Origin of the sequence: Dictyobacter arantiisoli (assembly GCF_008326305.1) — a bacterium.
In the GTDB taxonomy this organism is placed as follows: domain Bacteria; phylum Chloroflexota; class Ktedonobacteria; order Ktedonobacterales; family Ktedonobacteraceae; genus Dictyobacter; species Dictyobacter arantiisoli.
Genome location: NZ_BIXY01000017.1, coordinates 1 through 57,671, shown reverse-complemented (window position 1 = coordinate 57,671; position 57,671 = coordinate 1). Strand labels below are relative to the sequence as shown.

Here is a 57,671-nt window from a genome sequence, read left to right as displayed (position 1 = left end):
GTGACTCACCAGCAAGATTAACGGTACGAATAGAAGAAGGCAAACGACCTATATTCAGAAGTGCTGTCATAACAGAAGGCACAGTATTAATGAGGGTTATACGTTCAGCAGCACCTAATTCAGGCAACTGCAAGAGATTTTCTGCCAGGATAACGGTTCCGCCATAACTCAATGGTACAAAAATCTCAAAGATAGATAGATCAAAACAAATGGATGTAGTGGCAAGAACACCGGCAAGAACTGACTCTGTAAAAACTTCCCCAGCCCATTCAACAAAACTGCAGGCGCTACTATGTTGAATGGCAACCCCTTTCGGTCGCCCGGTTGATCCAGAAGTATAGATAATATAGGCCAGGTTAGCTGGCTCCGGGAAACAGTGTTTGATTGTATCCAGAGATGATGATGGCTCATAATCGCTATCAATATCAAGCAACCTCACCGCATACTGAGAAAAGAGAGTTGTATACGCTTTTTGGGTAAGAATCAACGAAACGTTGGCATCTGCAAGCATATACTCTAACCTCTCCACTGGATAGAGAGGATCAAGTGGGATGTAAGCACCACCAGCTTTAAGAATACCAAGCACCGCGATGATCAATTCGGGGGTACGGTTCAAACAAAGGGCGACACGAGATTCTGGTACAATACCTGCTTGTCGTAAATATAGAGATAACAGATCCGCTTGACGATTCAGGTGCTTGTAGGTGATCTCCCTATCTTGATAAATGAGTGCAACAGCATCTGGAGTTCTTTTTACTTGTTCCTCAAATAACTGATGCAGACATACATTACTGTTATTATTCACTATCATTTCCACCTTTCAAATACAGCCTGGATAAGAATGAGGATGAAAGTTTAACTAGAATTACTCCTCCCTTCATATACTGAACAATCACGCTGCCCATAAGTACGAAAAACACTATTCCTAGACCGTGCTTTCCAGATAATACAATCAACTCTTTATCACGAAGAAAAGGAGGAAATATCTTTGTCTTCTAAAAGGGCATATCCAAAAAATCGTTGGCGGCTAAACATAAATAGACTACCGCTGAAGACAAAACAAACGACTCCCGATAACAGTAATCCTCCATTCACAGAAAAACTATAAGCATAGCTGATGAAAGGGATCAGAGCGACGGTGAAGAGTGAGATGATCAGCTGGCGTATTGCCGCAATACGCCCTTTGATAGGTCCCACGATACGCCGCTGAAGATAAGTCATCAGAATAATAATAGAAGATGCATTAGAGATGCCTAAACCCAACATAGCAATGATTGTTACATAGGGAATATGTACGGCAGATAAGCAGGCAAAAAACAGAGCTTCTAAGCCGAGGCATAGCGCTGTGACAACTCGCACATCTCGATATTTCATTATCCTAGGAGCAATGAATGTTGCCAGAATTGCTCCAATTGCAAATGATCCATCAAAGATTGACAACCAGTAATTGTTATTGCCATACCACAGCGTAACCATTGGCACATACGACAAGTTAATAAAATTAACGGCCAGAAAATCACCAGCACAAAGGATAATATGCAAAAACAATGCGGTATTCAAGCGTAGACAACACCTTATCTCCCGCCAATCATTATAAAGGTCATTAAGCCAGAAACGATGACATTCAGGAAGCTTGATATCTACCCGGGGAATATAGGCCATGCCAATAACGATGGCAGAGAGAAGATAGGATAGACCGTCCAGACCAAACGAGACACTGACATGAAAATATTCAAGGATAAAACCCACCAGAGCGGTTCCTATGAGTTGCCCGGCTTGCAAGAGAGCAACAAAAAGAGTGTTATAGCGTATCAGAGTCGGCCCTGGCGCAATGACAGGGGCCAGGGCAAATGTAGCTGAATTATAAAAAGGGGTAATAATGTTAATGACAATCACAGATACAAAAATCCACCATTGCCCTTGCTGCGATAAGACAAAAAAACTAGCGATACAAATAAATATCCCCCGCACAACATCAGCCAATATACAAACCAGCTTTGGACTATGCCGATCTACGAGGGTACCACTAAATATATACATTAAAGAATTAATAAAATATTGGATGATAATAACTATACCAAAAGCGAGAACATTCCCTGTTTTATCATATAAAGCTCTTCCTACAGTAATAGTATTCATCCCATTTCCAATATTACTGATAAAGACTGCTGTCAGCACCAGAGACGCACTCAAGGATAACTTTACTTTTTCCTCCTGCTCATGGCAAGTCATCTATTTACTCCTTTTCTTCGTTCTCTGCTATCTCAAAGGTAAGGCATTCAGTAGCCATACGTGCAGAAGACAAAGCCTTATCAGGAGAGGATGCCGTTGCAATAGCATATGCGCCGCGGGTAAACGAATTTTTTACATTCCCTAGCACATCACCTTCATTCTTTAAAATATGCACATCATGAATACAGGAAACATCGCGTGCTTCCTCTACACCAGATACATTTTTCACCACTCCAGGAGGTAACAAGGAAACATACCAGATGGCCGCACAGGTATGGGTAGAAACTACTTCGGGCAAAGCATGCCAGACACTCTCTCCTAATACTTGACGTGCCCATAAATCTAGTAGATCAATACCATACACAAGCTGAATCAGCTCAGGAATACAATCGCCCCCTAGACGTATGTGAGTTTCAACAATTCTCGGGCCAGCATCTGTCAGGATAATCTCAGTATGAGATGGACCTGATGCTATCTCCAAAGCGGTTAAGGCCTGGAACACCAGGTGCTCAATCTTGCTTGCCACCTGCGGTGTAAGCGAAGCAGGGATACAATGTCCAATCTCTATAAACGTATCGGCCTCTTTGAATTTCTGTGTGATCGCAATAACTTTATGCTTCCCATTTTCTGAAAATGCTTCAACGCTTAATTCATCCCCTTGTAGATATGGTTCCACCAGCATGTCAAAATGAGCATTTGAAAATAAGGCAGATTGCGGCGTAAATTCCTGAAAACGCGTGAGTGCTACTGCGACAGTATCAGCACTGCTAATCCTCAAAATACCAGTACTTCCCCGACCATCATTGGGCTTTAAAATAAGAGGATAACCATATTCCGCAGCAAAAGCTTTTATCTCCTCATTGGTCTGAACAATATGGGCTGGCGTCGGGTCCACCTCTGCATCAACTAATCGTTGCCGCATCAATTCCTTACGCGCAACCATATCAACTATCTCCAGACGATGAAAAGGAAGATCAAGGACACGGGCGATCAATGCGGTTTGTCGTTGTACGCCTTCGCTAAATCCACCAAGAGCGATGAATGGGTCTATTCTATTGATCAATGCCGCTACTTCTATCCATTCCTCATCTGTAGCTGCAATAGGAAGACCGATTACACGTTCATACATATGTATATCTTCCTGAGTAATATATGGAATATTTATCATTAGAGTCAATCGAGCTCCCAAAGCTAGGAGCTTTTTGTGGACCTCTCGCAAACCGCCTGTGACCAGAACGTGCGCCTTCATCTCAGATACTCCTCAAGTAAATCAATCACATCAAAATTCATAATAACATGTATGATAATTATAGATTACAAAAAAACTATCTATACCTAATAGTCTACTCAATTTTTTTGCTCATTTCAATGCTCTTGGACAAATAAACTATTCCAGAAAAGAAAAACATTTCTTAATATATTTGTTCTTATTTGACGTTTAAACTAAAAAATTCTACCAGAACTCCATGAGAAGTTCCGTTCAAAGAAAGACGATGAATCAATATGTCGTCTCTGCCATCAGGATGGTACAAGTTGAGGTACCTTTGGCTGCTTACGAATGATGGGAAAACGTGGTGCTTTGCCAACTTTTGCTCCTCATCATCCGGCCTTTCGATTTCCCGCGTGGTTGTGGTGGCTGGGCAGGAGTGCCCAAACGTGCCAACAATTTGTGCATCCCGCGCCGCACCTGTTGAGGCGTTGGCTTGCGCTGCTTGTTTTCCCAGGGACGCAGTTCAACTTCGACCAAATCACGCCCCAATACCCACGAGTTGCGCAACGAGATATAACCAGTAGCGAATCAGCAGAAAAATGTGTCTCCTTGAAGAGGAAAAAGACGTTGATTACACACGCTCGAACCGGAGCAGCACGCTTCTTGGGGCATGATATCACGACCCTTCACAACAATCACAAGCACGATCGTCGTGGACATCGAAGTATCAACGGACAAATCGCTCTACATGTGCCAAGGGATCTCATCCAAGCGAAATGTGCTCCTTTCCTGAAACACGGAAAACCGAGTATAAAAAACAATTACTATTTAATGTTTATTTTCAGCACAAGCTCTACTATATGAACCATCTCTACCATACAAACTATTTCTACCATATGAACCATTTTATATAAGCAATCCCTGATAAATTCCAGAGATATCTATATACAATACCCACACCTTGCTATGGAATCTCTATATATTTATATCCTGTCTACTTAATGAATACTTTTTAATAATTCTACCTCTTTATAAGATCAAAAAGCCTCTAGACCCTAAAATATTTGACAAACCGTTTGAGAAAGCAGTATAATTTTTATGTAATTAATTTATATACGCTCTTGATACATATGCATATATTTGGCTAAATCACTATAAAGTCATCTATTATGCAAATGTGTTTCTAAAATCAAAGAGGGAAAGCATGCGCTTTCTGACACAGAACACAGTATCTTCGTAAAAATATTTTTCGTGTTCTATAAGAAAGATGAGGACATCAAAATCGGAATACAGGAAGAAAGGAAGGAATCAAGCAAGCAAGCAAATGTATAGTCAACGATCGTAGGCTCACGTAGATTGGTAGTTTCAGCATATATTGTAGGTGATACATGAACAAACAGGACCAACAACAGTCTACACAATTTTCAACCCTGGTTGATTTACTGCGTTGGCGCGCCAACTATTATGCAGACCACCGCATATACACATTTTTAGTTGACGGAGAAACAGAGGAGCGGCATCTCACTTACAAAGAACTGGATTGCCAGGCACGTTCAATTGCCAGGCAATTGCAAACTCCCAAAAATGTAGGGAAACGGGCTTTATTGCTCTATCCACCAGGATTGGAATATATTAGCGCATATTTTGGCTGCCTCTACGCTGGTGTTATCGCAGTACCAGCATACCCGCCACAATCTCACCGTTCAACACCTCGCCTCAAGGCAATTATGGCAGACGCTGAAGTTCAGCTCATACTCACTACAACTCCTCTGGTCACAACTATCAATCATTATTTTGCACACGAAATATCTTCTTCCAACATTGAGGTGATTACAACCGATGGGGAGAACTCGCCACATGATGAGGATTGGATTGAGCCTGAACTAGATGGGAATACGCTGGCTTTCCTTCAATATACCTCCGGGTCTACAGCATCTCCAAAAGGCGTAATGATAAGCCATAAGAACTTACTACACAATCTCGCCACGATTCAACAACGTTTTGAGCATACCACAACAAGCATTGGCGTTATCTGGTTGCCTCCTTATCATGACATGGGGTTAATAGGAGGTATTTTGCAACCTTTATATGCCGATTTTCCCGTGATTCTGATGTCTCCTTACTCTTTCATGCAGAAACCAGTACGCTGGCTTCAGGCAATTTCTCGCTACCATGCAACATCTAGTGGTGGTCCTGACTTTGCTTACGATCTGTGCATACGCAAAGTGACCGAAGACCAGAAAGCAACATTGGATTTGAGTACCTGGCGTATTGCATTCAACGGTGCTGAGCCCATTCGCAATGATACATTACGGCGTTTTGCAGAGGCTTTCAAAACGTGCGGCTTCAGACCTGAGGCATTCTATCCTTGTTATGGTCTAGCTGAAGCAACGCTTTTTGTCACTGGAGGAAATCCAACTACACCTGTAACACCACAATATTTTGAGCGCACTGCTCTAGAGCAGAATCAGGTGAAATGTGTAACAAGCGGGGAAGCTAGTGGTCAGTCACTCGTGAGCTGTGGAAAATGTTCGTCTAACTATCAGATCGCCATCATCAAACCAGATAGTTGTACACGCTGCCTCGATGATGGCATTGGGGAAATTTGGATCTCAGGCGCAGGTGTGGCAAAGGGCTACTGGCAAAAAGCCGAGGAAACACGCCAGACCTTTGATGCATTCATCACCGATACACAAGAGGGCCCATTCCTGAGAACTGGGGATCTTGGCTTTCTCTATAATGAGGAGCTTTTTATTACTGGTCGTCTCAAAGATGTAATTATTATTAATGGCCGTAACCACTATCCACAAGATATAGAATTAACGGCCACGCATAGCCACCCTGCACTGCTGGCGAATGGCGCAGCCGCTTTCTCCGTAGAACATGAAGCGGGCGAACATCTTATCCTTATACATGAGTTGGACCGCAAACATCGTAATGCTGACCCTGAGCCCATCTTTCACGCTATCCGCCAGGCTGTCATGGAAAATCATGATCTATCCATTGATACAATTGTCCTTACTTTACCCGGTAGCATACCGAAAACGTCAAGCGGCAAAATTCAACGCTTCGCCTGTCGATCGCGCTTCCTCACACAGGACTTCAAAAGTATCGCCAGTGATACGCTCCCTACTCAAGATGTTGCTTTATCGCAGCCTATGAATGAAGATATATCTATTATTCAGGATATGCTACGCTCTTCTACTCTTGAAAATCGTGTCACGCTGCTTAAAACTCTCCTCCATCGACTCATTGCCAGTAGTCTCTCACTGCCACAGGAAAAAATAGACGAAAATCAATCTTTTATTTCGCTAGGAATGGACTCCTTACAAGCAGTAGAACTACAATATGCAATTGAAAAACACCTGGGTATCGCTGTTGCTCTAACTACTCTGCTACAGAGTCCCGGTATCTCTCAGTTAGCCGAACAACTACAAGAGCTCCTAACAACTACGCCCCACCCTCTACCAATTCAAGCAACCCACAACCAGCAAGCTCCGATTAAAGGCACAGATTATCCCTTATCAGCAGGGCAAAAAGCTTTATGGTTCTTATATCGTCTAGCACCTGATAGCGCCGCTTACCATATCTCAGGCGTGCTAAACGTCCAATCTCATCTTGATATTTCCGCATTCAAAACTGCGATGCAATTACTCACACAACGTCATGAAGCACTACGGACGACATTCAATACAGTAAATGGCGAACCAGTGCAACAGATCCATGAGCAGTTTGATCCAGATTTTCAGGTTATAGATGCTGATCAGTGGAGTGCTGAGCTTTTTCAACAGCAACTTCACGCGATCATTCATCAACCATTCAATCTTGAACACAATACGATTTTACGTGTTCGGCTCTTCAAACGTGCTCACCAACAATACGCAATCGCATTCGTTACACATCATATTCTCTCGGACTTCTGGTCCCTCTCTCTATTACTTCATGAATTAGGACTGTTATATACAGCAACCGCCGAGGACAAAGACATATCACTCCCCCCTCTGCCACTACGCTATGTTGATTATGTCTACAGGTACAATCAGGAACTTGCAAATCCTGATACAGAGTTATGGCACTATTGGCAACAACGACTCGCCGGGGATCTTCCCACTCTCGACATACCAACCGATCGGTCACGCCCACCAACACAAACTTATCACGGCAACGAACAGCGTGTTTCCCTTGGAAAAAAACTAACACAACAAATCAAACATCTCGGGTACGAACACAACACAACGCTCTATATGACACTTCTGGCTGCTTTTCAAGTCTACCTTCATCGCTATACAGGACAAACTGATATCCTTGTTGGTTCACCTGTAACTGGTAGAATGACTGCTGATGTCCATGATATTGTTGGCTATTTCACAAACCCTCTGGTACTTCGAGCCCATTTGGGGGACGATCCATCATTCAGCACGTTCCTGGCTCAAGTCAGGCAGACGGTGCTTGACTCACTTGAGCATCAGAATGCAGCATTTCCAACGCTTACAGAGCGGCTTCAGGTTGATCACAATCCCAGTCGATCACCCCTTTTCCAGGTCATGTTTGTCTTTCAGCAATCGCCATTTCCTGATACTGAGGGACTTACTTCGCTGGCACTAGGACAGGACGAGGTTCCGGTCACGATTGGCACTATCAAGGCAACTACCCTTGCGATTCCTCAATTAACCGCTCAATTCGACTTGACGCTCACGGCTGCCGAAACAAATGATGGTCTTGGGATTGCTCTACGCTATAATACGGACCTTTTCAATGACAATACGATAGAACGTATGTTGCGACACTTCCAGACACTGCTTCAAGGTATCATAGACAATCCTATGCAGCATGTTAGTCTCTTGCCACTACTTAATACACACGAACAGAGACAATTACTCCACGAATGGAATGATACGTATCACGAGAACGCTACAAGTTGCTGCATTCAACATATCTTTGAGCAACAGGTACAACGCACTCCTACTGCTCCCGCATTACACAATCTTAGCCAGACGCTCAATTATGAGCAACTCAATCAACGCGCCAACCAACTCGCAGGACATCTACAATCTCTGGGTATTGGGCCTGAAAGCATCGTTGCCGTATATCTTGAAAGATCTTTTGAAGCTTTCATAGCCCTATTGGGCATCTTAAAAGCTGGTGGTGCCTATCTCCCTATTGAACCATCGTATCCTCAGGACCGCCTACACTTTATCCTTCAGGATGCCCATGTCGAGGTGGTTATCACAACACAGCAACTACAAACAAGCTTATCCACTACACGTCTATCTCTCTCTTGCGTATGCCTGGACAGCGATTGGCCTGTTATTGCTCAAAATAGCACGAACAATAGTAACAGTTCAGTCACAGTAGACAATGCAGCATTTGTCATCTATACCTCAGGTTCAACAGGAACACCTAAAGGAGTGGTTGGATTGCATCGCAATCTTTATAACCGTTTCAACTGGATGTGGAATGCTTACCCATTCGAAAAGCATGAGGTTTGTTGCCAAAAGACATCATTGGGATTCGTCGATTCTCTTTGGGAAATGCTTGGTCCACTGCTGCAAGGAATTCCAACTGTTATTCTTTCAGATGAGATCGTAAAATCTCCTTCTGTATTCATGCATGCTCTGCTCGATACAGGCGTCACGCGCATTACTCTGGTCCCATCACTGCTTCGAGCACTGCTCAATAATGAGGAAAATCTTCCTCAACTGCTACAACATTTGAAACTCTGGTTCTCCAGCGGAGAAGCTCTACCTCATGAGCTCATTCAGCGTTTCGTCACTCGGTTACCCTATGCAACCCTGATTAATCTCTATGGTTCTTCAGAGGTAACTGCAGATGTCAGCGACCAGAAGATACGATCAAGTGCAGATTCTACAGCGGTCCCAATTGGGAAACCGATCACCAATACACAAATCTATATCCTGGATCGTCAGTTCCAACCAGTACCAGTTGGCGTAGCGGGAGAAATCTTCGTGGGTGGCGCAAATTTGACACGCGGCTACCTGAATACAACGCAGTTAACTCGACAATTATCCAAAAACAAACAACCCGCCCCGGAAAAGGTTCATAAAGAACTGGCATTCAGCCTATTCTACTTCGCAAGCGATAATGAAAATAGTGCCGATAAGTATCGTCTCCTCATTGAGGGCGCTAAATTTGCAGATCAGCATGGCTTTGCCGCCGTCTGGACACCTGAGCGGCATTTTCATGAATTCGGAGGAATTTACCCAAGTCCGTCTATTACCAATGCGGCACTCTCAACTATCACAAACACTATTCAATTACGAGCGGGAAGCGTTGTACTACCACTCCACAATCCTGTCAATATAGCGGAAGAGTGGGCTGTCATCGATAATCTATCACATGGCAGAGTTGGTATTTCCTTTGCCTCAGGCTGGCATGCAGATGATTTTGTCCTGGCTCCCCAGTCCTATAAAGAACGCAAAGAGATTATGATGCAGAGTATTGAGACAGTGCGCAAACTCTGGCGTGGCGAATCTCTCATGATACCAAACGGTATAGGCAAAGAGGTAAATATATCTATCTATCCAAAACCGATTCAACCCGAATTACCAATATGGATCACTGCCGCTTTTAATCCAGAGACATTTCGCTTAGCTGGCGAAATTGGCGCCTCTGTATTAACCCATCTTCTAGGGCAAACACCAAAAGATCTGGCGGAAAAAATTACCGTGTATCGTGAAGCCTGGCAAAATAGTGGGCATTCAGGGTCTGGACATGTGACACTCATGCTGCACACCTTTGTAGGCGATGATACCGCGAAAGTTCGTCAGATTGTACATCAACCATTTCGCAATTATCTTAAATCCTCTGCCGATCTCACGCGAAACCTCGCTCGTAGTATGGACCTCGATATGGACTCAAAGGATTTTACGGCACAACACCTTGAGCTTTTACTTGACCACGCATTTGAACGGTACTTCAATACCAGTGGCCTCTTTGGGACGGTGAACTCCTGCCTACCGCTGGTCCATCAGCTACAACAAAGTGGTGTCGATGAGATCGCTTGCCTGGTTGACTTTGGTATTGATGTTGATAATACGCTTGCTGGCCTTGAGCATCTGGCGACACTTAAGCAACGTGCCAACGAGATATCAGCAGCCAAGGATGTGCAAAATACTGTTACACTCACGGCTGAGAAATATATTCCTCATCCATTCAGCCTCACACCTGGAGAGCGCCTTTACCGCACCGGCGATCTGGCACGATATCATGCTACAGGGGAGATTGAATATCTTGGACGCCTCGATTATCAGGTAAAAATTCGAGGTATGCGTATTGAAACCGGCGAGATTGAGGCGCTCTTATTAAAACACCCTTCGATCAAACAAACCGTTGTCGTTGTTCAAAACTATCAGGAGGACAAACGTCTCATTGCCTATGTCATTTCAACACCAGGCTATACCATACACACGAACGAACTACGCAACCTTCTACGCACGTACCTGCCAGAGTATATGATGCCTGCTGCATTTATTGTGCTTGACCAGCTTCCGTTATTGTCAAATGGTAAGATCGACAGACATCGGCTCCCCAACCCGAAGCACCAGGATCAGGCTGAAACATCGATATACGTATCACCAAGAAACGAATTTGAACGTATGCTCGTTTCCATCTGGCGTGATGTGCTCCAAATCGACCGTATCGGTATTAATGATAACTTCTTCGATCTTGGCGGTCATTCACTCAGTATGGTGGAGGTACACGACAAAATTCAGAAATTGCTCAAACGGGACATTCCTTTAATTGAAATGTTCAAACATACAACGATCAGTTCACTAGCAAAGTACTTAAATCAGGAAACACCTATACATACCAATCAAACCATTGAGCGAGGTGAACGTCAGAAACAAGCCCTACAAAGACAACACCAACACATGCGCGATGTGGCACAGCGACGCTCTCAACGGCGCTAACTCTATACGCCCGAAAACACGCCCATCGCTCATGGACTAAACGGCGATCAACTAAACATTGCAAAATTTACATGTACACATAGAAAGGACCCTGGTTCTATGTCACAATCTATTATAGATAATGAAAATAGTGCATTAGATATCGCAATTATAGGTATGGCGGGAAGATTCCCTGGAGCTAGGAATGTTGAACAATTCTGGCAAAATGTTCGTGATGGTGTCGAATCCCTTACTTTTTTCACTGCTGACGATTTAATCTCAGCAGGCATTGATCCTGACCTGGTTCGCAATCCCAATTATATAAGAGCTAAAGGGATTGTAGAAGGCATTGAACTTTTCGATGCTGATTTCTTTGGCCTGACGCCACGCGAGGTTGAGGTCATGGACCCCCAACACCGGATCTTTCTTGAAATGGCCTGGGAATGCCTTGAACACAGTGGCTATAATCCTGATGTCTATCATGGCTCTATCGGCGTCTATGCAGGAACAGGTCTTAATACTTATCTTATCTACCATCTGTTGACCAATCGAGATCAGGTCGAAGCAGCAGGTGATTTCCAAACGTTCATTGGAAATGATAAAGATTTCCTCCCTGTACGTGTCTCCTACAAACTTAATCTCAGTGGACCCAGTATCGGTGTTCAAACAGCATGTTCAAGTTCAATGGTTGCTACCTCCCTGGCATGCCAGGCGCTACTGAATTATCAATGTGATATTGCTTTAGCCGGGGGAATCAATATTTCAGTTCCACAGAAAACTGGCTATATGTATCAGGATGGGGGCGGTTTCTCACCCGATGGACATTGCCGAGCGTTTGACGCTGCCGCGAAAGGAACAGTATTTGGTAATGGTGGCGGAGTTATTGCCCTCAAACGACTAGATGAAGCTCTGGCAGATGGAGATCATATTTCTGCGGTCATTAAGGGAACGGCGATCAACAACGATGGAGCACACAAAATTGGCTTTACGGCACCCAGCATTGAAGGTCAGACCGAGGTCATTATGGCAGCCCAAACAATCGCCGGGGTATCAGCAGAATCTATTTCATACATCGAGACACATGGCACAGGTACAGCACTTGGTGATCCAATCGAATTTGCAGCCCTTACGCAAGCATTCCGTGCACAAACTGACAAAAAACAGTTCTGTGCAATTGGCTCAGTAAAAACAAATATTGGACATCTAGATGTCGCTGCTGGTGTCGCTGGCATCATTAAGACAGCTCTGGCACTCAAACATAAACAACTTCCTCCCAGTTTACATTTTCATACGCCTAACGAGAAGATAGATTTCGAGAATAGCCCCTTCTTCGTTAATACGATGTTACAAGATTGGCAAGCAGAATCGACACCTCTGCGTGCAGGTGTCAGTTCATTTGGTATCGGCGGCACAAATGCACACCTTATCCTGGAAGAGCCACCGGCTCTGCAGCCTTCCATGCCATCTCGCTCTCATCAATTGGTGCTACTATCAGCTCGCTCTGCCTCAGAATTGGAAACAATGACCGATAATTTTGTACAGTATCTCAAAAAACAATCACCATCCTCTCTTGCAGATATCGCCTACACCTATCAGGTCGGTCGTAAAGTTTTTCCATATCGTCGTGCATTTGTCTGCCAGAGTAGCGATGAGGCGATCAACGAACTGAGCAGTTGGGGAAAACGAGTACTGACAGGGACGCATGAGTCCGGCGAGCGTCCAGTCGCATTCCTCTTCCCGGGCCTGGGAGATCAGTATTCTCAGATGGGCCGAGAATTATATCTGTCTGAGCCCACTGTCCGTAAGCATATAGACTTCTGCGCGGATTATCTCAAAGAGCATTTTCAGGTGGATATTCGAGATGCTCTCTATCCCCCTTCTCATTTAGAAAAGGCTGGCAACAACGGAGAACATCACACAATAGATTTGCGCGCGATGTTACGCCGCTCACGCGAAACAGAAAACGATGTTGAGCCCCAACTTAAACAAACATGGTTGGCTCAACCTGTTCTATTTGTGATTGAGTATGCTCTGGCACAACTCTGGTTAGAATGGGGAATACAGCCTCGCGCCATGCTCGGGTATAGTATTGGTGAGTATGTAGCCGCCTGTATTGCTGGCGTCTTTTCAATTACTGATGCCCTTCATCTCATTATGACACGAGCAAAAATGATCCAGCCTCTACCTCAAGGAGAGATGTTAGCAATCCCTCTCTCGCCTGAGCAGATACAGCCATTTTTGAATCCACAGTTGTCGCTGGCAGCCATAAACGGTCCAATGCTCAGTGTTGTTACTGGCACCTCTGAGGCCACGACAAATCTTGCACAACAATTAACAGCACAAAAAATTGCTTATCGTAAGGTACAAACAACACATGCCTTCCATTCCTTTATGATGGAACCCATTCATCACGCCTTCACACAACTCATGCAAACCATTCCTTTGCACGTACCTGGCATTCCTTACATATCAAATGTCACTGGAACATGGATCACTGATGAGCAAGCTACCAATCCCAATTATTGGACACAACAGCTCTGTCAAACGGTCCGCTTCGCGGATGGTATCAAGGTACTGCTCCAGGAACCAGAACTGGCCTTCCTCGAAGTAGGGCCAGGCCAGGCGTTAAGCTCTTTCGTACGCCTCCATCCCGATAGTGGCAAAACCGCTGAACGCCCAATACTCCAGACCTTGCGCCAGGTATTTGAGAGCGAATCAGATATTCCCTTTATTCTCAATACACTCGGCAAGCTCTGGCTGGCCGGTGTACCTATCGATTGGTCCGGATTCTATCAGCATGAAAAACGTCTACGGGTGCCACTTCCTACGTATCCGTTTGAACGAAAACGCTATTGGGTAGAATATCGAGGCACACAACACTCAACACAACAGACGCATTTGCAACCAGTTATAGAAAAACGCCCAGATATCGCAGATTGGTTCTATCTTCCTTCATGGAAACGAGCGGCTCTTTCCAGAAAACCAACAACACACACTGAACGCAAGATACAATGGCTCGTGTTTACAGATCAGGGGGACTTTGCAACACGCCTGATAAAGCAGCTGGAAATTCAAGCCAACCAAATTATACTTGTTTCTCCTGGACAACAATTCGTTCATCAAGCTGACCGTCAGTTCATTATCAACCCCGACAATCAGGAGGATTACGATGCTCTCATTACATATCTGCAAGACAACCAGATACAGCCAGATCATATCATCCATCTATGGAATGTGACGTCGTCCCCACCACAATCTCTAGAGCAAGCAACTGTCACAACCGCACTATCAAAGGGCTTCTATAGCTTACTCTTTCTTGCTCAGGCTCTTGCTAAACATCTCTATAATCACTCTGTCCGTATCACTGTGCTTGCAAATCAGCTGCATAGCGTTACAGGTGAAGAAGCGATCTCGCCCGAAAAGGCTCTACTGCTAGGCCCATGTAAAGTCATCCCACAGGAATATCCAAATATGCATTGTTGTAGCATTGATATAGGCCAATTCGACCCGCTTGCTGGTGAGAAGCTCATTGATCAGGTTATTAACGAGCTCTATGCCGATAAAACAGATACAACTATCGCTTATCGGGGAGCATACCGTTGGACGCAACACTTTGAACCGTTCAAAATCAATACAAACACATTGAACAATGTACAAATAAGAGATGAAGGGCACTACTTGATTACGGGCGGCCTGGGAGTGCTGGGATTAATATTGGCAAACTACCTCACTCAGTCAAACACGCTAAAAATAACGCTGATCAGCCGTAGGAGTCTCCCACCTCGTGAGCAATGGGATGAGATCAATCTTTTTAGCAAAGATGAAACTCTACGCCAGAGTATCCGTGAGATTATAACACTGGAAGGTTTGGGCACGGAGGTCCTTATACTTCAGGCAGATGTTGCAGATGAAACACAGATGGCTCAGGCCATTGCCCACAGCATGGGGCATTTCGGGACAATTCATGGGATTATCCATGCAGCTGGCATTATGGGTGTACAGGCATTCAAGACAATTTCTGAAATCACCCGCGATAACTGTGAGCAACATTTCCAGGCGAAGGTTTACGGGACCCTGGTACTTGCAAAACTATGTGCAAAGATGCAACTCGATTTCTGCGTCCTTACGTCTTCTCTTTCTCCCATTCTCGGTGGCCTCGGATTTTCCGCCTATTCTGCTGCAAATACCTTTATGGATGCATTTTCCCATTATCAGAACTATATGCAAAATCAGCACTGGATAAGCATTAACTGGGAAGGATGGGAAGGTCATGACAATCTCGCTAATCGCTTTGGGAAACACTTACATGCGTTGATGATGGCACCTGAGGAGGTGGGCGAGGTTTTTGCACGTGCACTTTCTCAAGGAGATCAGGCACAGATCATTGCAGCTACTGGCGATTTACAGGCAAGGCTCGCACAATGGACTCATATTCGTGTACCTCAATCCACACAACACCATGACACCACTCATCAACCATTCCACCCAACAGAACACAACCTCCCTAAAGATGAGGTCGAGCAGCAAATTTTAGATATCTGGAAGGATGTCATTGGCAATCAACACATTGGAGTTCATACTGACTTTTTTGAACTCGGTGGCAACTCGCTTGTCGCAATACAAATCATTTCTCGCTTGCGTAACATCTTTGAAATTGATCTGCCTTTAGAAGGTTTTTTCTATGCACAGACGGTAGCTGGGCTGGCACAAATTATCACGGAGAAACGCAAGACACAGTCAGTCAAACCGTCAAAAGACGATAATGCCGACAGACTGGCGCAGCTATTAGAAGAGGTTGAGGCGCTGACACCTGATGAAGCCCGACAACAATTAGCAAATGAAAACCTTCAACAGTAGCATTATCAGGTACGCTCATCATTTCTTTGTTCGTTAAATAGTGTGCCCATACTACCAGCAATTTATCATAAGGTAGGAATACGAGTGACAGATAATAATTCTTTAGTGGAACGCCTGAGCAGGCTATCACCAGAACAGCGGGCCCTACTCGAGTTGCGATTGAAACAAGAAACACATAATCATTACGAGCATACCAGCATTCAACGACGGCAGAACAATACCTCGTTACCACTTTCAATCTCACAGGAACGTCTCTGGTTCCTGCATCAAATAGAACCAGAGACGCCAATCTACAATATTCCCTGTGTGGTACAACTCAAAGGGGAGCTTAAGACACATATCCTGGCGCAAGGACTCAATATGGTAGTACAACGCCATGAAGCGCTACGTACTAATTTCACTGTCAAGGATAGACAACCAATCCAGTTGATCAAACCATCACTGTCCATACCGCTAGACTATACCAATTTGATGAGTGAACCTGCCTCTATACGCCAGGAACACATGTATGCACAGGCAAAAGCGTTGATACGCCGCCCTTTCGACATTGTCTACGATCCGCTATTACGAGCACATTTGTTCCAACTGGGAGTAGATGAATATGTGCTCGTCATTGTCCTGCATCACTTGATCGCTGATGGCTGGTCCATTCGGATATTTATGCGCGAAATCACGCTGCTCTATGAGGCTTTACTTTACAAACAGCCAACTCCATTGGCGCCTCTACTTATTCACTATGCCGATTTCGCTCTATGGCAACGACAATGGTTACAGGACAGCGTCATTGCACAAAAAATGGTCTACTGGAAGAATCAGTTGAAGAATATTCCTGCCATTCTTCAACTCCCAACTGATCATCCAAGGCCACCATTGCAGACGTTTCGTGGAGCACAATATCATTTTTCACTTGCCCAATCCGACTCACAAGGAGTGATTACATTAGGTCAGCAAACCAGTACCACTGCTTTTATGATCCTCCTTACCACTCTCAAGATCCTCCTTTATCGCTATACCCATCAAACGGACATTGTAGTAGGCAGTGGCATAGCCAATCGCAATCAGGTCGAAACAGAGAACTTAATCGGTTTTGTGGTGAATACATTAGTCCTACGCACCCAATTAACTGAACAACTTACGTTTCGTGAACTGCTCGAACGCGTACGGGTAACAACACTAGGTGCCTATGCCAACTCGGACGTTCCATTCGAAAAACTCTTAGAAGAACTGCATGTGCAGCGTGATCCGAGCTATCCTCCACTGCTCCAGGTCACCTTCACGTTCCAGAATCTCGCTATGCCACCCTTACGCCTCCCGAATCTTACGTTAAACCAGATCCATATAGATAGCTCAACTGCAAAGTTTGATCTAGAGCTCTACCTGGAAAATCTTCCCGAAGGCTTTACCGGCTTTCTGGAATACAATACTGATCTTTTCAAAGAACAAACGATTATTCAAATTATCGAGTTTTATCGCCTGCTACTTCACGCTGCTCTTCTACACCCAGATCAACAAATTGGCTCGCTGATATCCGCTGTTGATCATATGCAAAGGAGTCAAAAGATGGACCAGCAAAAAATTCAAAGGGATACAGACCGTGGGAAACTTAAAGCTACGAAACGTAAAAAATTGGTCTATTCTCAGGAAAATGTGATAAAAAAGCATAATCTCCAGGAGGGGCAGAGTTTGCCTCTCGTTATTCAACCCCAGATGAACAATGTCGATCTGGTGGATTGGATAAGCCATCATCACGATGAGATTGCCAGTGCACTACAAGACCATGGTGGTATATTATTCCGCGATTTCCAGGTTGAGTCGCTCACTGCATTTGAACAATTTACACAGGCAATCCATCCACAACTGCTTAACTACAAAGAGCGATCCACCCAACGCAGTAATGTGAGCAATAATGTCTATACATCAACGGACTATCCAGCGGATCAACCCATTCCTCTCCACAATGAGCTATCTTATTCACATGCGTGGCCATTAAAAATTGCATTCTTTAGTATGCAAACCGCGCAGCGAGGCGGTGAAACACCTATCGCTGATAGCCGCAAAGTATTACAACTGATTCCGCCTACCATTCGTGAGCGATTCCAACGAAAAGATGTCATGTATGTCCGCAATTATGGCGATGGCATCGACCTCTCCTGGCAAACGGCATTTCAAACAACAAACAAAGCAGAGGTTGAGCAGTATTGCCGCGACGCAGGTATTGAGTTCGAGTGGAAAGATGAGGATCATTTAAAAACACGCCAGGTACGTCAGTCAGTAGCACATCATCCAGTAACAGGCGAAACGGTCTGGTTCAATCAAGCCCACCTTTTCCATATCTCTGGTCTCACAGCCAATGTACGAGAAGCATTAGTGGCTACTTTTAAGGAGGAAGATCTGCCACGCAACGCCTATTACGGAGATGGAACTCCCCTGGAGTCAGAAACGCTCATGGTTATTCGTCAGGCGTATCAACAAGCAACCATTAGTTTTCCCTGGCAGCAAGGAGACATTTTATTATTGGATAACATGCTCGTTGCTCACGGGCGCGCTCCCTACACGGGTACACGCAAAGTGGTTGTAACAATGACAGAACCTTTTAATAGTCTGGACAGCGATCAAAAACTAGTCTTGAGGTAAACGAAGACAGATATCAAAAAGCAAAAAGGAGAGAATATATGTCAAAGTCAGTCTTAATCATCGCTCCAAACTCATTTGCCCCAATTGGCGTAACAGGTATGGAAGCCCCTTTCCAGGTCGCGACCAAAACAAAGCATCTTGCATCTTTGAGCAACCTCAATCGCCTTTTCAATTATGATATGTCAGGGGCAACACTCGATAATGGCATGAAACAACTGAATCCTATGGCCGGATACTACCTTGAGAGTTTTTTGCGTCAGCATAATTACGACGCACATGCACTCTTCAACTGGCATAAAGAAGATATTGAACAAGCGCTACAAATAGATCCTATCGCCATCGCGTTTTCTACCACTTATGTCATTAGCCCCGAAATGCTCGCCTCCTGCCTGGCAACTCTGCGCGAAACAGTCCACGATATACCAATTATTGTTGGAGGCCCTTATGTTTGGAAACAAACAATGGCAGTTAACCGCTATGATGCAACGACGATTGAGAGGCTAAAAGAATTCGATGCTGATGTGACAGCTGACTTCTTATTCAGCCCCAACGCTCAACCTGTTCTGAGAGATGCGATTTATGTAGCCAATGAGTTTGGCGAACATACCATGCTTAAGGTCTTACAAATGATCGAGCAAGGGCATACTGACATAAACTCACTCTCAACAATAAATAATCTGGTACTTTCTCTACCTAATGGTTCCTGGCACCTGACCGAATGGGCTCAAGAACCCGTCGATGTCAATAAGGACTACACCCGCTGGGATCTGGTAGATTCAATTCCAGATATGGTTCCTATTCGTGCTAGCATCGGTTGCCCCTATCGCTGTCGCTTCTGTGACTATATAGAGTTACATCCAAAGGTGATTATGCGTAGTCCACAATCACTCATAGAAGAGATTCAACTCGCGAAACAACGGGGACGCACAATCTTCAACTTTATTGATGACAATATCTTTTTATCAAAGAAACGCATTGGCGAGATAACCACGATGATCCGTGAGCATGAGATGGGCATTTACTGGGGTGGATTCTTCCGCGTTGATCGTGTTGACGAAACCAATATTGAAAACATTTACGAGTCTGGATGCCGCTATGGCTATTGCGGCATTGAGTCAGCGGATGTATCTATGATTAAACGCATCAGAAAAGGGTGTAAGCCCGAGGAACTTTTCCGCGGGATCAACTTATGCACGCAGGCGGGTATCCATCCTATGCTGACATTCATTGTTGGCTTTCCGGGTGAAACACAACAAACGCTCGATGTCACCACCAGCTTTATTAATCGCCTTGAGGTCAATCACCGCTCGTATCCTTCCTATCATGCTTACCCACTGTACGTCAGCCCTATTACCTCCATTGATAGCCTTGAGTATCGTCAGGAATACAATTTGAAAGGTCGCTATGTATCATGGTCCCACGACACGATGAACTACGAGGAAGCCGTCTCAAAATGGGCACCGTACCTATTCAAACAAATTAACAATGTCCCGTATGATTACTACGGCAATGATGGAGGAGAATGGCTCGGAATGGAGAAAAGAAATCAGGCGTTCCGAGCACGCAATGCTCTTACCAAGTCCTTCCTCAATGCTGAATCAGATGATCAGGTTCAATACTCATTCTCACAGCTCTATCAGGTTCTACACAAAGATGACCAGGCAACAACCGTTCCTTCGTGGCATGACTATCTGGCAGATCGTAAGGACCAGCCAGGCCAAAAACTTGTTTCGCTAAAACCTACTGCTCAATAGCATCTCAGCATCTTACTTGAGGTTTCTCAGCAAGAGCTGAAATGCCAAACGTTATATAACGGATCAGACAGAAAGGAAACCTTGTACATATTAAGCTGCTCTATCTGTTATATGACGTTTAGGAGGAATCACTAGCTGAGAACCTCATACCGTTCACCTCTGATGAGCTAATTTCAATAAAAATTTGAAATATACTACATTGCTTCAAATGAGAAAGGAACAGACGTTAAACATGCAAGATGAAATCATTGAAGGTTTTCGCCTATCACCACAACAGTCTCATCTATGGCCGCTCATGCTCCTTACAAGTATTCCATACCATACTATTTGCAGGGTAGATATCAAAGGTTATCTAGATGTCAGTACGTTTGAAAAGGCTATTCATACACTCATTGGCCGCTATGAGATTTTACACACAACCTTTAGGCGCATTTCCGGTGTACAATATCCTATCCAGGTTATTGATGAGCTAGACAGAGAAAACTGCTTCTATTTAGAAAATCTCCAGACTAGCGATCCCGAGACGCAACAAGATCGAGTACATGCATGTTATAGCGAGCTAAGCACACGACCTTTCGATTTAGAACATGGCCCCGTTCTGCGCAGCACATTGATACGATTGGCGCGAGACAATCATGTGTTGATCATGTGCCTCCCCGCACTATGTGCGGATGCTCAAACAGTGATCAATATAACTGCTGAGCTGTACTCACTCTATACAACCCTGGATGGATACAATGATGAGGAAGAAGAGATCCTACAATATGCGGACTATGCCGAATGGCTGTACGATCTTCTTGAAGGTGAAAATGCTGCTTCCGGCTACGATTACTGGCGTAAGCTGTATCTACCTTCCTCAGACCTACGCTTCATGCTCCAGAGTAAAAATACACAGGAGCAACATACAACGAAACCACAAGCTATTATGCAGACACTCGAGCAACAAACTCTCACTGGCCTTCAACAACTCTCGCAAACGTACAATGTGCCAATCTCAACAACTTTACTTGCAAGCTGGGAAAGCCTGATATATCGCTTCTCTGAAGAGACGGAGGGTGTTATTGGTCTAGCCTGCTCCGGAAGAGAATATGAGGAACTAAAAGATTGTATAGGACTATTCACACGCTATGTTCCCGTTCCTTATAATATAACTGCACCAATGACTTTCTTATCTCTTATTCAACAGACACAAGAATACGTCAATGATACGACTGCCTGGCAAGAATATTTTAATGGAGACAATGGTAAAAATAGGCAACAAGGTAATAATCAGCAACCAACTTTCCCTATTTGCTTTGAGATGATTGAGCTACCAACAATACAGCCGCACTCCTCTTTATCATTCTCTCTGATTCAGCTATCATCGTATAGTGAAGATTTCAATCTTAAACTTACGTGCTATGCTAAAGATGAACAGCTCTCCTTGACACTTTTCTACAATCCATCCTATCTATCTTCAGAAGCGGCTACGTATCTGATCCATTGTTTACAATCATTATTACTTGATGCTATAGCCCACCCCACGACTCCCGTGGCAGCGTTACACATCTTGTCAGCAGAAGAATATCAACGACTCCTCATCGACTTTAATAAGACAGAGACCATCTACCCCAAAGACCTTACTGTACACCAACTCTTTGAACAGAAAGTTGGGCAAACACCAACTCAGCTTGCTATCGTTACCGAGGAAGAACAGCTTACTTATGAAGAACTGAATGCGCAAGCAAATCAACTGGCCCATTATTTAACAACGTTAGGAGTAGGACCAGAGGTATGCGTGGGTATCGCTATAGATCGATCTTTGCAACTAGCAGTCAGCCTGCTTGGTGTATTAAAGGCGAGTGGAACATATGTCCCTCTTGACCCCACACTACCCCCAGAGCGCTTACTCTATATTTTAGAGAATACGCGCTGCTCGGTACTCATAACTACGGAGCGCTACAAAACCACTATTGTAAATAATCCGGCCAAATTAGTATGCATTGACACTGAGTGGAATACCCACATCAGAAACGAATCCAACCAGAATCTGATCAATCGTGCTCTCTCCAACAATCTTGCGTATGTACTCTACACCTCTGGCTCCACAGGGGCACCTAAAGGCGTTATGATCTCGCATCAAAGTCTGATCAATTATCTTACCTGGTGTGTGCAAGCTTATGATGTAACACAGGGACACGGTGCTCCTCTACACTCCTCGATGAGCTTTGACCTTACACTCACAAGTTTCTTCGCTCCGCTCCTCTCAGGACAGTGCGTGCACCTGGTCCCCGAAGAGCAGGGAATAGAAGCACTACAGAGCATTCTTGAAGGTAAAAACAACTTTAGCCTGGTAAAATTAACACCTACTCATTTAGGACTGCTCGATCAGCTACTCACGCCCACGACTATTGCCAATAGTACTCATGCCCTGATTATTGGAGGAGAGGCTCTACGCATAGAGAGCTTGAAACGCTGGCAACAATATGCCCCTACGACACGTTTAATAAACGAATATGGCCCAACTGAAACCGTCGTTGGTTGCTGTGTATATGAAGTACCTGCTGATCAAGCTGAAGATGGTATCGTTCCTATCGGTCACCCCATCGCTAATACCCAACTCTACGTTTTAGACGCCTATGCCCAACCTGTACCGGTCGGTGTTCCTGGAGAGCTTTATATAGGCGGCGATGGAGTAGCTCGTGGTTATTATCAGCGTCCAGATCTGACAGCTGAATATTTCCTTCCTGATCCATTTGGCAATCAACCAGGAACACGCTTGTATCGTACTGGCGATATTGTCCGTCATCGACTCGATGGCAATCTGGAATATCTTGGGCGCAATGACCAACAAATAAAGATTCGTAGCTTCCGCATTGAGCTAGGTGAAATTGAAGAGGTCATTGGCAAACATCCCTCCGTCCTACACGCCGTTGTCTTACTCAAGCATAATTCGCAAAGAGAACACTATTTGCACGCCTTTCTCGTATTAGTTTCCGGCAAACAGCTCTCTCATACAGAACTCACCGATTTCTTAAAGGCATGGTTACCAGAGTATATGATCCCACATTCCTTGAGTATACTACGCTCCTTCCCACTTACGCCAAGCGGCAAGGTTGACCGCCAGGCCCTCCAAAGTCTGGAAATAGCTACATTAACAAGAGAAAGCACCTTTATCGCTCCACGCACACCCACTGAACAGAAACTCGCTCATATCTGGGCAGAAGTGCTTGGCATCGAACGCATTGGCATCCATGATAACTTTTTTTCGCTAGGAGGCGACTCTATTCGCGGCATCCAGATTAGAGTGCGAGCGCAGGAATATGGATTACCATTCTCTGTACAACAACTCTTTCAACATAGAACCATAGAACAATTGGCATTAGCCCTATCCGGTACACAACAAGAAGAACAGGTCCATCCCTCTGGAGTACAGGCGCAACCATTTAGTTTGATTTTAGAGGATGACCGCCAGAAGCTTCCCTCAGATATTGAAGACGCTTTTCCTTTGACTATGCTACAAATGGGCATGGTGTTCCATAACGAGTTTACTTCAGATTCCGCTTTATATCATGACATCCAAAGCTACCACCTCCAAACCCGCTTCGACGCTGCGGCATTGACCAAAGCTTTGCAAAAATTGATTATGCAACATCCTATGTTGCGTACATCATTTGACCTGGCTACCTATAGCGAACCATTACAGTTAGTTCACAAAACTGCATCTACACCTTTACAAATATTCGATCTGCGCTCTGTCGCGGTAGAACAACAAGAAGAGGTTTTCAATAGCTGGCTAAAAGAAGAAAAGCAAAGGAAGTTTGACCTAGCACACCCACCCCTCCTACGCTTTGTCATTCACTACCTGACTGAGGATACATTTAAATTATCGGTTACACTTCACCACCCTATCATCGATGGTTGGAGCAATATGTCCATGCTTACCGACCTCTTTCAATACTATATATCCACGCTCTCAGAGATTGATGAACCCGTTAAACCGTTATCAGCTACCTTCAGAGATTATGTCGCACTGGAAAAAGCGGCACTGACCGAACCAGCACAAGAACATTACTGGTCACAGCTACTACAAGAAAGTATGTTTACCCGCTTGCCCCGCTGGCCCATGATTGATGCTGATACACCAAAGGCAGGCGAACGTTTGCGCATCATTGATGTACCCATTACAGCCGAAACATCTACGAATCTGATTTATATCGCTTCAGAAAACTCTGTACCGCTTAAAAGCGTTTTGCTTGCAGCCCATCTGCGGGTACTTGGTCTGCTGACTAATGAACAAGACGTTCTTACTGGAATGGTGACACATGGGAGACCCGAGGTCGCTGATAGCCAACGCATCATTGGTCTCTTTTTAAATACACTGCCATTTCGCTTGCAATTAACGACTGGCACCTGGAAGGATCTTATCCACGCAACATACCAGGCTGAACAGGAAGCTCTGCCCTACCGGCGCTATCCATTGGCGCAAATTCAAATACAGCAGAATAAAAAAGAACTTTTTGAAACATTTTTTGACTTTAATCACTTTCACGTCATACAAAACTTAGAAAAGGTAGAAGAGATTAAACTCCTTGATTGGAAATTTTACGAAGAGACGAACTTTACGTTGTCCGTAGCGTTTCGCCAGGATCCATTCACTTCACAAATCCAACTGGCGATCCATTGCGATATGACACAACTCGCAGCCGAGCAGGTTGATATGCTCCGCGAATACTATCAGCGCGTACTCATAGAACTCGCTTCAAACCCTTCTGGTAGGTATTTACAAACACATTTACTTCTGGATAAGGAGCGACAACTACAATTAGAAAAATGGAATACAACTCCCAAACCGCTAGCGGAAGACATATATCTGCAAACACTCTTTGAAAAACAGGTATCGCGTACTCCAAACAATCTCGCAGTTACATTTGAGGGAATGAACCTCACTTATCAACAATTAAACGTTCGCGCAAACCAGCTAGCCAGGTATCTCCGTAAAATTGGCGTTGGACCAGAGGTACGTGTCGGAATCTTGCTGAATCGCTCATTAGAAATGATGGTGAGTATTCTTGCTGTATTAAAGGCTGGTGGAGCATATGTCCCTCTCGATACCAACATGCCACTAGAACGATGCGCGTTTATTATTGAGGATGCTCAAATCAGCGTGATACTGACACAAAGCCATTTGCATAAGCGTCTCCCTGGCAACAATACACAAACGCTTCTCTATCTGGATAGAGCCTGGGAAAATATTCGTCAGGAGAACGACACAGATCTTGAAAATCGTCTCTGTAGCAGTCAGAATCTGGCTTATATCATCTATACTTCCGGGACAACAGGCAAACCTAAAGGAGTACTTATATCTCATCAAGGGCTTGTCAATCATTGCCTCGTTACAGCGCACGCGTATCAACTACAATGTGAAGATCGCATTTTACAATTTGCATCTACGACCTTTGATGTCATGGGTGAAGAGCTTTTCCCCTCCTGGTATAGTGGCGCAACGATCGTCTTATGGCCCTATCAGGAAACAAAATCTATTCACGCGTTGCTTCAATTCATTCAAAGAGAGATGTTAACTGTACTCAACCTTCCAACCCCTCTCTGGCAAGAATGGACCGAGGTATGTGAACTCTATGCTCTGGCAGATTTCCCATATCTCCGTACAGTCATTATAGGCAGTGACCGTGCAACAATAACCCACTTTATACGCTGGCAACGCTATGCCGAAAAACGCATCTCGCTGATCAATGCTTACGGTTTAACTGAGGCAACTATCACGTCTACGCTCTATCAACATTCGTCGAAATTTGATTATCGAAAGATGCATATCGTTCCTATTGGCCAACCAATAGCAAATACTCAGGCTTATCTACTGGATAAGCAACTACAACCAGTACCGTTAGGGGTCACAGCTGAACTCTATATTGGCGGTATAGGATTAGCACGAGGCTATGCAAATCGTAGTGACCTTACCGCTGCGTCTTTCATTCCGCATCCCTTCAGTTCACTGCCAGGGGAACGTTTATACAAAACAGGCGATTTTGCTCGCTATCTCCCAGATGGTAATCTTGAATATGTGAGTCGTAATGATCAACAGGTTAAGATACGAGGATTCCGCATCGAACTAGGCGAAATTGAGGCGACATTACGCCAACATACCGCTGTTCAAGATGCTCTTTTACAAGAGCACCAGCAGACCTTATGGGCCTATATACTGACGCATCAAAACGCAACGATAACCGGCGAAGAGTTACGTCAGTTTCTAAAGACAAAACTCCCTGACTACATGGTGCCCTCAGCGTTTATTTTCCTTGATGCTATACCTCGTACAGCCTCAGGTAAAGTTGATCGACAGGCATTAGCACAGCTAGAGTTCGAGCAGGCTATAGAGTCGTTTGATACAACGCCACCACGCGACACATTAGAACTACAGCTACTACGATTGTGGGAAGAGGTACTTGGTCATCGTATTGGTAGTATTACAACGAATTTCTTTGAAGCAGGTGGACATTCATTACTAGCAGTGCGCCTGGTCGCAAAGCTTCAGCAGAGATATCAGAAAACAATACCTGTATCGGCTATCTTCCAGTATCCAACCATTGAGCGCCTTGCCGTTCTCTTGCGCGATCAGTCAATGCTGGCAACTAGCCATACACCTATTGTTCCGTTACAGGTACAGGGCCAGCATAGACCCATTTTTCTCATCCATCCTGCAGGCGGTATGATCTCTTGCTATCTACAACTTGCACAACATATTGATAGTGAACAGCCAGTTTTTGCGCTACAGTCAGCCGAAGCAGAAGATGATGGGGAGGCACAGGCACAACTCACGATTGAACAGATGGCTCAGTTGTATATCAAACACCTACAAAAAATACAAAAAGAAGGTCCATATAACCTTGGTGGCTGGTCATCAGGCGGTATTATCGCGTATGAAATGGCTCAACAGCTGTATAAACAAGGATACGAAGTATCGCTACTTGCACTTCTCGATAGTGACACCACAATAATGAATGAGAAAGACGGCATGGATGACACAATTTTAACGTGGCAATTTCTTCAAGACATCCAGCAACTTTCCTCCGCGCCCCTGTCACTATCGATTGAGACATTTCGGCAGCTAGAGCCACAGCAACAGAGGCATACTCTTCTCAACTACATGCAACAAACAGAAATCTTGCCCGCTGATATGCCTACTGACTATCTATGGCGTTTGATACAACGGTATAAAAGTCACGTAAGAGCAGCCTGTGATTACACGCCGTCCATATACCCGCGACCTATCACACTTTTCCAGGCGACAGACTGCCAGCCAGAGCAAAAGGAAGCTCAATTACGTCACTGGAAAACGCTAACGCAAGAAAAACTTACCGTCCATCAGATAGATGGTAATCACTATACTATGCTGCAACAACCGCATGTCAGCCAACTAGCGCAACAGTTACAGGCACGTCTGCGACAAGTTCGCTAGAGCGCGCGCATAAAAGTTCAGGGGAACAGTGAGGCAATCATTGATCCCCCGCTCAAAGCAGACTTTACCGGGCGAAGAGGCCAGGGCATAACGAGTCCAAAAGGGATAGTCTGCGCTAGCCTTATTATTGGATACTTATCGTAAATACCAGAATATGTTTCGACATTGGAAGCATATTCACTTCGATAAATCAGAGGAATATGTATTGATGCCTGGAAATAGATTTCCCGAAGATGTTCAAGCGGAACATAACATACTTTCCTACTACACCTACCATGAGCTCACTAGTAGTTTGCACCAAATAGTTCAAAATCACCCACAACTAGCGCATATCGAATCTCTCGGAAAAAGCTTTGAAGGACGAGATCTCTGGTTGGTTACAGTAACAAATTATGAGAGTGGACCTGCCAATGAAAAACCTGCATACTGGATTGATGGGAATACCCATGCAGATGAGGTCATGGGATCGACGGTCGCTCTTTACACCCTATGGTATCTCCTTACAAATTACGAACATAATCCATCAGTCACTCGACTCTTGGATCGTTCAGTATTCTATATACTCCCTCGCATAAGTGTTGATGGTGCTGAACATTTCTTGACGACCCCGGGGAGCCTCCGAAGCAGTAAGCGTCCTTATCCAGATAGTAACAAGCTGCGAGAAGGCTTGCAGGTAGAAGATATTGATGGAGATGGAAATATCTTAACTATGCGCATCAAAGATCCAAATGGCGCCTGGAAATGCTCCGCTAAAGATCCACGTGTCATGAGACGGCGCGAAATTGATGAAGAAGATGGTGAATACTACCATCTCTTACCCGAGGGCCATCTCTATAACTACGACGAGTTTTTTTTACCTATCGCACAAGAAACCTACGGCATCGATTTTAATCGGAATTACCCCTTTGAATGGGCACCTGAAGGAACACAACAAGGCGCAGGAACCTATCCCCTATCAGAACCTGAAACCAGAGCAGAGGTTGAATTCTGGCATACCCATCCAAACATATCAGCCTTTCTTACCTATCACACCGCAGGTGGGATAGTATTGCGCCCTTATAGTACCCGTCCGGACACGACTGTACCGCTTCACGATCTCGAGGTCTTCAACCGTATGGGAGAGCGAGCCACTCAAATAACCGGCTATCCTTGCTTTTCTACCTATCATGATTTTCGAGAATCACGTGAAGAGATAACCCACGGTGGCATGGATGACTACGTCTACGATACCTTTGGCTGGTTCGGTTTTACAGTTGAACTGTGGGATATGCTTGCAGCTGCTAATATCACAGGACAACATCCTCTTCTCTGGCAACAACAGCATCCAGAGGAGGATGATATCAAACTTATGAAATGGAATGACGAAGGAATGAATGGTGAAGTATTTCAAGAATGGAAAGCATTCAACCATCCGCAACTTGGCCAGATAGAGATAGGTGGATGGAAAACCAAATTTTCCGTACGCAATGCTCCGCCCAGATACCTACGTGAGATATGTTTAAAAATGGTACGTCTAACACTTTCTCATGCCTCATTACTTCCATATCTACGCTTTCATACCGTAAAAGTGACATCGGTCCGCCAGACGCTATTTCGTGTCATCGCTGTCGTGGAAAACGCTGGCTTCCTGCCAACATATACAAGTAGGAAAGCACTAGAGAACAATGCTGTCGAGGAGGTAAACGTTTCACTCTCACTCCCTGAAGATGTTTACGTTCTAGCAGGAAAGCAGCACCAAAAAATCGGGCACATCGAGGGTCGCTCGAATAAACTAAGAAGCGAATTCAACCATCACCATTCTCCTACTGACAATCGGCGCAAAGTAGAATGGGTGCTCGAAGGAATGCCTGGAACACCTATAGACATTATTGTCCGTTCCCCACGAGCTGGCACACTCCACCACACATTCACTCTTCCAGACACGAAAGGAGCATAATTGTTCGTAGAAGGTAAATAACTTCTTACGGTACATTTTATACGCACCATAGTAGCAATGTTGACAAAAAATTTAATCATCTCACATATTGGAGGAATATCCCATGAGTATACAAACGGTGGGCGTGGTAGGAGCCGGAGTGATGGGAATCGGTGTCGCCCAAAATCTCGCACAAGCAGGACTCCATGTACTCTTATTGGATGTATCAGATGCGATCTTGCAAAAAGCACGCACAGAAATTACCAGAAATATTCGTATGCAGCGCATGCTTGAGAAAAAAACTGGTCAGGAGAGTATCGATGCTATTCTCGATCGTATCACACTCACTACCAGCTATACTCCTTTTGCCGCAGCAGACTTCGTCATTGAGAATGTAATCGAAAAATGGGAACCCAAGAGAGAGGTCCATGGGCAGCTTAATGTTGTCTGCCCCGCACACTGTATTTTTGCGGCCAATACTTCGGCCATTTCAATTACACGTATTGCATCAGCCAGCACACGGCCTGATCGTGTGCTCGGCATACACTTCATGAATCCGGTCCCGCTGAAATCAACAGTTGAGGTCATTCGCGGTTATCATACATCAGAGCATACTATCACCACAGCTCAAGAACTGCTTACCATGATGGGCAAAGAGAGTATCCTCGTCAATGATATGCCTGGCTTTGTCTCCAATCGTGTTCTCATGCTTACCATTAATGAGGCGGTCTTTCTGCTCCACGAACAGGTTGCAACGGCAGAAGAGGTAGATAAAATATTCCGCGCTTGCTTTGGACATAAAATGGGCCCACTGGAAACCGCTGACCTGATCGGGCTTGATACCATTCTCTATTCCATAGATGTGCTATACGAAAGTTACAACGATAGCAAATATCGCCCCTGCCCATTACTCAAAAAAATGGTTGATGCTGGCTTATATGGGCGAAAAAATGGACAGGGGTTCTATACCTATCGTTAAATAATCCTTGCTCTTTCAAAACAACGCGCCTGACACCTGTCACAACACTATCATTCTAGGATAGCTCACTTGACTAGTGAAAGCAGGAGGACGGCCAACTGGATTAGGAAATCTCGTATCCCAAAATCATAAGGCAGCTATGGTTCATACCGTGCATCAAAGTATTATTCACCAGAGGAGATCTTATATCATGGCAGACATCCACACAAAAACAAGAGACTTTATCAACCATTTTTTCCCCAATGTTACCATACAAGATGATCAGGATATTTTCACGATGGGCTTTATTAATTCATTGTTCGCTATGCAATTGGTCATGTTTGTGGAAAGCGAGTTTGGTATTACGGTAGAGAACGAAGATCTCGATATTAATAATTTCAAATCCATCAACGCTATTGCCAGCCTGGTGGAGCGCAAGGCTGGCAATGCTGCCTAGTGTTCTCCAGCGCGGATCACAAATTATTCCGTCACATTAAACACATTTACCGCCTGTTTCATGCCAAATTCATGAGCCACTTCCATTCCCTGATTTTCTATGAGTTGGCAAATAGCAGATTACAAGGAAAAAAAAGATGCACATCGAGCTAACACCGCAACAGAAAAAGGCACAGGCAATGTGTAAAGAGTTCGCACAAACGCAGGTCGCTCCATCCGCAAATCAATATGATCAGGAAGAACATATGCCCAGCGCTATTATCCAGCAATGTAAAGAGCTGGGATATCTTGGCGCACTCATCTCGCAACGGTATGGTGGACACCCACTGGATATGATCACCTTCGGGCTGATCAATGAAGAGATCGGACGAGCATGCTCTTCGCTACGGAGCTTGCTAACAGTCCATAGTATGGTGAGCTATGCAATTCAACGCTGGGGTAGTCAACAACAAAAGAATTACTATCTTCCCAGGTTGGCAACAGGAGAGATCATTGGCGCATTCGCTTTGAGCGAACCTGCTGTCGGGAGCGATGCTAAAAGCATAGAAACAAGCGCACACTCCGATGGTGATAGCTATATCTTGAATGGACAAAAAAAATGGACAACATTTGGACAGATTGCCGACCTTTTCCTTGTCTTTGCCCAGACAGACGGTAGGATCTCTGCATTTCTGGTTGAGCGTGAGACACCTAGCTTCTCAATCACACCACTTACAGGCATGCTTGGAACCAGAGCATCAATGATTGCGGAGCTTCATCTTCAGGATTGCCGCATTCCAGACAAAAATAGAATTGGAGGCATTGGTTTTGGTCTGGCTTCAATAGCTGCATCAGCCCTCGATATAGGTCGCTATAGCGTCGCCTGGGGTTGCGTTGGCATCGCTCAAGCTTGCCTGGATGCCAGCTTGGACTACACAAGTCAACGACAACAATTTCAAACCTACTTGAAGGATCACCAATTGATTCGTGAAATGATCACCAATATGATCACCAATATACAAGCTGCACGTCTCCTCTGCCTCCAGGCTGGCTACTCAAAGGATATAGGCCAACCCAAAACGGTGATGGAAACCTGGATCGCTAAATATTTTGCCTCTACTAATGCTACGCGCGTTGCTCTTGATGCAGTACAGATCCATGGCGCACATGGTTGTCATATAAACCACCCTGTACAACGCTATCTACGCGATGCAAAATGCATGGAAATTATCGAAGGCAGCACTCAAATTCAACAAATTACGATCTCTGAATATGGCTATCAGACACAGTCTTACTAACCGATTGCAGTAGCACATATAAGTAAGGAGATAACCTATGACAATAGATAAAACAACACCTCTAGCTAATGCGTTACAGGATAAACAGCGAACGATCAAGTGCGTCATCTGGGATCTCGATCATACACTCTGGAATGGTGTTCTGCTTGAAGATGAACAGGTGATGCCACGATCGGAAATTCTCACTATTATAAAAACTCTCGATAGTCGCGGCATCCTGCAATCTATCGCTAGCAAAAATGCTTATGAGCCCGCAATACAAAAACTGAAAGAGTGGGAAATCATGGAATATTTTCTTTATCCCCAGATCAACTGGCAACCCAAAAGCACCTCAATCTCTACCATTGCGCGTGCTCTTAATATTTCCATAGATACACTAGCATTTATAGATGATCAACCATTCGAACGAGAAGAAGTCGCCTTTAACCATCCCGATATCCTGTGTCTGGATGTCACTAACATTGCAACCATGCTTGATAAACCTGAGATGCAACCCCGCTTTATCACTGAGGATTCAAGTAGACGTAGACAAATGTATATGAGCGACATCAAACGCAATGAATCCGAGCAAGAGTTTCAAGGTCCTGCTGAAAAGTTCCTGGCAAGCCTGAATATGATCTTTACAATATCTATAGCCCAGGAATCCGATCTGCGTCGTGCTGAAGAACTCACGCTGCGTACGCATCAACTCAATACTACTGGCTACACCTATTCCTATGATGAACTCAACGCCATTCGTCAATCCAAACGCTACAAATTATACATCTCCAGCCTGGATGATAGATATGGTACCTATGGCAAGATCGGCCTGACTCTTATTGAATGTACACCTGAGGTCTGGACGATTAAACTGCTTTTGATGTCATGCCGCGTTCTTTCACGCGGAGTAGGCACAATTATGGTCAACTATATTATGCAACAGGCTAAGAAAGCAGGCGTACGACTGCAGGCAGAATTTGTCGAAACAAAGAGCAACCGCATGATGTATATTACCTACAAGTTTGGTGGATTCAAAGAAATACAACGCAATGGAAACAATGTGCTCATGGAGGATGATCTTTCCCACATTCAATCGTTCCCTGATTATATAAAAATCATTGATCATAGCATGCCCTGTGATTAGTTATCCCGCAGAAATGGTACTCTAAACTTCCCGCGTTTTCGTGGAGTACTGTCTCTTTAGCATGCTTAGCATAATCAAGAATAACAAATATAACTCGTTTCTCAATTAGCAACAAGTATGCGGTACAGCTACACTAAGTGGTGAAAGGGAAAAGGGACGTGAAAAATGACGCGTTACAAGGCATGCTGTTTTTATGCAAAAAGAAAACAAAAGCCAATGGACGCGTCACTCCAATTTTTCCCTAATTTGACATGTTCTGCAAGAGGCAAAACAGGACAAGGGACTATTGTGGTTCATGATCGTCAACGTGAACGCTATCGTTGCAAGGTGTGCTGAAAAACGTTTACATTCCGAAGTTGAGTGTACTTAGAAAGCTTGATGCACGATGGGGTGCTGGCAAGGTAGCTTATGCCGGGAAACGTGGTAATCACTCACCCTTGGCACGTCACTTCGGTCAAGAAGGGTTTGAGGGCTCCAACGCAGGCTGTTCCCTTACTGGTAAGGCAGAATACCACGTCCCTTGAAACAGGCGGCTGCTCTCTATGAGGCAGGATTTTACCTACCCAAAGAAAACCTATTACCTGTTTTGGAACGTGTAACACCCAAATTTGTGGCAGGGTGTTAGCCACCAGAAGGCAGGATGTTTTACTTATGGAGGTGTTCTGACACTCATATTTACGACAGGATGTTGCGAGTCAGGAGACAGGCTGTCGTGGGCAGATATTCTCCAAAAACACAATCGTCCCCTTGCTGACCTGATGACGATCACTTCGTATGAAGCAGCCTCTCACCGGCCTGCAAGGGGACGATTGACATGAAAAGAGCGGGAGACGAGACTCGAACTCGCGACAACCTGCTTGGAAGGCAGGGACTCTACCAACTGAGTTACTCCCGCTGAAGTCGGGGTGCGCGGACTCGAACCGCGGACCTCCTGGTCCCAAACCAGGCACGCTACCAACTGCGCCACACCCCGTCGACTTGATGTACTATACCACTCCCCTAGAGCTTTGTCAAGCACTTTTTGAAGACTTTTCTTAAAAAATGAAAAAATTCGTTTTCCTTGCTTGCTCCACCCTCTCCCCTCAGGCTACGGCTCATTTTTCCGACGGTATTTGAGTTTGAGCCAGAAGAGGTTCCACTGCGTTTTAATCGTGCTCCAGGGACTCCGGCGCAATGGTGTAATTGTGACATTCCCATACCGTACGGATTGCGTGCGCTGCGGGAGTGAAACAAATTGTGATAACGCTACGAATACGATGCCGATGAAACCAATCAACGCCACGATGAGTGTGATGATGTTTGGTCCCGCCAGAAAGGCATAACCTCCAGCAAGCATCGCACAGATAACGGCTCCTAGCAGGAGACGCTCGGAGAGCGAAAGATTCCAGGAGGCCGACCGCGCAGGTTGAGGACGAAGATTAGGTGCTGGCCTACGACGGAATTTTGCTCCAAATTTCTGGGTCTTTCCTACCTTTGGATCGATGGGATCCAGATTACGTAGGATTTCTTCTATCTCACGTTCGTATCTATTTGGCATAGCCGCTCTGCTTCCTTGAACTCGTCAGGAGACGCTCTTGCTTGTAATGATACCAACTTTTCAGCGTAGAAACAAGTACTTTGTGACCGATTTTCGAGATATCTGCAGGTGTTCTCAACAACTATAGGTTTCGCTCCCCAATATGGCCTGCACTTTCGCCGCTAATGCCAGAGGATGAAACGGTTTAGTCATATGCTGGACCGCCCCCAGATCGATGCTGATGCGTTCATAAATGTCTTCAGCATGCGCAGTGATCATCATTACCGGTATATCGCAGGTCAGCGGATTGGCTCGCAGGCTCCGACAAATATGATAGCCATCCTCCCCTGGCATCATGACATCTAATATGATTAAATCGGGTACCTGGAAACTCAAAACACGCTGCAATTGCTGACCGCTCGCTACCGCCTCTACTTGAAAACCATGGCGCATCAGGACAAAGGTCATGATTTCTCGTATTTCTTTATCATCATCTACCACGATTATGCTTTTCGCCATATCCCCCACCTGATCTTCTCACCTGTTTACCTGCTCTCTCTTATTATGATACAGATTTCTGCAGAGAAGTACAACTCATGTGCCCAAATAGATTAACAATTTGCTCTTTTTTCTTGTATTCTTCGCTGAAGTATTGACTGGCAGCTCTTCCTCTGTTATCATATGCCTCAGAGCCTGATGACAACCTGTTTAATACTAGCAGTAAAGAGGTGGAAAGACATGGTCACCCCTCCTTCCTCATGGTCAAGCGTCTTACAAGGTATTATCAAATCTTCGGGAGAACGCCAACGTCTTGCATCCTCCCTTGGCGTGACGAGTATGACGCTCTCTCGTTGGGCCAGCGGCGAGTCTAAACCACAACGGCAACATTTGATTCATTTGTTGCAGGTAGTAAGCCCTACGCAACGCCCCGAACTCCTTGAAGCCCTTGAACAAATTTATCCTGATATCCAATCCTGGTTAACTGAGAATACACCGGAAAATATCCCTTCAGATTTTTTTGCACAGGTGCTCAGTATTCGTACGACAACCACCGAAAGTTTACGTTTCTGGCGCATTAGCGAGTTGATTTTGAAACAAGCCCTGGCTCAATTGGACCCTAATCATCTGGGTATGGCAGTAAAGCTGGTTCAATGTATGCGTCCAGGCCCCGATGGGAAGGTCCGTAGCCTGCGTGAACGCGCCGGGAAAGGAACACTGCCATGGACAGCTGATCTGGAACATGACGTCCTCTTTCTCGGTTTAGAGTCCCTCTCCGGCTATGCTGTTGAGGTGCGCCATATTGTGAGTGACGATGATTTACGCCAGAACAAGACATTTCCCGCGATCCAGGATACCTATGAAGTGAGTGCCGCAGCCCATCCAATTCGCTTTGAGGGCCGCGTTGCTGGCTGCTTGTTAGCCTCCAGTACTCAGGTAAATTATTTCTCACAACAGCGCCTCAACCTTCTTACAACTTTTAGCGATCTTATCGCGCTCGCCTTTGATAAATCCGATTTCTACGATACCAGCATGATTGATCTACGTGTGATGCCAAAACCTGATATACAACGTCCAATTCTGGCTCATTTCCGGCAACGGGTAACCGCTAAATTTCAACAAGCCAGATATCAACAAAAGTATGCAAGTAATGCGGATATTGAATTAGAAGCATGGAAAGAATTAGAGAGCGAATTGCTGCGCCTCAGCAGTAGCCAGATCATAAACGCTTATCATTAGAGTCAGGCAACGCTTCATAAGAACCAGTTCACTCGATCAAATGTTTTTTCATCAAATAACGCAACTGATCTACTTTCGCTAAACCAAGCAACTCTGTCGCCTGGGTCCGGTTGTTTTTTGCCATTTCCAGGGCCCAGCGTACCAAATGTTTTTCGACGCGTGCAATGATTTCTTCCAGAGCCAACGTACCCGTGGGTCGAGCGCGTAGCCAGCGTTCCCAGGGATCATAAGCGGCAATACCATCGCGGTCAACCTGGCCAACAATCTCCTGGGGAAGATGCATCGGCAGCAATTCTTCACTACTTCCCATGATCATTGACCATTCAATGACGTTTTTTAACTCCCGAATATTACCCGGCCAGGGATACGCCAGCAATAATTTCTGGGCCTCAGGTGAGATGCGCTTGACATTGCGCCCCATGCTACGGTTGAAATCATCAATAAAACGAGAGGCAAACAATAAAATATCGCCAGTACGCTCACGCAATGGAGGGAGTTGAATGGTCAGCACAGCGAAGCGATAATAGAGGTCAGAACGAAAAGAACCGGTGGCCCGCGCCTGCTTGAGATCGCGATTTGTCGCCGCCAGGACACGTACATCTAATGTCACCTCTTTACTCCCTCCTAAACGAAAAAAAGTACGTGTCTCCAGCACCCGCAATAGCTTTGCCTGCATATCCAGTGGCATCTCCCCAACTTCATCGAGAAACAACGTACCGGATTCTGCTAATTCTAACAGGCCACGTTTTTGCTTTTTCGCATCCGTAAAGGCATATGGCTCGTAGCCAAATAGTTCGCTCTCCAGGAGATGGCTGGCAATGGCAGCACAATTAAGCGCATGGAAAGGTCCCGAGGCACGGGCGCTTTGCTCATGGATAGCATGGGCCACCACTTCTTTTCCCGTACCACTTTCACCCATAATCAGGACTGATGCCTCGCTACGGGCCACTCTGGCGACCATATCAAAAACTTCACGCATACGTTCACTATGCCCTACGACATAGTTGAAATGGTAATTGTCACGACGCTCCTGCCGCAACTGCCGCAACTCACGCGACATAGCACTCGTCTCTAGCGCTCGCTGGACCACCAGCAGCAATTCCTCCAGATCAAACCCCTTAAGAAGATAATCAGCCGCCCCCAATTTCATCGCCGTCACCGCCGTTTGCACGTCCCCATATGCGGTCAGGATTACGACTGGCACATCGACATCAAACGTGCGAATTTGCGTCAACACCTCTAGCCCACTCAGCTTTGGCAACCGCAAATCCAGCAAAACCAGATCAATTGTACGTCGATGCATTTCAGCCAGCCCGGCCTCTCCATCAGCAGCCGTTGCAACCTCATAACTATGGCGCTTCAAAAAACGGGCAAACTGATGTGGCAAATATGGTTCATCGTCAATAATAAGAATGGCTAAGCTCATCCTATCCTTTCTCCCAACCTTCAGTGCAACCCAAAAACAGACACAACCTGATCAATTGTCCTCGGAACCGCCTGTATCAGCCACAAAGGGCATGCGTATCGCAACCGTCGCACCATACCCATACTGGCTTTCAATACGCAGATAACCACCATGGTCCTCAATCAGTCGCCGTGAAATTGCCAGGCCTAATCCGATGCCATGCGCTTTCGTCGTATAAAACGGCTGAAAAATATGCTCAAGCTGATCCGGTGACATTCCTATCCCGGTGTCGCGCACAATAATTTCCACCCATTGTGGCACTCGGAATTCCTTATGCATCACTTGCTTATCAATCAACCATGAATAGGCACTGACAGCAGTACCAGAGGCACCAGAAGGCTTTTGCGTTGGAGGGCAATCAGAGTCAGCAGTATCGTAAATAGCCTGCTCAGTTGAGATACAATGCCCGTGGACGGTCAAGATACCACCATCAGGCATTGCTTGTAACGCATTCAAATAAAGGTTCAATAACACTTGCTCAATTTGTCCCGTATCTACCCAGATTGGGGGCATCTCGTCGAAGATACGATGGATCGCGACATTCGCGTCGGTACACTGATTTTGTACCAACGCGAGAACCTGTTCACATAGCTCAACAATATCGCAACGGACCCGATGCAGTTGATGTGGCTTCGCAAAGAGTAACAAATCACGCACAATGGTATCCAGCCGTTCCACTTCTTTTCGTACCACCCCAACAGATTCCAAAATCCATTCTCGTTGTTGACTCCTATTCAGAGCTAGCGCATCCTCACCTAAGAGATCATCGTGTAGCATCTGCATAGATGTTTTAATTGAAGCCAGCGGATTGCGTACTTCATGTGCGACACTGGCAGCCATTTCTCCGAGAGAAGCCAGACGATCCAGACGACGCTTTTCTTCCTCCAGACGATGCATAGCCGTCACATCGATGAAGGTGGTCAGTAGCCCCATCTGTGTGCCTGTATCGTCATAGAGAGGCCGCATATCGACTTCTAGCACCAGTTTACGCTCGTACCGATCGACTGTTAACAACGTCTCGCTCTGTACCTCTCCGATATGCATACCAGCCAGGAATCCCTCTTGCTGAGCCATAGTAGTTGGCTCAACCTCTACCGACCGTGCAGTAGAAGTCCGCGCTGTACGCAAATTCAGAATCCTCTTGAGTTGCTGCCCTAACACTTCATAAGGATGATACCCAAGGATAATAGCAGCGGCGCGATTGAAGGTATGAATACGCCCACTTTGATCGGTTGCAATGAGGCCACTGGGCACACTCTCAAGAATCAATTCATGCAAACGCTGATCATCCAAAACCTGACGCAGGAGTTTGCGTGCCTCATTGCGTGCCTGCACGACCTCCTCGACCAGATGAATATTTTCCAGAACCGCACTCGCCTGACTGACAACTACCTGTAACAGAGCAGACTCCGAACGGCGCATCTTCCAGGGTCGATAATAGCCGCCCACCACACAACCAAAAAGATGCGAAGGAGGAATATTCTTGATATCATCCAACACCGCCCAATCCAGTGTCTCTAGCGCCGGCTTCGCCAACGGCTGGCTGCTCAGGAGTGGTAACGCAAAAAAAGTATTGATACGTGCAGGCAATTCCGCAAAATAATCATTGACATAGGCATGCTTCCCATCTCCTGGTCTCTCAATAATAATCGGAGTCAGAGCTCGTTGCTCACGAAAACGTTGAAATAACAAACTTCGTAAACGTGGTGTGATCCAGGATATGGTGGTCAGATCAGTCGTTGGCTCTAACAATTCACAGAGATCAGCCGAAGAAATCTCGCGGGTCCGCTGTAATACCACGTTACGTAGGCGCTCAATCTCAAAAATAGAGCTATTCATCTGACTACTAATGCTATTGAGCAACGATAATTCATGGATGCGTTCGCGATCACGCTCTAGCAGACGTGTATTCTCTAATAAAAGCGCCACCACATCAGCCACAGCATTTACAATCGTAGCCGAGTCCGCAGCCCAGCAGTGAGGAAAATGGGCCATATCCTCGCGTGGCACATCTGCTTCATCATGACCACGCAGCAACACCAGCACACCAATGGCGCGCTGTCGATACAGGAGAGGAACAGCCAGCAGGGTCGGCTCAGCCGTTTCTGGGCGTTGTATCACGCAGCGCTCACGCCACGCACAAGCCTCTGGTTCCCCTCCCTGAATGTCTACAGGATTCACATGCGCCACAGCCAGCAGAGCCGCTGACCATCCAGGAACATCATTAAAGGAGCCTGAAGCAAGTTGGAGAGTTTCACCAACGCGAAGATAGAGGAGTACACAACGACATTGAAGCGCCGTCGCTAAACGCCGGGGCAAACTATCACGTAATGTTCGGTAATCAGTTACTGCACTAAAATCGTTCAAAAGTGAGTGTAGGACAACAGGTACCTGTATTTGTTCACACCATTGCTCCACTTCCATCGTTACACATGTCCCCTCTTCCTCTACCACAACACATCCCCTTCATTCCTCAAAACCTGCATCTCGTGCAATTGTAATCACATCGTAAGAATGATTACAACCAGAAAGCAAGCCGCCTGGCGGTCACGCCGTGAAGTTTCTGATCAGCAGAGGAACACTTAAGCGATGATTACATGCTACTATAACATAATACAGGTAAATTTGCACTAAATTGTTATCAATATGAACAAATTGTCACCTTACCTCATTCAGTATACCAGAAATCATATACTGGACGAAGCTGATCCAAACATATATACTTCGCAAGAGAAGATTATCCTCAGAGAGTGTCAGCCTCCCGTGGTCTCCCCCCCATAGGTGCGAACGTAAGCGGGATTGTTAAGGGTGCAACCCTTAACCTGAGGTCTGGGGCTGTGGCCCGGTCTCTCACCTCCCTCTCGCCGCCGCATGCGGCGGCGAAGAAAAGAAGAAAAAGAGGTATTTGGGGACACTCCAAACCCCGGCAAAGGGCGGCGAGCCCTTTGCAATCCCGCTTGAAAAGCCTTACGTTCGCACCTATGGGAGGTAAGCTGAGGATACGTGTAAAATCCTATCATAAAGTAATTTGTTATATTGCAGAGACGTGTGAGGCAGATCTGACATCCTGTCTGTAGCGAGAGTGCTGTGCCATGTATTCCACCCTGTTTATTTGCCTTGATCACCATCAGTATTTGAATGTGATCTCTCGGAGAGATTCTGCCGAGATCTTTTCTTGTCCCTGTGAAGGAGTTCTACCTGACGCCAGTTGCCACGCCGTTTCATCTCCTCTTCCCAACACTGTTGACAGACACTCAGTCTTCCGCGCTCTGTTTTTATGGCAAAGGCAACTCCCCGATAGGTCTTCCCACCAAGAGGGCCCTTGAGTATTAACGGATACTGTTGCTAAATTGTTTTTCTGTGCTCAGCGTGAGTGTATATTTCCTCATCGATCTCAGCCGGGCAAATGAATTTAGCAACAGTATCATTAACGGAACGAAAAACAACGCTAAGTCTTTCTTGAGCACTCCCTTTTTCATACCCTACCTGCTTCAGTCGGCATCTCCAAAAACTCTATCAAACGACTCAGCGTCGGTGTGGCGAGAGGCGATGTCTGCAATTGTGCCATCATCTCCCTGGCCATTTCATGCCTCTCTTTAAGTACACCTGTATTCAGATGATTATCACTATCAAATTGATTATCAATACCAGGTGCCGCAGTCGGCGTCTGCAAGAGCGATTGGAAAAGCATGACTACGAGCCAGCGAGGCATCCAAAGAAAAAGCACCTTCATACTGAAAGGCATGATGGGAATATCTTGCGCCTGCAGCGCTAGAAGCCCACAACCCAGAAATAACTGAGGATCTACGCGTTCGTCGCACCTGCAAAATGCTCCAGCATGCCTTTTCGAATGTACTGCCGAAAAAGGCTTTGCGGCCCTCACCGTACGCGATATTACCGAGCGTGCTATGGTGAACCGTTCGACGTTTTATCGTCACTATCTGGATAAATACGACCTGCTTGAACAATATCTCAATGAGATGTATGTGTCATTCGAAGACCAGCAGGTGATAGCGGGCCCAAATCCCCCTGAAGTGTCATCAAGTCTCATCAACCTGCTCAAACACATCCAGCAGTTTGCTGGCTTCTACCGTGTGATGCTCGGCATGCAAGGCGATCCACTCTTTACGCAACGCTTTCGCCACAAGATCGAAAAGGGGTTTTTCTCTTGTTTCAATCAGGTCTTCCCCGAATTGGCCCCCAAGTATTAACCATACGGGAAACAACGATAAGGATTTTTGAGCTCGTCCACCCGTTTCTTCCTGGATCAGAACAGATCCAGAAAGGATCAACCAATGAGTTTATCCTTGTCTAAACTGGCAAAATGGCTTGCAAGAAAGCTCCATGAATGGTTTTCAGTCCTTATCGTTGTTTCCCGTATGGTTAATACTTGGGGACCTATAAAGCGAACATGATGCAATTCGGTGCCAGTGACGCCGTGGCCCAAGGTCTGGCCGATATGGCTGTCGCACAAAGCGAGGGACGAGGGATTCTACAAAGCAGATGCGGCGGAGGCTCAGCGCGCACCAACCAGTTTCCGGGTGTGGTGCGAAGAGGTGCTGGGTCCTACTGTTCTCAGGTAATGCGAAGAGAAAAATGAAACGGTAGGATCGGCTCTCGCAGCACTGGCTCCCGGTGTCGCTGTGCTTCTGTGCGAGCGTAACCGCGAGGGTCGCGGTTACGCTCGCACGTCTGAAGCCTTTCGACCGTCCCCGTCTGTGGCATTCTGGCCTTCACGCTAAAGTCGAGGAAACTTAACACCTGCCACATGCCTGGCAAGCTCCTGATGTAGAGGAAAGACGCGCTCAACTCTTCCAATCGACGGGGTTGAGCCTGCACTGGTAACGCGAAGAAGGACCTCTGAAGGGCCAGCCTCGGATCGCGGAACGTCTTCGTAGGAAAGAACCTCTGGTCTGCCGAAGGCATGAACGCATATAGCTTTCATGATGCTCGTGTTATTGCTCCTCTGCAAAAAACTCTAGAAGCTGACTAGCTAGGAGATCAGGATACTCCTCTGGGACAAAGTGACCGCAATTCTTTATGATACCCCCGCGTACGTCCGTTGCGAGGACTTCGAGCGCCTGGCGCGTCTTGGGTCCCAAACTCTTGTCGCCACCAAGTGCAAACACGGGAATGCGTAGCGGATTTTGGGCACTCATGGCATTATTCTTGAGATCCGTTGGAAGCGCTCGATAAAGTTCAAATCCAGCACGCAAGGCTCCAGGATCTGAGTAGGTGCGCACGTATTCGTCGATGTCAGCTTCAGTAATTGCACCTTTCACGGCAGGAAGGTTTTCGTAAAACCATGAGAGGTACACACGTTCGCGTCCACTTATCAACGTTTCAGGCAAATTTGGAATACGGTGAAACGTCGCAAACCAGGCATCATTTCCTAGAGCTGCATCACGCACAGTATCACCACTGCGGACAAGACTTTCAACAATCGCGAGTCGCTGAACCCCATCACGATGTCCCGCAGCGTAGGCATAGGCAATATGTCCACCCCAATCGTGTCCAACGAGCAGTATGTGCTCGAAGCCGAGCTGAAGAGTAAGCTGATACACATCTTCAGCAATGGTGCGCTTGTCATAGTCATTTACGGGCTTTGATGAATCACCCAAACCACGTAAGTCAGGAGCAATCACCGTATAGTGTTGTGCAAGTAGAGGAATCATGTGTCGCCACGCAAACCATGTCTGAGGCCAACCATGGAGCAAGACCAAGGGTGCGCCATTGCCCATGCGAACGTAATGAATAGTGACATCGCCGACCTGAGCAGTGTGATGTTCAAATGCGGTGCTGAGAGACATTCAGGTTAATCCTTTCATATGTGTAAAGGTCTTTTGTTAGCAGGTTACGGTGGGCAGAGGCATAATGAGTGTATAACGCGTAGCGCTAATAGGCTGAGTAGGGTCAACAACGTAGTTCAGTTCCGTCGCCTGGAATGAATCTGACTGAGAATGGATTTATCCTTGATATGTGTATCGTCTGCCAGCAGCAGGGCTTTGGAAAGAATGAGCGCCAGGAGCATATCCCCCTCAAAGGGCAGGAAGAACTGACCCGCGGTCGCCTCGCGTACCTTTGTATCATACACAATGCAGAGGTATTGATCCCCTGGCTCCATCATAATGTTGCCCGATCCCAGATGAATACGATAGGTACAGAGATGCCCTCGGACACGGAGATACCGCTCCTCAAAAGTACAGCGTTCCCCCATCTCCAGCATTGGGACCAGCCGCTCCAGAATCTGTTTCCTTCCCTGCGCGGAGAGCGAGAGTTCGTCTTGATTGTAGAGCCGCCAGTAGTCTTGCAGCGCTCCCTCTTCAGCGCCGTTGTAGCCATTGGGGTCAGCCCCCAGGCTGGTCACGCTGACAAACAGATCAATGTCGCGCATCACCTCGGAAAAGACCAGCGGTGGCACCTGTTCCAGCGGCTGGCGTTGCATGCCATAGCCATAGGGGTTTCCCGTCCCCAGCCGCCCAAAACGGACCTGCGAGGTGATGAGGTAGCGAGGGATCTCAAACTCCTCCTCCGCCATGTTGACCTCAAATTCTGCTCGTATACTCAGATGCGGCAGGTCTAGCCTCACCGGATCACCGCTGATGGACCCTTGAAAGCTGCTGTGCAAGGAAAAGGTCCAGCCACGCGCCCGCGCCAGGGCATTGAGTTGATGTTGACGAATGTAGTGTCCAGCAAAACGTCGTGAGTGATCGCCGCTGACCCGTTCCGCATCCGTGAGCGGGTAGATTTCGCGGTGCGCCTGCTTGAATGGTTGCGTGATGCGCTGCGTTTCCAGCCAGACGCACCAGCGCTGAACCTCCTCGCGCGTACTCATCAGGGGGTGCCAGAGCGAGACCAGCGCCTCCTCTGGGAGCGCCACCGGCTGCGTGTCAGGATCAACCAGCGCTCCTTGATACCAGATCATCTGCCAGCTCTGTGAGCCGTTGCTGACCTGCCAGATCAGATGACGGGCCAGCACACTGAGCAGGGGATGCTCCAGGTAGCGCTCACGCCAGTCTTGCAGGGTCCAGTGCCGCTCATGGAGAAACAGGCGCTCCAAGCGAGTGCGCTGATCGGTCACCAGGTGCTCGATATCCTTGACTAGCCGGGTCAGGGCCGTCAGTTGCTCTTTTGCGGTGCGCTTCATCGCCGCTGGCAGGTTCTTTTGCGGCTCTCCTGCGGGGTCCAACCAGCGCTGTTGCACTCCTCTCCCGCTCACCGTGAGATGGGCGTTCCAGTTCTCCACCGCGATGTGGAGTTGGGCATCTTCAAGCTCGAATGTGGGGATCATTAACTCTTCCAGATCCAGGCGCGTCATCTGTTCGCGTTGCGCCACGGCGTCAAGCGCTTTCCCGATTCTTTGCTGATAGGAAGCCTGTTTGACCGCCCGGCGGACGCGTTCTAGCTGCGCGATAGCATCCCGCCCTCGCATCCCTTCCAGGCTGATGACCGCCGCATCCCCCGCCTTGGGGCAGCGTGGTCCCACTCCTGGCATTTTGTGATAGCCTTCGATTGCCACATCGGCCAGCAGCGCGGCCTGAGCGCGGTCACTACTCCCGATGGAGAGCCAGAGGAGTCCACGCAGAATATCCGAGTTGTTCCCATCCATGCGTTCCCCTTTTGTGTGCGTGAAGAAGCTGATCCAGCGATAGAGGGTGTTGGTGAAGGTAGCGCTATCCAGGGCCGCAACCAGACCTTGCGCCTCCTGTTGCCAGTGAGCGGTAGGAGCGACAGAGGTGGCTCGTACACAGTGGTGTAAAAGCGCCAGCCAGTGATCACGCACCTCGGTCGAGAGGGCCTTGAGTTCCGCGAGAATCGGCAGCGCCCACGCGTCAGGAAGGAGTGGAGAGTCGAACGGGTAGTCGCGCTTCAAAAGCAGGCTCTGCAACGTCAGCCGAAATCGACGAACATGAGCGGCGTCGCCAATGGGATGTTCCACTGCTTCAAACAGCTTGCGGATGGCTTCCAGATCAGGATAACAGGTCTCAACCACTTCGGGCTGATCAAAGTAGAAAGCAAAAACATCGATCAGCAGAGGAGAGATGCGCCAGAGCCGGTTCCCGTTCCAGAGCCGGTTCCCATTAGTGAAGAGCGTGCTCGTTATCATACCTTGCAACATGGTATGAATATCCTCTGGGCTGAAGGGCAACGTTTTTTTGCACAGCGTCCTGAAGAGCAAATGTGCCTGTTCATCCTGGTGAGATTGTTGGGAGGCATCAGGCATTGTCTGGCGATTGTGTGCTTCCTGGAGCAGGAGAGAGAGCAGCCGTATCGTTGCCTGCGGCGTCAGTTTCTGCTTGAGGAGCTTGAGGACCGCAGGCTCGATCTCTTTAGGCGTACCACAGGCCAGATCCTGATGATAGGCAGCAAGGAACATCTGAAGTTCACGCTCACTCTCAAATGGGGCGGGAGCAGCCTGCAACACATCCAGCAATGGCCCTGCGCTCCCAGGAAAAAGCGCACGCCGTAACTCAAGCCATATCATATTTTCCCAATCGGAGGGCCCGGACCACCCACATTGGGAAACAGCTTCATAGAGCTGGCTGATTTCTTTCTCAAACAGGGCCAGCAGTTCTGCCGACGTGAACCGGGAAGTCACGGCTTTGAAGAGAGTATACAGCGTATGTTCGGCCAATCTTCCCCTGTAATACCCTTTAAACTTATAATATCCTCCCCTGTGATACCCATTGCTACGCAGCAGGAGAATACGACTCAAGGAGCCAAGGATAGCACGCACATCTTCATGGTTATACGGCAAATCCGAGGTGCAGAGAACATCTAACAAGCAAACGGTCTGAAAAAAGGGGGGAGACGTCTGCTGAGAAGGCTCATACCAGGCATAGGCCTCCTGCAAAGCCTCCTGGATAAGTTGCACCTTTAAACGTGGGTAGGCCTCCTGAAGCAGCATTTCTGTCACCGGATGCGATGAGGTATTATTATAGGTGTCCAGTTCCTGATGATAGGTCGCCAGACAGATTTGGGCCTGCTCTTGCAGAGATGGTCCCTCGCCTCTGCCATATGCACGCAAAAGCGAGGCCAGACCGGGCGGATTATCGGCAAACAACAGATTGCCCAGCATCATGCGAGCGCGATAGGCCTCCTGATAGGGATAATAACCGCCCCAGTGTGCTGCCAGAGCATGCAAAGAGGTCAATTCCTTCTGACATCGCGCAAAAAACTCTTGCTGTCTGAGCAACGGTTCCAGGCGCAACAGCAGATCGAACACAAGTTCATTGGTTGCATTTGCATGATGATGACCTTTGTACCCTTCTCTAGAAAGATGCTTCAGGATATCCTGGAGCAGCCCCCGCACGTCGTCACTGCTATACGTGAGGGGTTCTCTCCCCACTCTCTTCAGTAGCTGCATTGCCTGCCGGAAGGGAGTATCCTCCCAGTCTGCACTTTCAAACGTCAGGTCGATTTCTTGCAGGGTCACGCGCACCAGTTGCACTTTTAACTGGTTATTTGTCTCTTGCAGGAGCAGATCAAGGGCAGGATGGTCCCAGTCCTGGTGCGAAGGTTGTGTGAAATCTCCCATTTCCTGACGGTAGGCAGCAAACACGGCCTGCGCATCCTCTGCTTGAGGCTGATGGGCGCTGCTGGTGAGACGTTTGAGCAAGGGCGCCAGGATCGGCAGCCGCTGCTCTTGCTCGCTGATTGACATCGTTATCCTCCAATAAGGGGAATTAATTTCAAAAATGTGATAGTCGTCTGATCTGTGAGGTGAACAGGCGCATCAAGTTTTGTCATTTGCCGCCCATTGATCAGCACAAGATAGCGTCTTTTCTTAAATGCCTCTATAGCCCGTTCATAATGGGTTTGCCAGTCTACAGGTGGGGCCGCATCAGCCTGTGGGGGGTCAACAGGCATGAGAGTGATCAGACAGAGCGACTGGCTACGTTTTTGCGCGTTATATTCGCTCACTTCTTGATAGATCCGGCTCCGCAGAATTTCGCGCAGCGTGCTCTGTTCCTCGAATATATCCATCTGCCAGGGTGATTGTTGCTGACCCTGTAGCGAGGCGTCCTGAAGTGTAATGGTTGGCATTATGCCTCCTCTTTTAATTTCCGTCTCCCTAGTATTCTCACTTTTCTGACAGAAGATGGAAAGAAAAGCAACAGAAGTACTATCCGTTTCAGCATTGGGGTCGTCTACAGGTGGTTCATGATATTCGCCAGCATATTAGGGGTAGCGCTACACAACAGCTTGACTCAGATCTGTGGCTTGTAAAACTTGCATCGCCTGTACCTTCCCCCCCACACCCACGCCTCAAGCTTCTAGAAAAACTTGAGGCTTCCCTGCCCTTTTCCTTTGTGGCTGGAAGAAGAAAGTGAAGAGGCTCCTCTTGATTCGTAAGCAGCCGATCTTTGTCCTTCGCCCATCAAGCTTGCTTGATGGGCATCTCTTCTCTCTGCAATATAACAAATTACTTTATGATAGGATTTTACACGTATCCTCAGCTTACCTCTATGGGATGCAATTCCCTGCACCCCTGCCCTTCAAATAAAGCTTGACAGCAAGTGAGCAGCAAAATCCCAATGGTATTGGGAGGCTGACACATTCTCACCCAAATAGCCCATGCTCCTAACGGAGCGCCCTGAACCATGAAATTGCTCCCAATTTCATGAGAATAGGATCGTTGCTTTGCATTGACACTTATATTATGCTAATAGTCTATTTCACTGATTGATAACTGTGACGAAAGTTTTTGAAAATATGGAACAGAATATGGGGCAGACTGATAAATTGCCATTAAAGCCTCCTACCCTCTCACCCACAGGAAAACGCCCTAAAAATGCAGGAGTTGCGCCCTTATGGATTTCAACGATAGCAGCCTTGCTCTTTGGTGCACTCTATGCGATTTTGCCGGAGTGGATTACCGTGGGTCCCAGTTGGATACTCCTGGTGATCGAACTTATTATAATTTTACCTGGAACCATTGCCTACTGGCTGAATCATCCCTTTTCGATACGCACCAACCGTATCCTGGCATTTGTGCTCTTAGGCATTATCACCGTCTCGCTTATCTCAGGCATTGTGCTGTTGGTCGTCACACTACCTCAGAGGCAACAGGGGATACAAGCGATTGGCTTATTACGTACAGGGACATTGCTCTATCTCTGCAATATCCTGGTATTTGCACTCTGGTATTGGGAGATTGATGGAGATGGTCCTCACAAGCGTTTTCAGGCTGGACATCAAGCCAGCGATTTTCTCTTTCCACAACAGATAGATGGCAATAGCTGGGGCTGGGCACCGCACTTTGTGGACTATCTTTTTTTAGCCTTCACAGGGGCAACAGCACTCAGCCCCACCGACACTTATCCGCTGACCAGGCCTGCTAAATGCTTGATGATGATTGAAGCAATCATCGCCATGACAATCCTTACCATTTTAATTGGCCGTGCGATCAATATTGTCTGAGATAGTCAGCACAGTTAATCTGCTTGTGTTTGAGGACAGAAAGTCACAACCTGTTCAGCACTGTTATGTTCCCGGTGCAGTACACTTCGTGCAGACGTTGTTGTGGCCACCTCTCGTCCGTGTTTAAAGACATGTAAGCGAGCCGGGAGGAGACGTAATGCCTCAAAGGCATTTGGTGCATCCAGGATCAGGAAATCGGCTGGCTTCCCTTCCTCAATACCATAGCGATCCTGAATGCGTAAGGCCCGTGCCGCGTTGGTGGTAATCAGATTGAAAACGGCATCTATCTCTTCATATCCGCTCATATGGCAGAGGTAAAGGGCCAGTTGTGCCGCCGCTAACATATCACCGCGTCCCAGCGGGAACCAGGGGTCCATAATCGAATCATGTCCCAACGCCACATTGACACCTGCAGCCAACAATTCTTTGACGCGCGTCACGCCACGGCGCTTGGGATACGTATCAAAACGCCCTTGCAGGACAACGTTATCAAAAGGATTAGCGATAACATTCATCTGCGCGCGCGCCAGAAGGCCGATGAGCTTAAATGCATAGGCATCATTATAAGAGCCCATGGCGGTACAATGGCTTCCCGTGACACGTCCCTGCCAGCCCTGCTCAATCGTATCGGCGGCCATGATCTCTGTAAAGCGAGAAAGAGGATCATCGGTCTCATCGCAATGACAATCGATATCGCAGTTAAATTCCTTTGCCAGCGAAAAAGCATAGTGAACATCCTCCACACCCATATCTCGTGTCCACTCATGGTGGGGAATGCCCCCCACAACGTCACATCCCAACTCCATCGCTTTACGCATCAATTCGCGTCCATTGGGGAAGGAAAGAATACCATCTTGTGGGAAAGCCACCAGTTGGAGATCACAGATATCATGCACCTCTTCGCGCACCTCAAGCAGCGCCCGCAAGGCGGTCAGGTTGGGATCGCATACATCTACATGACTGCGGATATGCAGGGTCCCCTGTGCCACCTCCCACTGAATCTCTTCCAGCACGCGTCGCTTGACATCCTCACGTGAGAGGCTCGGCTTGCGCTCACCCCAGATTTGAATTCCCTCAAGCAATGTACCAGACGAGTTATAGCGTGGCTGACCAACAGTCAAAACAGCATCCAGATGAACATGTCCATCAATAAAGGGAGGAGAAACGAGCCGCCCCTCGGCATCAATCACGCGCGTGGCGGATAAAGCCGATAAATCTTGCCCAATCCGGCTGAACATTCCATCCTGAATAGCAATATCCACCAGTTCTGACTGACGATGCAAACGAGCATGACGAATCAGCACATCATACGACATAATTTAATCCTTTCTTGACCCAGGTAACCAGCGCAAGCTGATAACTGGCAGACCTAAAAAAGAGGTATCCCCGAAACCAGGGAGACCTCTCTATAGTAACCGAATTAGGAGTGGCTCAAGCAAGCAGTGTCGAGGGAATAGGATTAACGAGCACTGCGCTTTAACTCAATCGGACGAAGGATGAGATAGACAATCGCAGCTACCACAACACCCAGCTCCAGGCCAAGATCCATGCCATCTAATGCTTTGGCGAGAGGGCCGGTGAACAATGTCTGTGAAGCCCCAAAATAGACCCCGACCAGACCCAGCAACATTGCGATCATCGCCGCCCAACCAAGTGGTAATTTGCTGCGTGTATTCCAATCTTCAACGTTGTATTTACCGCGGCGGAAGCGGAAATGCTCCAGGATCAGGATAATGGACCAGGGTGCCAGCCAGTAAGCGATCAGTAGTAAGAAATTATCCAGTGTTCCACTAAAGTTTGCTGACGAAGGAATAGCAATGAGGATGTAGATCACAGCCCCGATCAATGTCCAGACGGCACGGTTGATCTTCTGAAAGGGCTTCCCCAATACCTGCATCGTGAGGCCCAGGCTGTAGTCATTCGGAATATTATTCGCAATGACACTCAGCGCCAGTAAAATCATAATAAAGGTACCAACACCGCCCAGAGGCTTTAAGACCAGAGAGAGCGTATCACCCGTTGAAGCCCCTTTGGGATTGTAGGCAACCACGGTCGAAACGGCTAAGCCGAGAACTTCCAGGATCACACAGGGAATGGTTACACCCAGGAAGGTTAACCAGAACACGCGACTGGCGGAGGTATCTTCAGGCTGGTTAACGTTGTAGTCAGCCGCATAAGAACTCCAACCGGTAGCAAAGCCATAAATCGCGCCACCGTAAGAGATCATCGCTGCGAATGTCCCCAGGCTAAAGACAGGTGCAGGTACAATTACGGTATGGGGGGCAGCCAGTACGATCATCAGCGCAAAAATAATCGCCATGGGAATCCAGGCAAAACGCTCATAGCGATGCACATATTTATATCCATAAATACTTACAATCGTTGTCAAAATCGCGATGACAATAATGCCAACCCAACTGGGCACGGCACCATTGCTCAAAGCTTGTACCAGTTGCGCACCTACAATTACATTAACTGCTGACCAACCAATACATGCCGCGATGTTGAAAAACGCCATAATCACGGTTCCCCACCAGCCAAATGAGAAACGAGTGATGGTCATCTGACGGAGGCCGAGCTTGGGTCCAAGGGTTGCGAAGAATGCAACGGGCAAGACTCCCAGGATGTTAAAAATAATGATAATTGCGACGCTTTGCCAGAAACCAAGCCCAAATATAGGCACAGCTAATGTGCCCAGGGCAACGGTAGAAAGAACCAGATTTGCCGACAGCCACATCGTAAAATTGTCAAAAATACGCATGTGCGTGCGGGCATTGGGAGCAACACGCTCAATACCGCGTGTTTCAATGCCACTTTCGGCAATGGCATTCTCAATGGTATCAGTAGCCAAGGAAGTATCTCCTTTAAGGATGAAAAAATTAGGGGCAACATAGAAAAAACGCCATACAAAAAATACGTACAGCGCTGTACACAAATATGTGGGATCTCTTACCCAATTATAACAGGCAATGATTATGTCTTGTCAACTCATCAATAACTTTTCAATTTGCAGCTATAGCAAAAACCTCCACCATAAAAATGCAAGGAAAATAGATAGTTCATACAATTATTCCTTCAATTACCTATAAACGGCACGTAGCATGAATTGTACCTCCATGTGGAGATATCAACAGGAGAAAAACACATAGAGATATAGGGAAATTCACATTGACACAGAAGAGTAAATTTATGCTGTCATCAATTTTTGAGCAAATTTGTAAGAAAACAGTGTAAACTCTAGACGTAGCGCCAGAAAATGGGTACAATGGCTCATATATAGTTATGGACGGAGTATCCATATGAAGCTAACCTGTATCGGGCGACCAATGGTGTAACGCTCCAGTGATGCACCATTGGTCGCCCATCAACACATTAGAGTACTATTTTGTTCACAGGGTTCGAGGCTTCTACAACAACCACGGTTCCAATGATTGCAGCAGTGGTGACAGACGCACACCTGTGCTATCATTTGTCAGATCAGGAGGTTGTATGTCTTTCAAGGCAAGTACAAATCATCAGCTTCCCCCTCCCTATTCTCCCGCCGATTCTGAGCTCACGCTCGAACAACTGCAACGTGAGAACAGCGAGTTGCGCAATGAGATCGAGGTTCGCACTCAAGAAAATACCTTACTGAACGAAGTTATCTCCACCGTGGGCTCAACGCTGAGGCTTGATGACGTGTTACGGCACCTTGTGGACACAGTCGTCCGCGCCACTTCCTGCCACATTGCATTCATCTATCTGTATGATAAAGACAAGGAACGGCTTGTCCTGGCAAGCACGAATGAACAGTACCATCATCTGGTAGGTAAGATTACAATGGGGGTCGGAGAAGGCATTGCCGGTTGGGTTGCGCTTCACCGCAAAGCAGTGTTCCTCACTGATGAGGCACTCGATGATCCGCGCTTTTGTTATTTTCCTGAACTTGAGGAAGAAAAATTTCAGTCCATTATGACCGTACCAATCATCACCAAAACCCGTCACTTGATCGGGGTGATTACCGTACAGGCCATTGCTCCTCACGAATTTACGGATCAGCATCGTCTATTTATAAGTAACACAGCATCATTGGTTGCCAGTGCAATCGAGAATGCGCAGTTGTATGAAAATACCCAGCGCAAACTCAGTACATTAACAACGCTGTCCGTCTTAAGTCAAACGATTAGTTCAGGCCTGTACCTCGATGATATGCTCCGCTCGCTCGCGACCCTGACTGTTCAACTAATGGAGGTCGATCTCTGTGTGATTATGCTGATGGATCAGGCCCGTGAACGCGATATGGAATCCTCCCGACAGGCCAGACGGCTGACCGTACGAGCTACGTCTCCCAATCTCAATGATCGCGGGCAATTCCATGCTATCGATATTGATCGCACCACCCTTGAACGTCTCCGCGAGCTTAATGAGGCAAATCTGAACAAGGATAGCTCCCACGCATCGCTTGACCTTGATTACGAAAATGAGCATACCCTTGAACGCCTGAATCCACTCAAAGATAATCAGTATCGAACGCTGGTATCCGCCCCCCTGATTGCTGGTACCGAACAATTGGGACTGATTAATTGCTACTCCAATAAGTCCCGTCGCTATGCACCTGAAGATCAAACCCTCCTGACAACTATCGCTAACCAGGCGGCAATCGCGATCAAAAATAGTTACCTGGTAAATCAGTTAGCACAAAAGAATCTGATCAAGGGCTTCTTTGATGATCTGATTCAAGGCACCAATGACTCTGAAGATTCATTGCGCCAGCGCGCACACTTCCTGGGTTGCGATCTGACACGACCACACGCCGCAGTAATGATCGAGATTACCCATGTGGATGCTCGTTGGGATGAGGAAACGTCCACACAGAAACAGGGGAAAATCGAGCGTGGACGCACCGCTCCGTTGGCAGGGAACAGCGAAAACACAGGTCTTACCCAGGGGGCCTCTTTGCAGGCAGCTTATAAACGCATGAGTGGAATTATCCGCCGTCGGATCCAGGATAATTATTCAGGAGCTATCTTCTACGAACATGAGAACCTGATTACTTGCATTATTCCTCTCAGCAAAGATCCCAGTGGTACACGCTTAAAAACCTGGCTGAAGGATCTGGCTCAACAGATGCGCAATGAGTATGACGTCTTCTTATCTATCGGTATTGGCAATACCTGCCAGTATATAGCAGACTACCGGCGCGGCTTCGCAGAGGCCAATGAAGCCTTACAAATGGGACAAAATTTGCAGGATTCGAAGGTGAATGATGGTAAGCGTCCACCCATTGTGACACACTTCAACGATCTCGGCGTGTATCGCTACCTCTACAAAATTGCGCATATGGATGATTTACGTGATGTCTTCCAGGATCAAATCGCACATATTGACAATTATGATCGACGCAAAAATACAGATCTGCTCGATACCCTCGAAACATATCTGGAATGCGCGGGGAACCTGACCAAGACATCCGAGAAACTCTTTGTCCATCGTAATACGCTTATCCAACGCCTGGAACGTCTACAATCGCTCTGTGATATTGATTTACAGGAACGCGGTAACTGGCTGACCTTACAGGTCGCTATCAAAGTCTATAAACTCCGCAATAGCGGAGAATAACCGCCCTCGTTCACAAAAAGTAGCCTGCTCATAATTCCTTATGAACAGGCTACACTAGCTGATGCCGGCAAGTTAGTGATAATGATTTCCCTCTTCCCTCGAGGAAAGCAGAACTTGCTCATGCTCATGGTAATCGTGATTATGATTACCATGGTCATGATTGTGTGCGCTGCTGTTGCTAATCAAGCAGCAATACAGGCTGGTCTCCTGGCAGCATGACTGCTGATGATCTTTACATTCGCATTGGATCGTTGCGTGGCTGATATTGTACTTGCTTTGTAATAAAGAGTTAACCTCTGTCAAAAGGCGCGCGTTCTCTACGCCGGATAACTCGGTGGTCGAGATATGACAGGATAACGTCAACATTCCACTGGCAATACACCAGACATGCAGATCATGTACCGCATTGACGCCTTGAATCTGTTTCATATCCCCCACTAATTGCTCCAAAGAAATCTCCTTTGGTACAGCCTCCAGCAAGATATCCGTCGTCTCACGCACAATACCCCAGGCGCCATAGGCTATATAAAGAGCGATCGCAACTGACAACAAGGGATCAACAAAGGTCCAGCCAGTCAACAGGATAATCACACCACCCAGAATAACCCCGACCGAGGCACCGACGTCCCCAAAAACATGGAGTGAGGCGGCTCGTATATTGAGATTATGGCTGTCTTTTTGCAGGCCAAAACCAATGAAAAGATTGATCACGATGGCAATTGCCGCTGCCACGAACATAATCAGCGGTTGCACTGGCGTTGGATGCTGGAAACGCTGGATAGCCTCCCAGGCAATCAAAATGGCAATAATAATCAATATCACCGCATTTAAAAGCGCCACCAGGATACCAACACGATGGTAACCAAACGTCTTTCGTTCATTTGATGGCCGTTCAGACTGTATAGCCGCAAACCAGGCTAATCCCAGAGCAAACAGATCCGTGAGGGTATGACCAGCATCGGAAAGCATGGCCAGCGAATGCGAGAAAATACCGCCCAGTAAACCTGCCAGTAGGATTACTATGGTCAGAAAAAAAGCTGTTCTTAATGTGTTGCGTGCCATCCCATGCGTATGGTCATGATGAGCGGAATGTGCATGCGAATGCGAATGTGTATGTGTGTGTTCCACACTCATTAGCATACCTCCTGCTCTGACGGTTCATTGCTATGGTCAATACCCATATGTAACAATTGTCGGATGTGATTATCCACCAGTCGATAGTAGACCACCCGACCAACTTTACGCATGGTAACCACTTTATGCTGACGCAAGACACGTAATTGATGCGAAATTGTCGTATCATCACGTCCAAGGCCCGTAGCTAGATCGCACACGCATAACTCTCCACCGGGAGCAATTAATAAAGCGTGGAGCACCTGTAAACGGGTGGGATCACTCAGGACGGAGAAGAGGGTCGCAATACGCTGGGCTTCAGCATTCTGAAGGAGAGCATGGCGAATTGCCGTAACATGTTCAACGTGAATAACGCGCTCCTGGCATAACTCATCCATAGCAGGGTCAGACAGAGATGGCTGCGCAGACACTGATCTGGTAGTCATAGACTTTTACCTTTCACGCATACCTGTACAGACATGCAGGTATCATAGAGATAGTATAGCACAGATGCAATGCATCCTCAAGATCTGGCAGCACAAAAGCAGGGCTTTTTGGTAGTCCCGTTTCACCGTGAAAGCTTGTCAAGCAGTAATTGGCAAGCTTCATGAGGCTGGGCGCAGTAATGACGCATTTGTTTTGCAACATTGGAAACGCTCAACCAATCCATTAATGCTAAGATTCCTCCATTTAAAGCTGCAAGCGCTTGTGGTGCGTTTTTGATGCGAACTTGACAGGCATCTTCTCCTAATGTCACATCACGTCGATAGTGCAGACGGTTTTCGATGCACCAGTGTTTTTGATTCAACTCCAAAATGCGCCTGGCACTTGCCTTCTTTCTCGGAAGATTCGTCACGCCATAGACAATTTCTTCTCGCTCTTCTTCTCCCTTTTTCACCCATCGGCGCATCTTAAACACTTGTGCGATATGAGACCACTCTTTCTCGAACCATTCATTCATCTGGACACTGGTCCAAATTTCCCGCACTTCTCGCCTCCCATGACCCTTCTGTACCTTCTTGTCATATCCCCATTC

The 57,671-nt window shown here is 46.7% G+C and carries 30 protein-coding genes, 2 tRNA genes and 1 pseudogene (1 of these 33 running past the window's edge); 15 read left to right on the top strand and 18 right to left on the bottom strand.

Going from position 1 to position 57,671, the window contains the following annotated elements:
- The 3 genes from F1593_RS07860 to F1593_RS07850 all read right to left on the bottom strand — a co-directional run.
- A protein-coding gene (locus F1593_RS07860) for a non-ribosomal peptide synthetase (RefSeq protein WP_172631948.1) crosses the window boundary here: on the bottom strand, positions 1-805 show its beginning. Its footprint begins 2,321 nt before the window's first position; 805 of the gene's 3,126 nt are visible here — the first part of the coding sequence; its start codon is at positions 803-805; its stop codon lies off the left edge, out of view.
- A 158-nt stretch (positions 806-963) separates the two neighbouring features.
- Positions 964-2,232, bottom strand: coding sequence for an MFS transporter (locus F1593_RS07855; RefSeq protein WP_149401007.1), 1,269 nt, complete (start codon positions 2,230-2,232; stop codon positions 964-966).
- A gap of 4 nt (positions 2,233-2,236) precedes the next feature.
- Positions 2,237-3,421, bottom strand: coding sequence for an ATP-grasp domain-containing protein (locus F1593_RS07850; protein WP_172631947.1), 1,185 nt, complete (start codon positions 3,419-3,421; stop codon positions 2,237-2,239).
- Positions 3,422-4,057: 636 nt separating this feature from the next.
- On the opposite strand from F1593_RS07850, the pseudogene F1593_RS30110 reads away from it, so the two are divergent.
- The 11 genes and pseudogenes from F1593_RS30110 to F1593_RS07795 all read left to right on the top strand — a co-directional run.
- Positions 4,058-4,252 (top strand): annotated as a pseudogene (locus F1593_RS30110) (maturase); the annotation flags it as partial.
- Between the two features lie 578 nt (positions 4,253-4,830).
- Positions 4,831-11,373 (top strand): MupA/Atu3671 family FMN-dependent luciferase-like monooxygenase, encoded by a 6,543-nt coding sequence (locus F1593_RS07840; RefSeq protein WP_149401005.1) that lies wholly within the window; start codon positions 4,831-4,833, stop codon positions 11,371-11,373.
- A gap of 99 nt (positions 11,374-11,472) precedes the next feature.
- Positions 11,473-16,209, top strand: a complete 4,737-nt coding sequence (locus tag F1593_RS07835; protein ID WP_149401004.1) for a type I polyketide synthase — start codon at positions 11,473-11,475, stop codon at positions 16,207-16,209.
- An 84-nt stretch (positions 16,210-16,293) separates the two neighbouring features.
- Positions 16,294-18,843, top strand: coding sequence for a condensation domain-containing protein (locus F1593_RS07830; RefSeq protein ID WP_172631946.1), 2,550 nt, complete (start codon positions 16,294-16,296; stop codon positions 18,841-18,843).
- Between the two features lie 38 nt (positions 18,844-18,881).
- Positions 18,882-20,597, top strand: a complete 1,716-nt coding sequence (locus F1593_RS07825; protein ID WP_149401002.1) for a radical SAM protein — start codon at positions 18,882-18,884, stop codon at positions 20,595-20,597.
- 232 nt (positions 20,598-20,829) lie between these two features.
- Positions 20,830-28,053 (top strand): non-ribosomal peptide synthetase, encoded by a 7,224-nt coding sequence (locus F1593_RS07820; RefSeq protein ID WP_172631945.1) that lies wholly within the window; start codon positions 20,830-20,832, stop codon positions 28,051-28,053.
- Positions 28,054-28,261: 208 nt separating this feature from the next.
- On the top strand, positions 28,262-29,989 hold the full coding sequence (locus F1593_RS07815; RefSeq protein WP_149401000.1) for a M14 family metallopeptidase: 1,728 nt from the start codon (positions 28,262-28,264) through the stop codon (positions 29,987-29,989).
- 103 nt (positions 29,990-30,092) lie between these two features.
- On the top strand, positions 30,093-30,947 hold the full coding sequence (locus F1593_RS07810) for a 3-hydroxyacyl-CoA dehydrogenase family protein (protein WP_149400999.1): 855 nt from the start codon (positions 30,093-30,095) through the stop codon (positions 30,945-30,947).
- A gap of 190 nt (positions 30,948-31,137) precedes the next feature.
- Positions 31,138-31,383 carry an acyl carrier protein gene (locus F1593_RS07805; protein ID WP_149400998.1) on the top strand — a complete coding sequence of 82 codons (246 nt, stop codon included), beginning with the start codon at positions 31,138-31,140 and terminating at the stop codon, positions 31,381-31,383.
- 136 nt (positions 31,384-31,519) lie between these two features.
- Positions 31,520-32,659: an acyl-CoA dehydrogenase family protein gene (locus tag F1593_RS07800; protein WP_149400997.1), complete on the top strand. Its 1,140-nt coding sequence runs from the start codon at positions 31,520-31,522 to the stop codon at positions 32,657-32,659.
- Between the two features lie 37 nt (positions 32,660-32,696).
- Entirely contained in the window at positions 32,697-33,782 is a 1,086-nt protein-coding gene (locus F1593_RS07795; RefSeq protein ID WP_149400996.1) for an HAD-IIIC family phosphatase, read from the top strand.
- An 822-nt stretch (positions 33,783-34,604) separates the two neighbouring features.
- Here F1593_RS07795 and F1593_RS07790 read toward each other — a convergent pair.
- From F1593_RS07790 to F1593_RS07775, 4 genes are all read right to left on the bottom strand, one after another.
- Positions 34,605-34,677: transfer RNA gene (locus tag F1593_RS07790), tRNA-Gly, on the bottom strand.
- Between the two features lie 5 nt (positions 34,678-34,682).
- A tRNA-Pro gene (locus F1593_RS07785) sits at positions 34,683-34,755 on the bottom strand.
- Between the two features lie 114 nt (positions 34,756-34,869).
- Positions 34,870-35,319: a hypothetical protein gene (locus tag F1593_RS07780; RefSeq protein ID WP_149400995.1), complete on the bottom strand. Its 450-nt coding sequence runs from the start codon at positions 35,317-35,319 to the stop codon at positions 34,870-34,872.
- A 114-nt stretch (positions 35,320-35,433) separates the two neighbouring features.
- Positions 35,434-35,817 carry a response regulator transcription factor gene (locus tag F1593_RS07775; protein WP_149400994.1) on the bottom strand — a complete coding sequence of 128 codons (384 nt, stop codon included), beginning with the start codon at positions 35,815-35,817 and terminating at the stop codon, positions 35,434-35,436.
- A gap of 219 nt (positions 35,818-36,036) precedes the next feature.
- Between F1593_RS07775 and F1593_RS07770 the strand changes: the two genes are divergently transcribed.
- A complete protein-coding gene (locus F1593_RS07770) occupies positions 36,037-37,035 on the top strand; it encodes a GAF domain-containing protein (protein WP_172631944.1) in 999 nt (332 codons plus the stop codon).
- A gap of 28 nt (positions 37,036-37,063) precedes the next feature.
- Here F1593_RS07770 and F1593_RS07765 read toward each other — a convergent pair whose 3' ends face one another.
- From F1593_RS07765 to F1593_RS07755, 3 genes are all read right to left on the bottom strand, one after another.
- The gene (locus F1593_RS07765) at positions 37,064-38,461 is read right to left on the bottom strand and encodes a sigma-54-dependent transcriptional regulator (RefSeq protein WP_149400992.1); all 1,398 of its coding nucleotides are present in this window, start codon (positions 38,459-38,461) and stop codon (positions 37,064-37,066) included.
- A gap of 51 nt (positions 38,462-38,512) precedes the next feature.
- Positions 38,513-40,954: an ATP-binding protein gene (locus F1593_RS07760; protein ID WP_149400991.1), complete on the bottom strand. Its 2,442-nt coding sequence runs from the start codon at positions 40,952-40,954 to the stop codon at positions 38,513-38,515.
- Positions 40,955-41,975: 1,021 nt separating this feature from the next.
- The gene (locus F1593_RS07755; protein WP_149400990.1) at positions 41,976-42,212 is read right to left on the bottom strand and encodes a hypothetical protein; all 237 of its coding nucleotides are present in this window, start codon (positions 42,210-42,212) and stop codon (positions 41,976-41,978) included.
- 109 nt (positions 42,213-42,321) lie between these two features.
- On the opposite strand from F1593_RS07755, the gene F1593_RS07750 reads away from it, so the two are divergent.
- Entirely contained in the window at positions 42,322-42,711 is a 390-nt protein-coding gene (locus tag F1593_RS07750) for a TetR/AcrR family transcriptional regulator (protein WP_149400989.1), read from the top strand.
- 744 nt (positions 42,712-43,455) lie between these two features.
- Here F1593_RS07750 and F1593_RS07745 read toward each other — a convergent pair.
- From F1593_RS07745 to F1593_RS07735, 3 genes are all read right to left on the bottom strand, one after another.
- A complete protein-coding gene (locus F1593_RS07745) occupies positions 43,456-44,310 on the bottom strand; it encodes an alpha/beta fold hydrolase (protein WP_149400988.1) in 855 nt (284 codons plus the stop codon).
- Positions 44,311-44,426: 116 nt separating this feature from the next.
- The gene (locus tag F1593_RS07740) at positions 44,427-48,164 is read right to left on the bottom strand and encodes a DUF4132 domain-containing protein (protein WP_149400987.1); all 3,738 of its coding nucleotides are present in this window, start codon (positions 48,162-48,164) and stop codon (positions 44,427-44,429) included.
- Positions 48,165-48,166: 2 nt separating this feature from the next.
- Entirely contained in the window at positions 48,167-48,547 is a 381-nt protein-coding gene (locus tag F1593_RS07735) for a hypothetical protein (RefSeq protein WP_149400986.1), read from the bottom strand.
- Between the two features lie 681 nt (positions 48,548-49,228).
- Between F1593_RS07735 and F1593_RS07730 the strand changes: the two genes are divergently transcribed.
- Entirely contained in the window at positions 49,229-49,924 is a 696-nt protein-coding gene (locus tag F1593_RS07730; RefSeq protein ID WP_149400985.1) for a hypothetical protein, read from the top strand.
- 14 nt (positions 49,925-49,938) lie between these two features.
- On the opposite strand, the gene codA is transcribed toward F1593_RS07730, so the two are convergent.
- Positions 49,939-51,240 (bottom strand): cytosine deaminase, encoded by a 1,302-nt coding sequence (gene codA, locus F1593_RS07725; protein WP_149400984.1) that lies wholly within the window; start codon positions 51,238-51,240, stop codon positions 49,939-49,941.
- A gap of 143 nt (positions 51,241-51,383) precedes the next feature.
- On the bottom strand, positions 51,384-52,775 hold the full coding sequence (locus F1593_RS07720) for a purine-cytosine permease family protein (RefSeq protein WP_149400983.1): 1,392 nt from the start codon (positions 52,773-52,775) through the stop codon (positions 51,384-51,386).
- Between the two features lie 638 nt (positions 52,776-53,413).
- On the opposite strand from F1593_RS07720, the gene F1593_RS07715 reads away from it, so the two are divergent.
- Positions 53,414-55,522 (top strand): GAF domain-containing protein, encoded by a 2,109-nt coding sequence (locus F1593_RS07715; protein ID WP_172631943.1) that lies wholly within the window; start codon positions 53,414-53,416, stop codon positions 55,520-55,522.
- A 72-nt stretch (positions 55,523-55,594) separates the two neighbouring features.
- Here the strand turns inward: F1593_RS07715 and F1593_RS07710 are convergent, their stop codons facing one another.
- From F1593_RS07710 to F1593_RS07700, 3 genes are all read right to left on the bottom strand, one after another.
- Positions 55,595-56,656 (bottom strand): cation diffusion facilitator family transporter, encoded by a 1,062-nt coding sequence (locus F1593_RS07710; protein WP_149400981.1) that lies wholly within the window; start codon positions 56,654-56,656, stop codon positions 55,595-55,597.
- Positions 56,656-57,081: an ArsR/SmtB family transcription factor gene (locus tag F1593_RS07705; protein WP_216368809.1), complete on the bottom strand. Its 426-nt coding sequence runs from the start codon at positions 57,079-57,081 to the stop codon at positions 56,656-56,658. Before F1593_RS07705 ends, F1593_RS07710 begins: the two co-directional genes overlap by 1 nt.
- 122 nt (positions 57,082-57,203) lie before the next feature.
- Positions 57,204-57,671, bottom strand: a 468-nt coding sequence (locus F1593_RS07700; protein ID WP_149400980.1) for an ISAs1 family transposase, incomplete at its 5' end; no start/stop codon positions are given.

Excerpts from the sequence above, each read along its gene's own strand:
- F1593_RS07835 (WP_149401004.1), top strand. The coding sequence starts at position 11,473 with ATGTCACAATCTATTATAGATAATGAAAATAGTGCATTAGATATCGCA.
- F1593_RS07780 (WP_149400995.1), bottom strand. The coding sequence starts at position 35,319 with ATGCCAAATAGATACGAACGTGAGATAGAAGAAATCCTACGTAATCTG.
- F1593_RS07705 (WP_216368809.1), bottom strand. The coding sequence starts at position 57,081 with ATGACTACCAGATCAGTGTCTGCGCAGCCATCTCTGTCTGACCCTGCT.
- F1593_RS07755 (WP_149400990.1), bottom strand. The coding sequence starts at position 42,212 with ATGCCTCGCTGGCTCGTAGTCATGCTTTTCCAATCGCTCTTGCAGACG.
- F1593_RS07715 (WP_172631943.1), top strand. The coding sequence starts at position 53,414 with ATGTCTTTCAAGGCAAGTACAAATCATCAGCTTCCCCCTCCCTATTCT.
- codA (WP_149400984.1), bottom strand. The coding sequence starts at position 51,240 with ATGTCGTATGATGTGCTGATTCGTCATGCTCGTTTGCATCGTCAGTCA.
- F1593_RS07820 (WP_172631945.1), top strand. The coding sequence starts at position 20,830 with ATGCAAGATGAAATCATTGAAGGTTTTCGCCTATCACCACAACAGTCT.
- F1593_RS07815 (WP_149401000.1), top strand. The coding sequence starts at position 28,262 with ATGCCTGGAAATAGATTTCCCGAAGATGTTCAAGCGGAACATAACATA.
- F1593_RS07810 (WP_149400999.1), top strand. The coding sequence starts at position 30,093 with ATGAGTATACAAACGGTGGGCGTGGTAGGAGCCGGAGTGATGGGAATC.
- F1593_RS07730 (WP_149400985.1), top strand. The coding sequence starts at position 49,229 with ATGGGGCAGACTGATAAATTGCCATTAAAGCCTCCTACCCTCTCACCC.
- F1593_RS07740 (WP_149400987.1), bottom strand. The coding sequence starts at position 48,164 with ATGTCAATCAGCGAGCAAGAGCAGCGGCTGCCGATCCTGGCGCCCTTG.
- F1593_RS07735 (WP_149400986.1), bottom strand. The coding sequence starts at position 48,547 with ATGCCAACCATTACACTTCAGGACGCCTCGCTACAGGGTCAGCAACAA.
- F1593_RS07840 (WP_149401005.1), top strand. The coding sequence starts at position 4,831 with ATGAACAAACAGGACCAACAACAGTCTACACAATTTTCAACCCTGGTT.
- F1593_RS07805 (WP_149400998.1), top strand. The coding sequence starts at position 31,138 with ATGGCAGACATCCACACAAAAACAAGAGACTTTATCAACCATTTTTTC.
- F1593_RS07800 (WP_149400997.1), top strand. The coding sequence starts at position 31,520 with ATGCACATCGAGCTAACACCGCAACAGAAAAAGGCACAGGCAATGTGT.
- F1593_RS07770 (WP_172631944.1), top strand. The coding sequence starts at position 36,037 with ATGGTCACCCCTCCTTCCTCATGGTCAAGCGTCTTACAAGGTATTATC.
- F1593_RS07765 (WP_149400992.1), bottom strand. The coding sequence starts at position 38,461 with ATGAGCTTAGCCATTCTTATTATTGACGATGAACCATATTTGCCACAT.
- F1593_RS07825 (WP_149401002.1), top strand. The coding sequence starts at position 18,882 with ATGTCAAAGTCAGTCTTAATCATCGCTCCAAACTCATTTGCCCCAATT.
- F1593_RS07795 (WP_149400996.1), top strand. The coding sequence starts at position 32,697 with ATGACAATAGATAAAACAACACCTCTAGCTAATGCGTTACAGGATAAA.
- F1593_RS07710 (WP_149400981.1), bottom strand. The coding sequence starts at position 56,656 with ATGAGTGTGGAACACACACATACACATTCGCATTCGCATGCACATTCC.
- F1593_RS07745 (WP_149400988.1), bottom strand. The coding sequence starts at position 44,310 with ATGTCTCTCAGCACCGCATTTGAACATCACACTGCTCAGGTCGGCGAT.
- F1593_RS07855 (WP_149401007.1), bottom strand. The coding sequence starts at position 2,232 with ATGACTTGCCATGAGCAGGAGGAAAAAGTAAAGTTATCCTTGAGTGCG.
- F1593_RS07775 (WP_149400994.1), bottom strand. The coding sequence starts at position 35,817 with ATGGCGAAAAGCATAATCGTGGTAGATGATGATAAAGAAATACGAGAA.